The sequence below is a fragment of the Streptomyces sp. NPDC088812 genome, assembly GCF_044750285.1.
Classification (GTDB): domain Bacteria; phylum Actinomycetota; class Actinomycetes; order Streptomycetales; family Streptomycetaceae; genus Streptomyces.
The window spans coordinates 188,612-240,343 of the sequence record NZ_JBIVJP010000002.1 but is presented as its reverse complement, the minus strand read 5'-3'; the positions used below and the strand labels follow the sequence as shown (position 1 = coordinate 240,343).

Annotated in this window: 73 protein-coding genes and 2 pseudogenes (2 of these 75 only partly in view); 11 read left to right on the top strand and 64 right to left on the bottom strand. The window is 70.7% G+C overall.

Going from position 1 to position 51,732, the window contains the following annotated elements:
* The 3 genes from nhaA to ACIP67_RS04820 all read right to left on the bottom strand — a co-directional run.
* Positions 1-667: the beginning of a Na+/H+ antiporter NhaA gene (nhaA, locus tag ACIP67_RS04830; RefSeq protein WP_401687409.1), read on the bottom strand. The gene continues 806 nt to the left of window position 1, outside the view; 667 of the gene's 1,473 nt are visible here — the first part of the coding sequence; it begins with the start codon at positions 665-667; its stop codon lies off the left edge, out of view.
* A 318-nt stretch (positions 668-985) separates the two neighbouring features.
* Complete coding sequence (gene acs, locus ACIP67_RS04825; RefSeq protein WP_401687406.1) at positions 986-2,944, bottom strand: acetate--CoA ligase; 1,959 nt, start codon at positions 2,942-2,944, stop codon at positions 986-988.
* Between the two features lie 539 nt (positions 2,945-3,483).
* Positions 3,484-6,180 carry a bifunctional SulP family inorganic anion transporter/carbonic anhydrase gene (locus ACIP67_RS04820; protein ID WP_401687403.1) on the bottom strand — a complete coding sequence of 899 codons (2,697 nt, stop codon included), beginning with the start codon at positions 6,178-6,180 and terminating at the stop codon, positions 3,484-3,486.
* 338 nt (positions 6,181-6,518) lie between these two features.
* Between ACIP67_RS04820 and ACIP67_RS04815 the strand changes: the two genes are divergently transcribed.
* Positions 6,519-7,826 (top strand): hypothetical protein, encoded by a 1,308-nt coding sequence (locus ACIP67_RS04815; protein WP_401687400.1) that lies wholly within the window; start codon positions 6,519-6,521, stop codon positions 7,824-7,826.
* Positions 7,827-7,917: 91 nt separating this feature from the next.
* Here the strand turns inward: ACIP67_RS04815 and ACIP67_RS04810 are convergent, their stop codons facing one another.
* Positions 7,918-8,898: an ATP-binding protein gene (locus ACIP67_RS04810; RefSeq protein ID WP_401687397.1), complete on the bottom strand. Its 981-nt coding sequence runs from the start codon at positions 8,896-8,898 to the stop codon at positions 7,918-7,920.
* Positions 8,899-8,999: 101 nt separating this feature from the next.
* Here ACIP67_RS04810 and ACIP67_RS04805 point away from each other — a divergent pair, with 101 nt between their 5' ends.
* Positions 9,000-9,824 carry an oxidoreductase gene (locus tag ACIP67_RS04805; protein ID WP_401687394.1) on the top strand — a complete coding sequence of 275 codons (825 nt, stop codon included), beginning with the start codon at positions 9,000-9,002 and terminating at the stop codon, positions 9,822-9,824.
* A 431-nt stretch (positions 9,825-10,255) separates the two neighbouring features.
* On the opposite strand, the gene ACIP67_RS04800 is transcribed toward ACIP67_RS04805, so the two are convergent.
* Positions 10,256-11,092, bottom strand: a complete 837-nt coding sequence (locus tag ACIP67_RS04800) for an HAD family hydrolase (RefSeq protein ID WP_389525079.1) — start codon at positions 11,090-11,092, stop codon at positions 10,256-10,258.
* Positions 11,093-11,661: 569 nt separating this feature from the next.
* Here ACIP67_RS04800 and ssd point away from each other — a divergent pair.
* Positions 11,662-12,774 carry a septum site-determining protein Ssd gene (ssd, locus tag ACIP67_RS04795; protein ID WP_401687391.1) on the top strand — a complete coding sequence of 371 codons (1,113 nt, stop codon included), beginning with the start codon at positions 11,662-11,664 and terminating at the stop codon, positions 12,772-12,774.
* Positions 12,771-13,397, top strand: a pseudogene (locus ACIP67_RS04790) (ATPase, T2SS/T4P/T4SS family); the annotation flags it as partial. The gene ssd and the pseudogene ACIP67_RS04790, both read left to right, overlap by 4 nt.
* 194 nt (positions 13,398-13,591) lie before the next feature.
* Here ACIP67_RS04790 and ACIP67_RS04785 read toward each other — a convergent pair.
* From ACIP67_RS04785 to ACIP67_RS04765, 5 genes are all read right to left on the bottom strand, one after another.
* Positions 13,592-13,765, bottom strand: coding sequence for a hypothetical protein (locus ACIP67_RS04785; protein WP_401687388.1), 174 nt, complete (start codon positions 13,763-13,765; stop codon positions 13,592-13,594).
* Positions 13,766-13,896: 131 nt separating this feature from the next.
* The gene (locus ACIP67_RS04780) at positions 13,897-14,286 is read right to left on the bottom strand and encodes a hypothetical protein (RefSeq protein ID WP_401687385.1); all 390 of its coding nucleotides are present in this window, start codon (positions 14,284-14,286) and stop codon (positions 13,897-13,899) included.
* Positions 14,287-14,523: 237 nt separating this feature from the next.
* Positions 14,524-14,682: a hypothetical protein gene (locus tag ACIP67_RS04775; protein WP_401687382.1), complete on the bottom strand. Its 159-nt coding sequence runs from the start codon at positions 14,680-14,682 to the stop codon at positions 14,524-14,526.
* Positions 14,683-14,726: 44 nt separating this feature from the next.
* Positions 14,727-15,128 carry a DUF6415 family natural product biosynthesis protein gene (locus ACIP67_RS04770; RefSeq protein ID WP_401687379.1) on the bottom strand — a complete coding sequence of 134 codons (402 nt, stop codon included), beginning with the start codon at positions 15,126-15,128 and terminating at the stop codon, positions 14,727-14,729.
* The gene (locus ACIP67_RS04765) at positions 15,104-15,310 is read right to left on the bottom strand and encodes a hypothetical protein (protein ID WP_401687376.1); all 207 of its coding nucleotides are present in this window, start codon (positions 15,308-15,310) and stop codon (positions 15,104-15,106) included. Before ACIP67_RS04765 ends, ACIP67_RS04770 begins: the two co-directional genes overlap by 25 nt.
* 229 nt (positions 15,311-15,539) lie before the next feature.
* On the opposite strand from ACIP67_RS04765, the gene ACIP67_RS04760 reads away from it, so the two are divergent.
* The 3 genes from ACIP67_RS04760 to ACIP67_RS04750 are packed head-to-tail and all read left to right on the top strand — an operon-like array spanning position 15,540 to position 17,184.
* Positions 15,540-15,803, top strand: a complete 264-nt coding sequence (locus ACIP67_RS04760; protein WP_401687373.1) for a hypothetical protein — start codon at positions 15,540-15,542, stop codon at positions 15,801-15,803.
* Positions 15,772-16,302, top strand: coding sequence for a DUF6879 family protein (locus tag ACIP67_RS04755; RefSeq protein WP_401687370.1), 531 nt, complete (start codon positions 15,772-15,774; stop codon positions 16,300-16,302). The genes ACIP67_RS04760 and ACIP67_RS04755 overlap by 32 nt, the downstream gene beginning before the upstream one ends.
* Positions 16,303-16,329: 27 nt before the next feature.
* Positions 16,330-17,184, top strand: a complete 855-nt coding sequence (locus ACIP67_RS04750) for a helix-turn-helix domain-containing protein (RefSeq protein ID WP_401687367.1) — start codon at positions 16,330-16,332, stop codon at positions 17,182-17,184.
* A 59-nt stretch (positions 17,185-17,243) separates the two neighbouring features.
* On the opposite strand, the gene ACIP67_RS04745 is transcribed toward ACIP67_RS04750, so the two are convergent.
* The 52 genes from ACIP67_RS04745 to ACIP67_RS04490 all read right to left on the bottom strand — a co-directional run bounded on the left by ACIP67_RS04745 (position 17,244) and on the right by ACIP67_RS04490 (position 47,023).
* On the bottom strand, positions 17,244-17,570 hold the full coding sequence (locus ACIP67_RS04745) for a hypothetical protein (RefSeq protein WP_401687364.1): 327 nt from the start codon (positions 17,568-17,570) through the stop codon (positions 17,244-17,246).
* Positions 17,558-17,800 (bottom strand): hypothetical protein, encoded by a 243-nt coding sequence (locus ACIP67_RS04740; RefSeq protein WP_401687361.1) that lies wholly within the window; start codon positions 17,798-17,800, stop codon positions 17,558-17,560. Before ACIP67_RS04740 ends, ACIP67_RS04745 begins: the two co-directional genes overlap by 13 nt.
* A complete protein-coding gene (locus ACIP67_RS04735) occupies positions 17,760-18,110 on the bottom strand; it encodes a hypothetical protein (protein WP_401687358.1) in 351 nt (116 codons plus the stop codon). The genes ACIP67_RS04740 and ACIP67_RS04735 overlap by 41 nt, the downstream gene beginning before the upstream one ends.
* A gap of 20 nt (positions 18,111-18,130) precedes the next feature.
* Complete coding sequence (locus tag ACIP67_RS04730) at positions 18,131-18,397, bottom strand: hypothetical protein (RefSeq protein WP_401687355.1); 267 nt, start codon at positions 18,395-18,397, stop codon at positions 18,131-18,133.
* 26 nt (positions 18,398-18,423) lie between these two features.
* A complete protein-coding gene (locus tag ACIP67_RS04725) occupies positions 18,424-19,380 on the bottom strand; it encodes a hypothetical protein (protein ID WP_401687352.1) in 957 nt (318 codons plus the stop codon).
* A 68-nt stretch (positions 19,381-19,448) separates the two neighbouring features.
* The gene (locus ACIP67_RS04720; RefSeq protein ID WP_401687349.1) at positions 19,449-19,706 is read right to left on the bottom strand and encodes a hypothetical protein; all 258 of its coding nucleotides are present in this window, start codon (positions 19,704-19,706) and stop codon (positions 19,449-19,451) included.
* 9 nt (positions 19,707-19,715) lie between these two features.
* Complete coding sequence (locus ACIP67_RS04715; RefSeq protein ID WP_401687346.1) at positions 19,716-20,228, bottom strand: hypothetical protein; 513 nt, start codon at positions 20,226-20,228, stop codon at positions 19,716-19,718.
* 10 nt (positions 20,229-20,238) lie between these two features.
* Positions 20,239-23,061, bottom strand: a complete 2,823-nt coding sequence (locus ACIP67_RS04710; RefSeq protein WP_401687343.1) for a hypothetical protein — start codon at positions 23,059-23,061, stop codon at positions 20,239-20,241.
* A 4-nt stretch (positions 23,062-23,065) separates the two neighbouring features.
* The gene (locus tag ACIP67_RS04705; protein WP_401687340.1) at positions 23,066-24,964 is read right to left on the bottom strand and encodes a hypothetical protein; all 1,899 of its coding nucleotides are present in this window, start codon (positions 24,962-24,964) and stop codon (positions 23,066-23,068) included.
* Positions 24,965-24,984: 20 nt separating this feature from the next.
* Entirely contained in the window at positions 24,985-25,278 is a 294-nt protein-coding gene (locus tag ACIP67_RS04700) for a hypothetical protein (protein ID WP_401687337.1), read from the bottom strand.
* A gap of 50 nt (positions 25,279-25,328) precedes the next feature.
* Positions 25,329-25,745 carry a hypothetical protein gene (locus ACIP67_RS04695; RefSeq protein WP_401687334.1) on the bottom strand — a complete coding sequence of 139 codons (417 nt, stop codon included), beginning with the start codon at positions 25,743-25,745 and terminating at the stop codon, positions 25,329-25,331.
* A gap of 48 nt (positions 25,746-25,793) precedes the next feature.
* Complete coding sequence (locus tag ACIP67_RS04690) at positions 25,794-26,225, bottom strand: phage tail tube protein (RefSeq protein WP_401687331.1); 432 nt, start codon at positions 26,223-26,225, stop codon at positions 25,794-25,796.
* Positions 26,226-26,270: 45 nt separating this feature from the next.
* Complete coding sequence (locus ACIP67_RS04685) at positions 26,271-26,696, bottom strand: DUF3168 domain-containing protein (RefSeq protein ID WP_401687328.1); 426 nt, start codon at positions 26,694-26,696, stop codon at positions 26,271-26,273.
* On the bottom strand, positions 26,693-27,070 hold the full coding sequence (locus ACIP67_RS04680) for an HK97-gp10 family putative phage morphogenesis protein (protein ID WP_401687325.1): 378 nt from the start codon (positions 27,068-27,070) through the stop codon (positions 26,693-26,695). The genes ACIP67_RS04685 and ACIP67_RS04680 overlap by 4 nt, the downstream gene beginning before the upstream one ends.
* A gap of 6 nt (positions 27,071-27,076) precedes the next feature.
* Positions 27,077-27,262: a hypothetical protein gene (locus ACIP67_RS04675; protein ID WP_401687322.1), complete on the bottom strand. Its 186-nt coding sequence runs from the start codon at positions 27,260-27,262 to the stop codon at positions 27,077-27,079.
* A complete protein-coding gene (locus tag ACIP67_RS04670) occupies positions 27,262-27,600 on the bottom strand; it encodes a hypothetical protein (protein WP_401687319.1) in 339 nt (112 codons plus the stop codon). Before ACIP67_RS04670 ends, ACIP67_RS04675 begins: the two co-directional genes overlap by 1 nt.
* Positions 27,600-27,953 carry a head-tail adaptor protein gene (locus ACIP67_RS04665; RefSeq protein ID WP_401687316.1) on the bottom strand — a complete coding sequence of 118 codons (354 nt, stop codon included), beginning with the start codon at positions 27,951-27,953 and terminating at the stop codon, positions 27,600-27,602. The genes ACIP67_RS04670 and ACIP67_RS04665 overlap by 1 nt, the downstream gene beginning before the upstream one ends.
* A complete protein-coding gene (locus tag ACIP67_RS04660; RefSeq protein WP_401687313.1) occupies positions 27,950-28,540 on the bottom strand; it encodes a hypothetical protein in 591 nt (196 codons plus the stop codon). The genes ACIP67_RS04665 and ACIP67_RS04660 overlap by 4 nt, the downstream gene beginning before the upstream one ends.
* A gap of 16 nt (positions 28,541-28,556) precedes the next feature.
* On the bottom strand, positions 28,557-29,045 hold the full coding sequence (locus ACIP67_RS04655; RefSeq protein WP_401687310.1) for a hypothetical protein: 489 nt from the start codon (positions 29,043-29,045) through the stop codon (positions 28,557-28,559).
* Entirely contained in the window at positions 29,045-29,896 is an 852-nt protein-coding gene (locus tag ACIP67_RS04650; protein WP_401687307.1) for a N4-gp56 family major capsid protein, read from the bottom strand. The genes ACIP67_RS04655 and ACIP67_RS04650 overlap by 1 nt, the downstream gene beginning before the upstream one ends.
* A gap of 20 nt (positions 29,897-29,916) precedes the next feature.
* Positions 29,917-30,597 (bottom strand): hypothetical protein, encoded by a 681-nt coding sequence (locus ACIP67_RS04645; protein ID WP_401687304.1) that lies wholly within the window; start codon positions 30,595-30,597, stop codon positions 29,917-29,919.
* Positions 30,598-30,651: 54 nt separating this feature from the next.
* Complete coding sequence (locus tag ACIP67_RS04640) at positions 30,652-31,620, bottom strand: hypothetical protein (RefSeq protein WP_401687301.1); 969 nt, start codon at positions 31,618-31,620, stop codon at positions 30,652-30,654.
* Positions 31,617-33,122: a phage portal protein gene (locus ACIP67_RS04635; protein ID WP_401687298.1), complete on the bottom strand. Its 1,506-nt coding sequence runs from the start codon at positions 33,120-33,122 to the stop codon at positions 31,617-31,619. Before ACIP67_RS04635 ends, ACIP67_RS04640 begins: the two co-directional genes overlap by 4 nt.
* 11 nt (positions 33,123-33,133) lie before the next feature.
* Complete coding sequence (locus tag ACIP67_RS04630; protein WP_401687295.1) at positions 33,134-34,768, bottom strand: hypothetical protein; 1,635 nt, start codon at positions 34,766-34,768, stop codon at positions 33,134-33,136.
* Positions 34,752-35,234, bottom strand: coding sequence for a hypothetical protein (locus ACIP67_RS04625; protein WP_401687291.1), 483 nt, complete (start codon positions 35,232-35,234; stop codon positions 34,752-34,754). Before ACIP67_RS04625 ends, ACIP67_RS04630 begins: the two co-directional genes overlap by 17 nt.
* A gap of 170 nt (positions 35,235-35,404) precedes the next feature.
* Positions 35,405-35,761, bottom strand: coding sequence for an HNH endonuclease signature motif containing protein (locus tag ACIP67_RS04620; RefSeq protein ID WP_401687288.1), 357 nt, complete (start codon positions 35,759-35,761; stop codon positions 35,405-35,407).
* A complete protein-coding gene (locus tag ACIP67_RS04615; RefSeq protein ID WP_401687285.1) occupies positions 35,748-35,975 on the bottom strand; it encodes a hypothetical protein in 228 nt (75 codons plus the stop codon). The genes ACIP67_RS04620 and ACIP67_RS04615 overlap by 14 nt, the downstream gene beginning before the upstream one ends.
* Before the next feature lie 2 nt (positions 35,976-35,977).
* A complete protein-coding gene (locus ACIP67_RS04610; protein ID WP_401687282.1) occupies positions 35,978-36,244 on the bottom strand; it encodes a hypothetical protein in 267 nt (88 codons plus the stop codon).
* 197 nt (positions 36,245-36,441) lie between these two features.
* Entirely contained in the window at positions 36,442-36,642 is a 201-nt protein-coding gene (locus tag ACIP67_RS04605; RefSeq protein WP_401687279.1) for a hypothetical protein, read from the bottom strand.
* A 65-nt stretch (positions 36,643-36,707) separates the two neighbouring features.
* Positions 36,708-36,854 carry a hypothetical protein gene (locus ACIP67_RS04600; RefSeq protein WP_401687277.1) on the bottom strand — a complete coding sequence of 49 codons (147 nt, stop codon included), beginning with the start codon at positions 36,852-36,854 and terminating at the stop codon, positions 36,708-36,710.
* Between the two features lie 76 nt (positions 36,855-36,930).
* Entirely contained in the window at positions 36,931-37,284 is a 354-nt protein-coding gene (locus tag ACIP67_RS04595; protein ID WP_401687274.1) for a hypothetical protein, read from the bottom strand.
* Positions 37,284-37,796: a hypothetical protein gene (locus ACIP67_RS04590; protein ID WP_401687271.1), complete on the bottom strand. Its 513-nt coding sequence runs from the start codon at positions 37,794-37,796 to the stop codon at positions 37,284-37,286. The genes ACIP67_RS04595 and ACIP67_RS04590 overlap by 1 nt, the downstream gene beginning before the upstream one ends.
* A gap of 10 nt (positions 37,797-37,806) precedes the next feature.
* Positions 37,807-37,953, bottom strand: a complete 147-nt coding sequence (locus ACIP67_RS04585; RefSeq protein WP_401687268.1) for a hypothetical protein — start codon at positions 37,951-37,953, stop codon at positions 37,807-37,809.
* Positions 37,950-38,741, bottom strand: coding sequence for a hypothetical protein (locus tag ACIP67_RS04580; RefSeq protein WP_401687265.1), 792 nt, complete (start codon positions 38,739-38,741; stop codon positions 37,950-37,952). Before ACIP67_RS04580 ends, ACIP67_RS04585 begins: the two co-directional genes overlap by 4 nt.
* Entirely contained in the window at positions 38,731-39,117 is a 387-nt protein-coding gene (locus tag ACIP67_RS04575; RefSeq protein WP_401687262.1) for a DUF6907 domain-containing protein, read from the bottom strand. Before ACIP67_RS04575 ends, ACIP67_RS04580 begins: the two co-directional genes overlap by 11 nt.
* Complete coding sequence (locus tag ACIP67_RS04570) at positions 39,114-39,323, bottom strand: hypothetical protein (RefSeq protein ID WP_401687259.1); 210 nt, start codon at positions 39,321-39,323, stop codon at positions 39,114-39,116. Before ACIP67_RS04570 ends, ACIP67_RS04575 begins: the two co-directional genes overlap by 4 nt.
* Positions 39,320-40,030: a hypothetical protein gene (locus tag ACIP67_RS04565; protein ID WP_401687257.1), complete on the bottom strand. Its 711-nt coding sequence runs from the start codon at positions 40,028-40,030 to the stop codon at positions 39,320-39,322. Before ACIP67_RS04565 ends, ACIP67_RS04570 begins: the two co-directional genes overlap by 4 nt.
* Positions 40,031-40,127: 97 nt before the next feature.
* On the bottom strand, positions 40,128-40,337 hold the full coding sequence (locus ACIP67_RS04560; RefSeq protein WP_401687254.1) for a hypothetical protein: 210 nt from the start codon (positions 40,335-40,337) through the stop codon (positions 40,128-40,130).
* Positions 40,338-40,387: 50 nt separating this feature from the next.
* Positions 40,388-41,020: a hypothetical protein gene (locus ACIP67_RS04555; protein WP_401687251.1), complete on the bottom strand. Its 633-nt coding sequence runs from the start codon at positions 41,018-41,020 to the stop codon at positions 40,388-40,390.
* Positions 41,017-41,223: a hypothetical protein gene (locus ACIP67_RS04550; protein WP_401687249.1), complete on the bottom strand. Its 207-nt coding sequence runs from the start codon at positions 41,221-41,223 to the stop codon at positions 41,017-41,019. Before ACIP67_RS04550 ends, ACIP67_RS04555 begins: the two co-directional genes overlap by 4 nt.
* Positions 41,224-41,233: 10 nt before the next feature.
* Positions 41,234-41,692 carry an HNH endonuclease gene (locus ACIP67_RS04545; protein WP_401687246.1) on the bottom strand — a complete coding sequence of 153 codons (459 nt, stop codon included), beginning with the start codon at positions 41,690-41,692 and terminating at the stop codon, positions 41,234-41,236.
* Entirely contained in the window at positions 41,692-42,222 is a 531-nt protein-coding gene (locus ACIP67_RS04540) for a single-stranded DNA-binding protein (RefSeq protein ID WP_401687243.1), read from the bottom strand. Before ACIP67_RS04540 ends, ACIP67_RS04545 begins: the two co-directional genes overlap by 1 nt.
* A gap of 74 nt (positions 42,223-42,296) precedes the next feature.
* On the bottom strand, positions 42,297-42,554 hold the full coding sequence (locus ACIP67_RS04535) for a hypothetical protein (RefSeq protein ID WP_401687240.1): 258 nt from the start codon (positions 42,552-42,554) through the stop codon (positions 42,297-42,299).
* The gene (locus ACIP67_RS04530) at positions 42,551-42,769 is read right to left on the bottom strand and encodes a hypothetical protein (protein ID WP_401687238.1); all 219 of its coding nucleotides are present in this window, start codon (positions 42,767-42,769) and stop codon (positions 42,551-42,553) included. The genes ACIP67_RS04535 and ACIP67_RS04530 overlap by 4 nt, the downstream gene beginning before the upstream one ends.
* A gap of 276 nt (positions 42,770-43,045) precedes the next feature.
* Positions 43,046-44,230, bottom strand: a complete 1,185-nt coding sequence (locus ACIP67_RS04525) for a DNA primase (protein ID WP_401687236.1) — start codon at positions 44,228-44,230, stop codon at positions 43,046-43,048.
* The gene (locus ACIP67_RS04520; RefSeq protein ID WP_401687233.1) at positions 44,218-45,144 is read right to left on the bottom strand and encodes a bifunctional DNA primase/polymerase; all 927 of its coding nucleotides are present in this window, start codon (positions 45,142-45,144) and stop codon (positions 44,218-44,220) included. Before ACIP67_RS04520 ends, ACIP67_RS04525 begins: the two co-directional genes overlap by 13 nt.
* Positions 45,145-45,231: 87 nt before the next feature.
* Positions 45,232-45,486: a hypothetical protein gene (locus tag ACIP67_RS04515; RefSeq protein ID WP_401687230.1), complete on the bottom strand. Its 255-nt coding sequence runs from the start codon at positions 45,484-45,486 to the stop codon at positions 45,232-45,234.
* Positions 45,483-45,800, bottom strand: a complete 318-nt coding sequence (locus tag ACIP67_RS04510) for a hypothetical protein (RefSeq protein ID WP_401687227.1) — start codon at positions 45,798-45,800, stop codon at positions 45,483-45,485. The genes ACIP67_RS04515 and ACIP67_RS04510 overlap by 4 nt, the downstream gene beginning before the upstream one ends.
* On the bottom strand, positions 45,797-46,036 hold the full coding sequence (locus ACIP67_RS04505) for a hypothetical protein (protein ID WP_401687224.1): 240 nt from the start codon (positions 46,034-46,036) through the stop codon (positions 45,797-45,799). Before ACIP67_RS04505 ends, ACIP67_RS04510 begins: the two co-directional genes overlap by 4 nt.
* Positions 46,033-46,428, bottom strand: coding sequence for a hypothetical protein (locus ACIP67_RS04500; RefSeq protein WP_401687221.1), 396 nt, complete (start codon positions 46,426-46,428; stop codon positions 46,033-46,035). Before ACIP67_RS04500 ends, ACIP67_RS04505 begins: the two co-directional genes overlap by 4 nt.
* Positions 46,425-46,694, bottom strand: coding sequence for a hypothetical protein (locus tag ACIP67_RS04495; RefSeq protein ID WP_401687218.1), 270 nt, complete (start codon positions 46,692-46,694; stop codon positions 46,425-46,427). Before ACIP67_RS04495 ends, ACIP67_RS04500 begins: the two co-directional genes overlap by 4 nt.
* A 68-nt stretch (positions 46,695-46,762) precedes the next feature.
* Entirely contained in the window at positions 46,763-47,023 is a 261-nt protein-coding gene (locus ACIP67_RS04490; protein ID WP_401687215.1) for a hypothetical protein, read from the bottom strand.
* A 211-nt stretch (positions 47,024-47,234) separates the two neighbouring features.
* Here ACIP67_RS04490 and ACIP67_RS04485 point away from each other — a divergent pair, with 211 nt between their 5' ends.
* Together ACIP67_RS04485 and ACIP67_RS04480 are read left to right on the top strand one after the other, a co-directional pair.
* Positions 47,235-47,951, top strand: a complete 717-nt coding sequence (locus ACIP67_RS04485; RefSeq protein WP_401687212.1) for a helix-turn-helix domain-containing protein — start codon at positions 47,235-47,237, stop codon at positions 47,949-47,951.
* A gap of 115 nt (positions 47,952-48,066) precedes the next feature.
* Positions 48,067-48,741 carry a helix-turn-helix domain-containing protein gene (locus tag ACIP67_RS04480; protein WP_401687209.1) on the top strand — a complete coding sequence of 225 codons (675 nt, stop codon included), beginning with the start codon at positions 48,067-48,069 and terminating at the stop codon, positions 48,739-48,741.
* Positions 48,742-48,837: 96 nt separating this feature from the next.
* Here ACIP67_RS04480 and ACIP67_RS04475 read toward each other — a convergent pair whose 3' ends face one another.
* Both ACIP67_RS04475 and ACIP67_RS04470 read right to left on the bottom strand, forming a co-directional pair.
* Complete coding sequence (locus tag ACIP67_RS04475; RefSeq protein WP_401687207.1) at positions 48,838-50,346, bottom strand: recombinase family protein; 1,509 nt, start codon at positions 50,344-50,346, stop codon at positions 48,838-48,840.
* Entirely contained in the window at positions 50,343-50,726 is a 384-nt protein-coding gene (locus tag ACIP67_RS04470) for a recombinase family protein (protein ID WP_401687204.1), read from the bottom strand. Before ACIP67_RS04470 ends, ACIP67_RS04475 begins: the two co-directional genes overlap by 4 nt.
* 36 nt (positions 50,727-50,762) lie before the next feature.
* On the opposite strand from ACIP67_RS04470, the pseudogene ACIP67_RS04465 reads away from it, so the two are divergent.
* A pseudogene (locus ACIP67_RS04465) lies at positions 50,763-51,041 on the top strand (ATPase, T2SS/T4P/T4SS family); the annotation flags it as partial.
* Positions 51,042-51,509: 468 nt separating this feature from the next.
* Positions 51,510-51,732: the start of an amino acid adenylation domain-containing protein gene (locus ACIP67_RS04460; RefSeq protein WP_401687201.1), read on the top strand. Its footprint extends 3,785 nt past the window's final position; 223 of the gene's 4,008 nt are visible here — the first part of the coding sequence; the start codon lies at positions 51,510-51,512; the stop codon falls past the right edge of the window.

Below are 51,732 nucleotides of genomic sequence, written 5' to 3'. Positions count from 1 at the left end.
CGCGCACGCCCGCGCGCAGCAGCAGCCAGAACAGCGCGAGGCCGGCGGCCGCGCCGCCGAGCGCGGCGAAGTCGAGGGACTCCGTGAAGAAGACCGCGATGATCAGGATCGCGAACAGGTCGTCGACGACGGCGAGCGTGAGCAGGAAGGCCCGCAGGGAACTCGGCAGCGAGGTGCCGATGACGGCGAGCACGGCCAGCGCGAAGGCGATGTCGGTGGCGGTGGGCACGGCCCAGCCGTCGGTCGCTCCCCCGCCCATGAGATTGGTCAGCGTGTAGACCAGCGCCGGTACGGCCATGCCGCACAGGGCGGCCACCACGGGCAGCACGGCGGCCCTGGGGTCCCTCAGATCACCGGCGACCAGCTCACGTTTGAGCTCGATGCCGGCGACGAAGAAGAAGACGGCGAGCAGGCCGTCGGCGGCCCAGTGCGCGATCGACAGGTTCAGGCCGAGGGCCTCGGGGCCGAGGTGGAAGTGGCTGACGCTCTCGTAGCTGTCGTGCACGGCGGGGACGTTCGCCCAGATCAGCGCGGCGACGGCGGCGACGAGCAGGATCACACCACCGACGGTCTCGGTGCGGAGCGCGTCCGCGACGTAGGTCCGCTCGGGGAGGGACAGCCGTCCGAGGGCCTTGCGGGGGGCGGGAGTGCGGGGCGGCGTGGTCACGGGGAAGGCCTCCGGTGGGTGGGCAGGACGGAACACCTGCCGACCAGACTTCCCGGCACACCTGTTTGCTCATTTTACGTAAGGCGCGTGAAGAGGGGCACCCGGTGGTGCACCGGTCCACCGGGTGCCCGGGGACGACGTTCTCAGTCGTCCCCGGGCACCGGTCGCCGTTCTCAGCCGCCGGGCTCAGCCGCCGTTCCGAGTTGACGGGCTCAGCCGATGGGCTCAGCTGTCGTACTCGGTCGGCGTCCTTTCAGCCGCTTGTTCCTTCGCTTCCGGTCGACGTTCACGGCCGTCCCGGTCGGCCGTCGTGGCGGCTCAGTCCTCGCTCGGTGCGGCCGGCAGTTTGGCCTGGATGAGATCCATGACCGTCGAGTCACTGAGCGTGGTCACGTCACCGACCTGACGGTTCTCGGCGACGTCCCGCAGCAGGCGGCGCATGATCTTGCCGGAGCGGGTCTTCGGCAGTTCGGCCACCGGGAGGATGCGCTTCGGCTTGGCGATGGGGCCGAGGGTGGCGCCGACGTGGTTGCGCAGGTCGTTGACGAGGGCCTCGTCCTCCGACGCCGTACCGCGCAGGATCACGAAGGCGACGATCGCCTGGCCCGTCGTCTCGTCCGTCGCGCCGACGACGGCCGCCTCGGCCACCGCCGGGTGGGAGACCAGCGCGGACTCCACCTCGGTGGTGGAGATGTTGTGGCCCGACACGAGCATCACGTCGTCGACCCGGCCGAGGAGCCAGATGTCGCCGTCGTCGTCCTTCTTCGCGCCGTCGCCGGCGAAGTACTTGCCCTCGAAGCGCGACCAGTAGGTGTCGAGGAAGCGCTGGTCGTCGCCCCAGATGGTGCGCAGCATGGACGGCCACGGCTCGGTGAGGACCAGGTAGCCGCCCCCGCCGTCGGGCACCTCGTTCGCCTCGTCGTCGACGACGGTGGCCGCGATACCGGGCAGCGGGCGCTGGGCCGAGCCGGGCTTGGCCTCGGTGACGCCCGGCAGCGGCGAGATCATCATCGCGCCGGTCTCGGTCTGCCACCAGGTGTCGACGACGGGGGTGCGGTCGGCGCCGATGTGCTTGCGGTACCAGATCCAGGCCTCGGGGTTGATCGGCTCCCCGACGGACCCCAGGACGCGCAGGCTGGAGAGGTCGAACTTCGCGGGGATGTCGTCGCCCCACTTCATGAACGTACGGATCGCGGTCGGCGCCGTGTACAGGATCGTCACGCCGTACTTCTGGACGATCTCCCAGAAGCGGCCCTGGTGCGGGGTGTCCGGCGTGCCCTCGTACATGACCTGCGTCGCGCCGTTCGCCAGCGGCCCGTACACGATGTACGAGTGCCCGGTGACCCAGCCGACGTCGGCGGTGCACCAGTAGACGTCCGTCTCCGGCTTGAGGTCGAAGACGGCGTGGTGGGTGTACGCGGTCTGGGTGAGGTAGCCGCCGGAGGTGTGCAGGATGCCCTTCGGCTTCCCCGTGGTGCCGGAGGTGTAGAGGATGAACAGCGGGTGCTCGGCCTCGAACGCCTCCGGCGTGTGCTCCGCCGACTGCCGCCCGACGATCTCGTGCCACCACTGGTCGCGGCTGCCGTCCCAGGCGACGTCCTGGCCCGTGCGGCGGACCACGAGCACATGCTCGACGTTGTCGACCTTGGCGACCGCCTCGTCGACGGCCGGCTTGAGCGCGGACGGCTTGCCGCGCCGGTAGCCGCCGTCCGCCGTGATGACGACCTTGGCGTCGGCGTCCTGGATCCGGGTCGCCAGCGCGTCCGCCGAGAAACCGCCGAAGACGACCGAGTGCGCGGCGCCGATACGGGCGCACGCCAGCATCGCGACCGCCGTCTCAGGGATCATCGGCATGTAGACGGCGACCCGGTCGCCCTTGCGGACCCCCAGCTCCAGCAGGGCGTTGGCGGCCCGGGAGACCTCGTCCTTGAGCTCGGCGTAGGTGATCGCGCGGCTGTCGCCGGGCTCACCCTCGAAGTGGATCGCGACCCGGTCGCCGTGCCCGGCCTCCACATGCCGGTCCACGCAGTTGTACGCGACGTTGAGCTCGCCGTCCTCGAACCACTTGGCGAACGGCGGGTTCGACCAGTCCAGCGTCTCCGTCGGCTCCTTGGCCCAGGTCAGCCGGCGGGCCTGCGCGGCCCAGAAGCCGAGCCTGTCAGCCTTGGCCTGTTCGTACGCCTCCGCCGTCACATTGGCGTGGGCCGCCAGGTCGGCGGGGGGCGCGAACCTGCGCTCCTCCTTGAGCAGGTTGGAAAGGGAGGACGACTCGCTCACTGTTCCCTCTCCTTCCCGGACAGGTTGGCCAGGCTCTCGTTGCTCACGACATCTCCCTCTCGCAGGGTGTCCGATGTGTCCCAGGCCACACCTCATCAGACCCGGGGGCCCGGTGACAAGGGGCGACGGACAAATGGTTTAGACCTGTGGGCGGTGTTCTCGGCTCGCTTCCCGTGGCCGGCCCCGACCGTCGACCGGGGGGTCATCCGTAGCCACGGACACCGACCGGGCCGAGTTCAGCCTCAGTAACGCCTTTCACATCCCCACCCGAGGACGAGTGAAGCGCCGCCTGGGCGAGGGCGGCCCGAAGGGGCAAGGTGGGAGTGGCGGTCGCAGGGGGGCACAGTCGGTCGCTGGGAACCGGGACACCTCGGAACCCGACGTGCCAGGGGATCCGGCACGGCCGAGGCCGGAACCGTCCACGCGCTCAAGAGCAAGCTGCTGTCGCCCTGCGCGGTAGAGCTGTGACCGCAGCGCCGGGCCGGTGACGGGGCCGGTGTGCGACCCCGCCCCGACGGGTCCGCGCACCGGCGCCGGGTTCACACCGACACGTCCATCACCCCCACGTGGTCGAACACCTCGCCGTCGCTCTTGTCTCCCTCCGCGAGCAGATACGCCTGTGCCTCGCCCACGTGGAAGTACATTCCGTGCAGCTCCAGCGCCCCGGCCCGCAGTGCCCGGGCCACCGACTCATGGCCGCGCAGGTGGTCCAGCTGCTGGACCACATTGATCAGGCCGAGCTGTTCGACCGCGTCGGCCGGCGCCCGTCCGGCCAGCCGGACCCAGGGGCGGTCCGAGTCGGCCATCCGCTCCAGGCTCGGCAGTCCGAGTCTCAGCCATCGCTTCAACGGAGTCTGCGCCGCACCCGGTTCGGAGGCGAGGAGCGCCTGCATGGCCCCGCACCCGGAGTGCCCGCACACCGTGATGGATCGCACCTTGAGCACGTCCACCGCGTATTCGATGGCGGCCGCCACCGAGTCGTCCCCGCTCTCCTCCCCGGGTGGCGGAACCAGATTGCCCACGTTCCGTACGACGAACAGGTCGCCGGGACCACTGGAGGTGATCATCGACGTGACCAGCCGTGAGTCCGCGCAGGTGAGGAACAGATGGGACGGTTGCTGCCCCTCGCGGGCCAGTCGCGCCAGTTCGCCTCGCACCAGCGGGGCGGTGTTCCGGTGGAATGCGTTGATCCCTCGTACGAGTTGGTGTGCGCTCGGTTCGGATCCGGCAGATCTGGCTGGGGTGGCCGGTTCGGATGCGATTGACCCGTTGGGGGTGGCCGGTTCGGATTCGGCGGACCCGTCGGGGGTGGTCGGTCGGGAGTCGGCCGGCCTGCCCGGAGTGGTGCCCGAAGCGGTCGGTTTGGAGCCGGTGGCTCTGCCCGGGGCGGCCGGCTCCTCGGACGTCGGCGTGGTGGTCTCCTCCGAACCGTCCGCCTCCTCGCCCGCGTCGGACGTGGTGGGCCCCTCCGGCCGGCCGCCTGCTTCCCCGGCCGACGGCCGCTCCTCCGGCTTCCCGTCGGTCCGGTCGACGGGCGAGGACGAGGGTGAGGACGGGGGCGCGGACGGCGGGACCTCGCACTGGTGGTTGCGCCAAGGCGTCCAGGGACGGCATCGGCAGCCGGCTCTGGGGTCGCCCGTCACCGGGTCGGAGTCGGTGGCCTCGACGGCGGTGGGCTCGGCGACCTTCACCCCGCTGCCGGGGCTGCGGCCGGTCAGTTCGACCGAACCTCCCTGCGCGGTGTGCGTCTTCTGCCAGTCCTGGAGGGTCTCGTACGCCGCGTGGTCCATGAAGGACCCGTCCAACTCGACCACGACCGGGGAGCCGTGGGGCACCAGGTGCAGGGCGCGGCTGAGCCGTGGCACCGCGAGGAACGTCAACTGTCCTCGTACGTGCAGGTGATGGACTCCTTCCCTTTCGTCGTGGGTGATGCGGGTGCGGGCGAGGCGGTGCAGGGATACGGCGACGGCCACGGCGATCCCCAGCGCCACGCCCTCCAGGACGCCGAGGAGCACCACGCCGAGGGTGGTGACGGCGTACACCGGCACCTCTCGGTGGCGGGTCACCGTGCGGATGTGGTGCAGGGACACCATCTGGATGCCGACGGCCATGACCAGGGCGGCGAGCGAGGCGAGGGGGATGAACTCCAGGACCGGGACCATCAGCAGCGCGGCGACTACTACGAGAACGCCGTGCAGCATCGTGGAGTTCCGGCTCACCGCACCGGAACGGACATTGGCGGTACTGCGCACGGCCACGCCGGCGACGGGCAGTCCGCCGAGTGCGCCGGAGACGATGTTGGCGGAGCCCTGCCCGAGCAGCTCACGGTCGAGGTCGGAGCGGCCGACCCGGGGGGACTGCCCGGGGCGGGAGGCGATCAGCTTGTCCACCGCGACCGCGCCGAGCAGCGACTGCACACTGCACACCAGCGTGATGGTGAGCACGGACGTAAGGAGACCGAGCACCGGTCCGTCGGGCAGCCCGGCCAGGGCGTGACTTCTCCAGGACGGCAGCTCGACCCTGGGCTGGGTCAGGTCGGCGAGTGCGGCGGTCGCGGTGGCGACGGCGACGGCGACGAGTGCCGCGGGCAGCGTGCGCAGCAGCCTGCCCGCCCGGCCGGGCAGGCGCGGCCAGAGCAGCAGCAGGACGAGAGTGAGGGCGCTGACGGCGACGGCGGCGGGATGGAGGGCCGCCAACTGGGCCGGTAGTGCACGGACGTTGTCGAGGACGGAGCTCTGCGGGCTGCCGCCGAGGACGATGTGGAGCTGGGCCACGGCGATGGTGACGCCGATGCCGGCGAGCATGCCGTGCACGATCGCTGGACTGACGGCGAGTGCGCTGCGTGCCACACGCAGGCAGCCGAGCCCGAGCTGGGCCAGTCCGGCGAGGACGGTGATGGCGCACGTCGTCCGCCAGCCGTAGCGGTGGATGAGGTCGGCGGTGACGACGGTCAGCCCGGCTGCGGGGCCGCTGACCTGGAGCGGCGAACCGCCGAGCCGCCCGGCGACGATCCCGCCTACGGCGGCCGCGACAAGACCGGCCTGCAGGGGTGCGCCGGTGGCGAGGGCGATGCCGAGGGACAGGGGCAGGGCAATCAGGAAGACCGCTACAGAGGCGGACACGTCGGCGCCGGCTACCTGGAAGCGCCGCCGCCGGGGCGGTGGGGGGCTGTGTGGGGGATGGACGCGCCGGGTGTGCGACGAGTCGGACGTGCGGGTGGGGACGCAGGCTGACATGTTTCCCGTCTCCTCCGGGGCAGCGCGGTCGCGGAACAGGTGGTCCCCCGTCGGTGGCGGGGCGGTCGCGGCCGTGGGTCACGGCGTGCAGTGGCGGGATGAAGAATCAACGCTCAGTAAATAGATCGTAATGCAGAGTAAAGGCCAAGCATGGACTTTCCTGGCAAATAGGTCAATAGATCACCCAAAGGGGTGAAGCAGGCCTTTTATCGGCTTGTCGTACTAATTCCTTCTCGGTCCCGTGCGACCTTGGCGGCGCTGTCGGCTCCTCCCGACATGCCACCCGCCGAACGCCCCTGTCGGTGTCGGCCTGAGAGAAGGAAGAAGGTGGGCGGAAGATGGCCGCCACCCAGAGGATCGCTGTGGGCGCCGCGGTTGCCGCGACCGTCGCCGTATCGCTTGCGGGCTGCACGACAGGAACCGGCGGAACCGACGGTCCCCGGGAAGGGGCGCCGGGCCCGCAGCGGGGCGAGTGGGCCCCGGCTACCCGGAAGGGCGAGCAGGCCCCGGCCCCTGAGGGCGCGGTCCGCCTGATCGGCGACGGCTCCACCGCCTTCACCGGTTCCCAGCCGTACCTGCCCAGACCAGAACGTCTGAAGCCGGGCCGGAAGCCGCCACAGTTCGTCGTCTTCTCCTGGGACGGTGCCGGCGAGGACAGCCAGCGGCTGTTCTCACACTTCCGCAAGGTGTCCAAGGAGAACGACGCCACGATGACGTACTTCCTCAGCGGCGTGTACCTGCTGCCGGACGACAAGCGCGACCTCTACAAGCCTCCCCAGCACTCGCCGGGCCGCTCGGACATCGGCTTCAACGACCGTCAGGGCATCGCCGCCACCGTGAAGCAACTGCGCCTGGCCTGGCTGGAGGGCAACGAGATCGGCACCCACTTCAACGGCCACTTCTGCGGCAAGGGCGGCGGGGTCGGCGAGTGGTCGGTGGAGGAGTGGAAGGAGGAGATCGCCCAGGCCAAGCAGTTCGTGAAGACCTGGAAGGGCAACACCGGCATGAAGACGGCGGCGCCGCTGCCCTTCGACTACGACAAGGAACTCATCGGGGCCCGCACCCCCTGCCTCGAAGGCCGGGAGAACTTCATGAAGGCGGCCCGCGACCTCGGCTTCCGCTACGACACCAGCGGTGTCAACAACCAGGTCTGGCCCGAGAAGCAACAGGGCCTGTGGGACCTGTCGATGCAGCTCGTGCCCTTCCCCGGCCACTCGTACGAGCAGCTCACCATGGACTACAACTTCATGGTCAACCAGTCCGGCACCACCACCCAGGGCGACCCCGACAAGCACGCCTACTGGGGGGACCAGATGCGCGACGGCCTGCTCGGCGGCTTCCGGCGCGCCTATGACGGCAACCGCGCGCCCCTGATCATCGGCAACCACTTCGAGTCCTGGAACGGCGGCGCCTACATGCGCGCCGTCGAGGAGGTCGTGGAGACCGTCTGCACCAAGGAGGACGTGCGCTGTGTCTCCTTCCGGCAGCTGGCCGACTGGCTGGACGCCCAGGAGCCGCGGGTCCTGGCCAAGCTGCGCACTCTGGAGGTCGGCGAGTCCCCGAGGCAGGGCTGGGAGACATTCCTCTCCGGCCACCCTGCCCCGGCCCCGAAGGGCGTCCCCGGGGCGCCGCCGGCCCGGCAGTAGGCGCCGGGCGGGCGCTTGGCGCGCCGGGCGGGCCGGCGCGCGTGGCCGACCACGCGGGGGCGGCTACGCGGCGGCTGTCACGCGGTGGCGGTCACGCGGTGGCGGTCACGCTCTCACGCAGGACGAAACCGGGGTCGACCTGGGCGGCCAGGTCGGCTCCGGTCCGCTCATTGCCCCAGGACCGGGCGTTCTTGAGGTGGAAGTGCACCATTTGGCGGGTGTAACGCTCCCAGTCGCGCCCCTCGTACGCCGCGTCGACGGTCGAGCGCAGCAGGTCCAGGGCGTGGCGGTTGGCGTCCTCCAGGGCGTCGAACCGGGGCGGCCTGCCCTTTTCCATGGCGCGCACCCAGGGCGACTGTCCGACCGTCACGAGCAGGTCATCCCCGACCTCGGCGCGGAGGAAGTCGAGGTCGTCCTGACCCTGCACCTTGTTGCCGACGACCCTCAGCTGAACGCCGAAGTCCCGGGCGTACTCCTTGTACTGGCGGTAGACGGAGACCCCCTTCCGGGTCGGCTCGGCGACGAGGAACGTGACGTCGAAGCGGGTGAACATGCCGGAGGCGAAGGAGTCCGAGCCCGCCGTCATGTCGACCACGACGTACTCGTCACGGCCGTCCACCAGGTGGTTCAGGCACAGCTCCACCGCTCCCGTCTTGGAGTGGTAGCAGGCGACCCCCAGGTCGGCGTCCGTGAAGGGGCCCGTGACCATCAAACGGACGACGCTGCCGTCGAGTTCCACGGTGCGTGCGCAGGCGTCGTACACCGGGTTCTCCTCGCGCACCCGCAGCAGCCGTGAGCCCGCGCCGGGCGGCGTCGTCTTGATCATCGTCTCGGTGGAGGCGATGCGGGGGTTGGAGCCGCGCAGGTACTCCTTGATCAGTGGCAGCCGGTCGCCCATCGCGGGCAGCGCGGCGGCGTCCGCGTCGTCGAGACCGAGCGCTGCGCCCAGGTGCTGGTTGATGTCCGCGTCGATCGCGAGCACGGGCGCGCCGATGGCGGCGAGACGACGGATGAACAGGGAGGACAGGGTGGTCTTGCCGCTGCCGCCCTTCCCGACGAAAGCAATTTTCATGTTCACCAAGAGTAGTGCTGCCATAGCTGTACGTGGCAGGGGTGCGTGAAGAAGACCACTCCTTCGAGGGGTGCGGGCGCCTGTTGCGTAGGGTCGCACTCATGAGTACGACAGGCTCTGCCGCTGATCCGCTCGCCACTTTGGGTTCGCTGCCCGGAGTGGCCGAGTCCGTGGAGACCGTCCGCAAGGCCGTGGACCGGGTCTACGGTCACCGCGTCATGCGCCGCCGCAGCACCGCGATCACCTCCGAGGCGGCCCTGCGCGGGGCCCGTGGCTCGTCGGCGCTGTCCGGTGCGGACTGGGCCCTGGAGGAGGTGCGTCGGCGCAGCGACTTCGGGGCCGACGACGAGGCGCTCGTCGTCGGCGCCGCGCTGCGGCTGACCGCGGAGGCCGGTCAGTTGCTGTCGATCTGGCGCCAGTCGCCCCTGCGGGTGCTGGCGCGGCTGCACCTGGTGGCCGCGGCCGGCAAGGGGGGCGAGGTCGGGCGCCCGCGACTGGCCGGCGAGCCTGTCGACGAACCCTTGATCGAGCTGCCGCTGCCCGGCGCCGACGAGGTCTCCGGTCGGCTGGAGGGTCTTTCCGCTTTGATCGTGGCGGGCGGTTCCGCGCCCGCCCTGGTGACGGCGGCCGTCGTCCACGGCGAACTGCTCGCGCTGCGCCCCTTCGCCTCGCACAACGGTCTGGTCGCGCGCGCCGCCGAGCGCATCGTGCTGATCGGCAGCGGCTTGGACCCCAAGTCGGTCTGCCCGGCGGAGGTGGGCCACGCGGAGCTGGGCCGGGCGGCTTACCTGGCCGCCCTGGACGGCTATGTCTCCGGCACTCCGGACGGCATGGCGGCCTGGATCGCCCACTGCGGCCGGGCGGTCGAGCTGGGTGCCCGCGAGTCCATGGCGGTGTGCGAGGCGCTGCAGCGCGGGGCGGCCTAGCGCAAGGGGGCGACCGGCGGGCGCCCGGACAAGAGATGCGGCGGTACGAGGTTTCGTACCGCCGCTGGCATGCTCACCGGGTTACCAAGCGTCCTCGATATGTCGCCCATCAGGCCGGGGTCTTTGCCCGTCACCTGGTGCGGCTGGCCCGTAATCGACGGGTCGACGTCGCGTGGGTGCTCGATGTTCATGCAACCGGTCCGTGGGGCCATGTGCGGTTTTAAGGTGATCCTTTCGGATGTCCTAGGTCTCGCGGGCCGTTGAGTCCTTTGTACTCCAGGAGTCCCATAAGCGGAAGTCCTGCCGCCTGTTCTTTACATTTACTCTTGAACAGGTCTTAACCGGACTTATAGGCGGGGTGAGTCAGGGGACTGGTGGGGTTTGCGGTGCCGCAAGGTGTGGGTGAGGTCTCGCCGTGGCCCAGTCGTCGTTCAGGCTGTTGCTGCCGACCTGCGGCGGCTGGCGTACCAGACGAGGCCGGCCGTGGCGGCCGCGGCACCTATGGCGGCCGCGGCGACCAGAGCCGGGCGGGGCGGGACGCTGAACGACGGGATGCGCTGCTTCAGCCGCACCGGACGGTGGAAGTCGAGAATCGGCCACCCCCGGGCGACGGCCTCGCGGCGCAGCGCGCGGTCCGGGTTCACGGCGTGCGGATGGCCCACCGCCTCCAGCATCGGCAGGTCCGTCGCCGAGTCGCTGTAGGCGTGGCAGCGCGAGAGGTCGTACCCCTCGGACTCCGCCAGCTCCTTGATCGCCTCCGCCTTGGTCGGCCCGTACGCGTAGTACTCCACCTCGCCGGTGAAACAGCCGTCCTCGCCCACGACCATGCGGGTGGCCACCACGCGGTCCGCGCCGAGCAGCTCGCCGATCGGCTCGACGACCTCCGCGCCCGACGTCGACACGATCACCACGTCGCGGCCCGCGGTGTGGTGCTCCTCGATCAGGGAGGCCGCCTCGTCGTAGATGAGCGGGTCGATCAGGTCGTGCAGGGTCTCGGCGACGATCTCCTTCACGTGCTGGACGTTCCAGCCGCGCACCATCGCGGACAGATACTCGCGTGTCCGTTCCATCTGGTCGTGGTCCATACCGCCCACGAGGAAGACGAACTGGGCGTACGCGGTGCGCAGGGCCGCCCTGCGGTTGATCAGCCCGCCTTGGTAGAACGACTTGCTGAAGGTGAGCGTGCTCGACTTCGCAATGACCGTCTTGTCCAGGTCAAAGAAGGCCGCTGTGCGGGGCAAGGAGTGGTTTTCCACAACCCAGAGCATAGGGGCAGCCCATTCGGCGTAAGGTTGGCGCGTGGGTTTGCCTGAGAGGGCTCTCGGGTACACCATGGAAGTCACGGATCGTTCGCGACCGTGCTAACCCGGTCCGGCTCCTCCCCCCCCGAGTCGGCCGTGGAGACGACCCCCGCTCTCCCCCCCGGCGGGGGTCGTCGCATGTCCGGGTGGGTTTTCTCCTTTCGCAGACGGCTGCCGTGCCGCGTTCGGGCGGTCGCGGCCGTCCCTTCGCGCTGCCCGTCGATCGTCACTCCGGGTAGTCGTAGGGCTGCTCTGCGGAAGTCGTACGGGGAGTGGTGCCGCAGTCACCGGTATGGGTGACGGTGATATTCACAACCACCCACTCCTCCACAGTTATCCACCAAGATCCACACGATTTCCGGGTTCGCTGCACCGTGATTCCAACGCGTCCGCTCGCACCGAGTTCATGACCGGTTCCGTTTGCGGACGCCAAGGCCGGTTTCCGCCGGCCGTTCACAGGGAGGCCGCTCGCCGGTTCTTCCCGCGCACGGGAATCGCGGGGCCGCGGAGAAGCGCGTGCCACGCAGTGAAGGGGGATGGACACCATGACCGGAGCCGTCACACACGACCCGCCGCCCACCGCCGGAGGACGGCAGGGCAGGCCGCTGATCGTCACCGAGGACACCGCACTCCTGGACGACCTGCTGCGGCTGTGCGCCGCGGCGGGCGCCACCCCCGAGGTGTACCCCTCGGTACCGGCCCAGCGGGGCGGATGGGAGGCCGCCCCACTCGTCCTCGTCGGGGACGACGCGGCGCGCCGGGTACGCGGGGCCGCCCGCAGGCGAGGAGTGGTCCTCGTGGGACGCGACCAGGACGACTCCGGGGTGTGGCGCAGGGCCGTGGAGATCGGTGCCGACCACGTCCTGGTGCTGCCCGACGGCGAACAGTGGCTGGTCGACCGCATCGCCGACGTAGCGGAGGGGGTCGGCCGGCCCGCCCTCACCGTCGGAGTCGTCGGCGGGCGTGGTGGGGCCGGAGCGTCCACGCTCGCGTGCGCTCTCGCCGTCACCTCCGCGCGTGAGGGGCTGCGTACGCTCCTCGTGGACGCCGACCCGCTGGGCGGCGGGCTCGACGTGCTCCTCGGCGGTGAGACCACGGACGGACTGCGCTGGCCCGCGTTCGCCGCCTCGCGCGGACGGGTCGGTGGCAGCGCGCTGGAGGAGTCGCTGCCCGAACTGCACCAGCTGAGGGTCCTCAGCTGGGACCGCGGCGACTGCGTCGCCATCCCGCCACAGGCGGTGCGCGCGGTGCTCGCCGCCGCCCGGCGACGAGGCGGCACGGTGGTCGTCGACCTGCCGCGCCGCATCGACGACGGCGTCGCCGAGGCTCTCGCCCAGATCGATGTCGGGCTCCTCGTCGTCCCCGCCGAACTGCGTGCCGTCGCCGCGTCCGGCCGGGTCGCCTCAGCCGTCGGCATGGTCCTGCGCGACCTGAGGGTCGCGGTACGCGGGCCGTACGCGCCCGGACTCCACGACCGCGAAGTGGCCCGGTTGCTCGGCCTGCCGCTGGCGGGCGAGGTGCCCGTCGAGCCGAACCTGCTGCGGGCCGACGGCGGCAAGGCCCCGCCCGGAGCTGCCCCGCGCGGGCCCCTCGCCCGCTTCTGCAAGGAGTTCTGGGAGCGGGCGCTGGTCGAGACGGGTGCCGCATGAACGCGCTGCCCGGACTCGAACGGCCGAGGGCGACGGGAACACTGCTCGACGGCGTACGGCAGTGGCTCGCCGAGAGCGGCGCGGAGCCGACCCCCGCCCGCGTCGCGCAGGCGCTGCGGGAGCAAGGGCGGGTCCTCGGCGACGCGGAGGTCCTCGGCGCGGCCGAGCAACTGCGGTCGGAACTGGTCGGCAGCGGGCCGCTCGAGCCGCTGCTCGCCGACCCGTCGGTGACCGACGTGCTCGTGTCCGCCCCCGACCGGGTCTGGGTCGACCGCGGCGGCGGCCTGGAGCTGACCACCGTCTCCTTCCCGGACGCGGCAGCCGTACGACGCCTCGCGCAGCGACTTGCCGCGGTGGCCGGCCGGCGCCTGGACGACGCCCGGCCATGGGCCGACGCACGGCTGCCCGACGGTACCCGGCTGCACGCGGTACTCCCTCCGGTCGCCGTCGGCTGCACCTGCCTGTCGCTGCGGGTGGTACGGCCACGGGCCTTCACGCTCGATGAACTGGTGGCCGCGGGCACGGTGCCGCCGGGCGGTGACCAGGTGCTGCGCGACCTGCTGCGGGCCAGACTGTCGTTCCTGGTCAGCGGAGGCACCGGCAGTGGCAACCCGAATCAGCTGCGATGACACCTCTAAAACGATCACGCTGCGACCGGCTGTTCTGGCCGTGTGAGAGGGCCCCTGACCTGCGAATATGTGAGCGCCTCCGGTGGCCGTAACGCGCACCTTCGAATCCAAGGTGACAGCAGAAAGCGGCCCCGGTCGGCGACCGAAGCCGCCGGCCGAGGCCGCAGATACGAGATCGGGCCCTCACGTCACTGGGCGGGCTGCCCGCTCCCCGGGCAGGTTTCCGTCCCGGTACCGCCCCTCTGGTGCATGGTCGTCGGGGTGCCGGGCGCCGAGCCGACGCCCGCACCACAGACCGGACAGGTACCCGCCACCTGGCCGGGGTCGAAGCGACTGCTGCGGACGACGACGTCCTGTTCCATCCCTTGCTCCTCACGTCGTTGTGATGCATCGGGTGTGCCCTCCCCGTACCGCTCGCGCGGCCGGGGAAGTCTCAGGAAGGCCCGTGTCTGCGATTCCAGACACGACGTACCGTCTGCGCGGCCGGAGGGCCTCAGATCTTACGGACGAAGGCCCGCTCGCCGTTGTGGAAGAACACGGTCAGTCCCGGGCTGCGCTCCCCCTCGCGCGCCGACCAGACGTCGATCTGCCGGGTGTCCGGCGACTCCGCCGCGCCGATGACACCGGCCAGCCAGGCGTCGGGTGCGCCGTCGGCGGGCGCGGCCTCGAAGGCGGCCGGCTGACCGTGCACGGGAGGGGTGGGGGTGTCGTGCTTGGCTCCCTCGGCGAGCTGACCGATGATCTGCCACCGCTGCTCGCCCCTGCCGACGGTCACGGTCAGGGCGAAGGGGTGCGGGCCGCCTTCGATGACGTCGACGCGCTGCACGCCGGGCGTGTTCTTCAGCAGGTCGACCAGGTAGTCACGGTAGTCCAGGGGGCGCATTTGTGATCATTTCCTCTCGTGGCAGCCCGGTCAGTCTATGAGTCGTCCGAGCCCGAAGAGCCTGATGTTGCGTGGCGGAGATTCGGCCATCCTCGTCGGGGGGATGCGGCCCCCGGTCGGCGACGGGGAGGCGCCGGCCGGGGGCCGCGGTTCCCGCCCGCCCCCAGGAGCACGGGGTACGGGGCGGGCGGGATCATCCCGTCACCGGCGCGATCGGTGCGCACCGGTGGCGGGGGTCTACCAGGTGGTTCGGGTGTACTGGTGGAGGTGCTGCCCGGCGTGGCCCTGCGGCAGCGTGCAGCGGCGGCCGCCGTCCGGGTGCTCGGTCCAGCAGTAGCTGTGTCCATTGGGGACGCGGGCGGCGGGGGCGTTGCTCGGCTTCGCCTTCTCGGCCATCGGTGCTCCTCCTTGCACAGTCGGTACGGGGCACGTCGCGTTCTTCACGACGGTGGGGCGGCCAACTGCTCGTAGTGCTCGCACAGGGCATGCAGAGCTCGGGCCAGACGCCGAGCGTGTCCGACCGGGCCGTTGTACCTGGGGGTCGGCTCTTCCCGGAGTCGGAGGCGCGCGTCGCCCAGGCAGGCAAGCGTGCAGTGCCGGGCGATGCTGTCCTTGCTGTGCCGCCGGATGGCCTGCTCGACTTCAGGGATCAGGAGTTCCAGGTGCTCGCGCAGCGTCTGGGTCAGCGTCTCCAGCAGGGCACCAGACGGCGCCGGGACAGCCGGCGCGCCGTCGGCCAGCAGCAGCGTCCGGACGGTCCCTCGCATCGCCGCGACGTCCACGGGCGCAGTGGCGCTGCTGGCGTCGACGACGGGGCTCACCAGTCCACCGCCGGACGGCATCGCGGGCAGGCGCACGGCGGGTACCTGTCGGCCCTCCCCGGGGAGAGCGGCTTGCCGTCGTAGGGCACGAACTTCCTGCCCCGCTCACCCGTGATCGTCCCGTAGCGATCCACGGTGTACACCCGGATGGTCATTCCACCGCCCGGTGCGCTGCTGCCGGGCGGGCCGGTACCGTTCGTCATGTCGGCGCTCCCTAGGGCGTCGGCCAACCCCCGGGAGGTTCACGGCCTCTGCGGGGCTTTCTCGTCCCCCGACCGTAGGAGTGTGATGTGCAGCACCTCTACCGTTGTGCAGATTTGTGCAACACAACCGCTTCGACGGCGCACTTCCGGCATTAGGCACCCTTGACCCGGGCCAACAGCCGGGCGACTGTATTGCACAGTCCTGCACATCTAGTTACGGGAGGCAGCCATGCCGCTACGGTTCATCGGCATCGACCCGGAAACCGGGGACCACGAATCCCCGACCGTCTGGGTCGACGAGGACGCGCAAGAGCTCGTGCTTCAGGGCTGGAAGCCGTCCCCCGAGCTCGAAGCCGAGGCTGCGGCGTTCGAGGTGCCCGGCCACGCCGCCGGCATCCCCGACAACGAGGCCGTGATCCGCATCCCCGCCCGCATGGTGCCGATGATCAGGGAGGCCTGCGATGCCCTCGACAACACCGCCCGAGTTCATTGAGCTCCTGACCCGGACCACCCGCTCCGCCGTCCACCTGGAGATGCGCGACACCTACGCCGTGGACTACGAGAGCGGCCCCTTCGCGGACTGGCGGGCCGGCCACCGGCACGACCCCGCCGACCGCGCCTCTTGGTGGCGCCCGTGGCTGGACCTCGCGGAGGCGACCGTCGCCCGCGGCGTCGTCATCCGCCGGGCCCGCATCGTGTCCGAGCCGGTCAGCGAGTACACCCGCTTCCTGTACGACGGCACCTTCACCAACATGGCCGCTGGCGAGCTGGTGCGCTGGCTGCCCCGCCGCCAGGCCTCCACCCTCGCTCTCCCCGGCAACGACTTCTGGCTGTTCGACGACCAGACCGTCCGCTGGAACCACTTCAGTGGGGAAGGCGCATCCCAAGGCGGTGAGGTCACCGACGACCCGGCGGCCGCCAAGCTCTGCGCGGAAGCCTTCGAAGCCGTCTGGGCCCGCGCCACCCCTCACGACCAGTACGACATCCACTGACCCCGCACGCACCGGACAGGCCAGCTCATGCCCATCTCTCCGTCCTCGTCCGCACAAGCCGCGCGCGAGATCGTCGCGCACCGGCTGCGCGACCTGCGCCGGACCGCCGGGCTGACGGTCACTGAGCTGGCCAGCCGGTGCGACTGGCACCACGCCAAGACGTCCCGGATCGAGAACGCCCGAACCGCCCCGACAGCGACGGACATCCGACGCTGGTGCCGAGCCTGCGGCGCCACGGACCAGGCCGAGGGACTCATCGCCCAGGCACTGCACGCGGAGTCCCTGTACACCGAGTGGCGAACGCAGATCCGGGCCGGCCTCAAGGCCCTCCAGGGCAGCGAACCGCGGCTCTTCCAGGACACCGCCCTCTTCCGCGTCTACTCCTCGTCGCTCGTCCCCGGCCTGCTCCAGACCGAGGGCTACGCGGCCGGCGTACTTGGCATCACCGCCGCTTTCCGGGACCTGCCGATCGACGACAGCGAGGTCGCCGCGCGCGCCCGGGTCGAACGGAGCCGCATCATCCACGAGCCCGGCAAGCAATTCGTCTTCGTCGTCGAGGAGGCGGCACTCCGGTACCAGGTGTGCGACAGCGACGCGATGGCTGCCCAGCTCGGGCACCTCCTGACCGCCGGGGCACTCCCGCAGGTGTCCCTCGGTATCGTCCCGATGGCAACGCCCGCAAGGGCGCAGTGGCCACGCGAGACCTTCCACGTCTACGACGACCGCCTCGTCAGCGTCGAGCTTGTCTCTGCCCGCGTCCGCATCACGCAAGCGCCCGAGATCGCTCTGTACCTGCGCGCGTTCGAGCAGCTGCGGGGCCTGGCGGTGTACGGCGCCGACGCCCGCGCGCTCGTCCTCCGCGCCATCGAAGCCCTGCACTGACCCCGGACGCACGAAAGCGGCCCCGCCCTCCCGGAGGAGAGCGGGGCCGCGGTGTGCTGTCAGGGGCGGGGCTGGTTGTGGTGGTCGCGCTGCGCCTTCAGCAGCATGCCGATCCGCTGCGCCATGAGGACGCTGATCCCGAGGATGATCAGGGTCCGCACCCCGCGCATGACGATCGCGAAGCAGCCGTCCGGCCAGATGCTGACGAGGACGGTGTACAGGCACAGCGCGCCGATCGCGGCCGGCAGGCCCATCTGGTTGCGGCCGAGGTCGGTCCGCCACCACCGGGCCCGCAGGTGGTAGATGACGACGAACGCGGTGCACACGGCGGTGGCCAGCATCGACGCGGCAACGTTCACCCACTGGTCGGTGCTCAGTTCTCCCATTGCTCTGCTCCTCGGTACAGCATGCCGATCCGCTCCGAGAAGTGGTTCTCTTCCCGGCGCCGCCGCCATATGCCGGCCTCGGCCTTCACCTCGCTGCGCTGCGCCCGCAGCTGGGCATGAGCCGCCTCGGCCCGGTCGAGAGCCTCGGAAGCCGCCTGCTGCCCGGCCGTGATCTCCGGCTCCGCCGTCTCAGGTCGGCGGCGCAGCAGTCTGCTGATCCATGCCAGCATCTGCGCTCACCTCCCGGGAGCGGGGCGGCTGAGGCAGGGCGTTGAAGAAGTAGCCGGTCGTGCGGCTCATCTCCAGCAGTTCGCCGGCCTGGTCCTGCGCCTCGTGCCGCGCCTCCTCGGAGACGGTGTGCGCCTGGCGCCAGGTGTCGCGCTCGGCGCGTATGTCGTCGATCTGCCGGTCCTTGTCGGCGCGGAGGTCCTCGAGCTGGCGGCGCGGGACGAGCTGGCCGCGCAAGATGAGGAGGACGACCAGGCCGACGAGGGCGACGGCCCCCAGATCGGTCGGTCTGAATCCGAGCAGGTCGGCCATCGGCCCCCTCCTTCGAGTCGTCAGACGCCCGACGCCGTCGAGGCGCTGTTCTTCTGGCCGACCACCCGGGCGAACAGCCCCTTGACCAGGGTGACGACGGCGGCGAGGCCGGCCGTGCCGACCGTCTCCCAGAAGCTCGCGGACAGCATGTCGCCGGGGCCGGCCGCCAGCGCGACCGCCGCAGCCGCGCCGAGGAACGTCCAGATGACACGCTCGATGAGGTCGATGGCGTAGGTGCGCGCCGTCTTCACGACGGTCTCGGCCGCGGGCAGGTTGATCTCGGACATGGGGTTCTCCTGGTTGGTCGGGGCGGTCAGTCGGCGAGCCGGTCGGCGAGCTTGGCGGCGACCTTCTCCGCGATGGCGTCGGCGAAGGCCGGGGCGGCGGCGACCTTGTCGGCGAGGGCGGCCAGCTGCGCGTCGTCGAGGGTGACCTTGCCGAGGCCCTCGACCTTCGACGCGAGGGACTTCAGGTCGGCGTTGGTGCCGCGCAGGTAGCCGTAGGCGTCGAGGGTGACCCCGGTGCCCTTGTACTGCCAGGGGGCGACCTTCTGGGTGGAGACCAGCTTGTCGACGCTCGTCGCGATCGCGGCGAGCTGCTTGGCCTGGGCGTCGGTGAATGCCACGTCGGGGTCCTCCTCGGGGGTATAGCTGATGCCCTTGGCGAGGGCGATGAGCTGGTCGAAGTCGATGGCGCCCGGGTCGCCGTGGGTGTTCTCCGGGACGTGCTGGTGGCCGCAGATGCCCTTGAAGGCGTTCCACTGGGCGCCGGTCATGCGGGTCGTCGTGGCGCCGTAGGACGACGGGTAGGCCTTCCACGCGGTCGGTCCGGTCAGCGGGACGCCGTGCTGTGCGTGAGCCCACGCCAGGAAGTCGGCGAGGTCCCGCAGGGCCCAGCCGGGCGCCTCCGGCCAGAAGATGTGCGCGTAACCCGACTTGGTCCACTTGGCGTGGGTGTCCGGGTCGCACGTGCCCGTCAGCTCCACCTGCACGACGTTGAGCGTGTTGGTCTGCACGCCCCCGGCGAGGTTGACGAGGGCGCGGGAGGAGCGGTCGATGTCGAAGTGCTGGTACCAGCGCAGCCGTTTCCCGGAGAAGTCGGGGACCGCGGTGAGGTTCGGCGCGCTCGCACCGCCCCCGTAGTCGGGGAGGCTGGTGCCCTCGGTGGTGTGGAGGACGACGACGTTGACTTCCATGAGGTCGCCGCCGTAGTCGTCCTGGTACCAGGACGAGAGCGACGCGCCCGGGTATCTCTGTGGGCCTGTGGCCATGAGCCCTCCTGGGCATGAAGAAGGCCCCGGCCGGCGGGCGCGGGGCGGGTGGACGGGGTGGCTGGCTGTCAGGGCAGCGGGGCGTACCGGGCCTGGAAGTCGGCGTCGGAGTAGACGCCGATGTACTGGAACAGGCCAACGCTGATGGCCTGCCGGATCAGCCAGTAGCCGAGGGGGATCTCGGGGTCGTTCGTTCCGTCGACGAGCCGCAGGAGCTGGCCGTCGTCGCTGAGCAGTGTGGTTCCGCTGAGGAAATCGTCGGCGAGGAACTGGCCGTTGGTGCCGTCGTACTGGACGGCCTCCAGGCGCGGTACTGCGAACGGCATGGGTTCTCCTTAGGCGATGCGGCGGAGCTCCATCCACGAGTCCGATTCCATGACGGACGCGGTGGCGTTGGAGACGTTCTGTGCCCAGTCCACGGAGAGAGTTCCGGCGGTGGCCCCGGTGATGAGCCGTCCGGCTCCGTGGTTGGCCTGGGCGGCGGCGGTGGACGGGGTCGAGTACAGGGTTTCGACGTTGAAGGTGGTGCGCGTGCTGGTCCGGGCGTCGCCGTCTCCTGCGGACGCGCCGGCGAGCCGGCCGGTCACGGAGTACGAGCCGGTGCAGCCGGCGGGGGTGGTGAGCTGGATGTCCATGTCCCCGGCGGCGTTGCCGGAGATCCGGAAGTAGAAGTGGATGAGGTACTGGGCGTTCGCCTCCACGGGCAGCTGGAGGTCGGGGTCGGCGCTGATGGTGGTTGTCGACGCCCGGGACGTGGACGACGCCTTGGCGGCGTGCAGGGGCAGCATGCTGGTGAGCAGGTCGGCGGTGGCCCTCTGCCCGGCGTACAGGTTCGGCCATACGGCCATGACAGCCTCCTCAGAGCCCCAGATAGGCGGGTGTGGCGAGCCGGACGTCGGCTCCGGTGCTGTGGGTCAGCTGGACGCCGTTGATGCCCCGGGTGACGGTGAAGCTCTGGCTGGCGGTGGTGCCGGTGCAGGCGGTCACCCGCATGACCTCCTCGCCGATACGGATGTCGAAGGGGAACTCGCTCGGGTAGGTGGCTGAGTCCACCCACCGCCGGGTGCCGGCCGTCGTCACGTCGACGCCCTGCTCGGTCTCCGTCAGGTCTTCGGCGAGCACGCATCCGCCGGTGTCGAGGCGTCCGTAGGCGGTGCTGCCGAGGACGAGGGCCGTCCAGGGCTGCGCGGGCACGCAGTTGAAGGTGATGGTCCAGGCGTCGGGCCCGGCTTCCTCGGTGTAGCCCTGGACCAGGACGTCGACGTCGTCCGGCCCGTGGTCCTCGGGCAGGTTCGTCAGGCGCAGCAGGTCCCCGCAGTCGACGCGCAGGATGTCGTCGATCATCTGGTGCACGCGCGGGTTGGCCAGGTCCAGGGTGATGCGGGCGTAGCGGACGCCGTTGTAGGTGCCCAGGTGCAGCCGCATGGAGGCGACGTGGCCGGCCTGGCCGTCGGTGGCCAGGCTGTAGGTGTACTCGTTGTCGTAGCGGCCGACGCCGTCGGGGAAGTCCTGCACCGACAGGGCGCCGTCCTCGAGGACCTGGCGGGCCGGGACGGCCCCGTACTCCCGCTTCACCGACACGTCGTTCTCGGTGAGCTTGTCGTCGTCGACCGGCTTGAAGGGGGCGGAGATGAGGCCGGCCGAGAAGTCGAGGGTGAGGGCGGGGGGCTGGTTCCACAGGGTGGAGTGCCCCCGGTGGATCAGCTCGTTGCGGTCGCGGGCCTCGAGGAGGTACCCGAAGTCGGTCTGGTTCGCCTCGTTGAGGAGTTCCAGGAGCTTCTTCCGGCCCTGGATGCCCATGGGCTCCTGGAGGGCGCTGTCCCCGGCGGAGGACGCCACGTAGCCGGCCTCGTCGGCCAGCCGCTCGATGCGGTCCCCGGCCCCTTCGCCGGTGAAGCCCATGAGCGCGTCGTACATGTTCGCGGCGGACGGCCCGGTGCCGTCCCACAGGGTGAAGTAGCCGAACCCGCGCTCGGTCATGTTCTGGCCGGAGACGGTGAGGTAGCCCCAGCCCAGGCGCATGATGCGTGCGGCCTTGACCGCGATGGAGGCGATCGTGCCGCTGCCGATCAGCTGCCCGTCCGCGTAGACGTACCACAGGGTGCTGGAGGCCTGCGGGTCCATGGTGACGCGCACGTGGTGCGGGTTCTCGTCGTAGATCGCCACGGACGTGGCCGCCATGACGAGGGAGGACGACGACGAGGACTCGCCCACCATGTCCAGCGTGAGCGTGAGCAGGTCGCTGTTCCCGTCGAAGATCAGCCGGAACTGTGCCTGGTTGTCGGTGTCCGACCCCGCGCCGGCGTCGTAGATCTCGAACACGCCGGCCGACTCGTTGCCGCCGCCGCGCATGAAGAAGTCCACGGACCACATCGCCGCCGTGCCCGCGGTGACCGGGCACTCGCCCTGGATGGAGCCGGTCACGTCCGGCAGGATCTGGATGACCGGCTCGATCCACTCCGCGAGGGTGCCCTTGCCGAAGTTGCCCGGCGTGTCGGCCGCCGTGTTGATCTGCGTCATCGGCTTCCCGCCGACGAGGGACTTCCCCGAGCGGGACTGTTCGCCGTCCGTCAGCGGCCAGCACTCCACCGGCTGGTTCGCCTTGATGTACCGCAGGAGTGCGCTGTCCTGCGGTTTGTTCCCGGCGTCCATGCGCCTCATGACGCCGGACGGGTTGATCTCCACGAACGTGTCGTTGCCGCTGAGGTCCCGGGTCGGCGGCCAGGCCGGCACCTCGCCCGTCATGCGGATGTGCCGGTTCGTCAGGACCGCGTCGCCGCCGCGTGACCACGTCAGGCCTGTGGAGTCGACGAACGTCGTCCCGCCCGCCGCGGCCGCCCGGGTGGACATGTTGACCTTGACGGTGCCGCCGATGCCGTCGCGCAGCTGGAAGGCGTAGGCCCGGCCGCGCATGCGGTTGAGGACCCCGCCCGCGGGGGTGGCGTTGAAGGAGAACCCGCCGCCGAACTCCATGTACGCCGACCCGGAGAAGCCCGTGGTGGTCGACGTGCCGGTGACGGGCGCGCCGAGCAGGTGCCACTCGGTGTCGTCGACGGTCCGCCCGGTGTAGAACCGCAGCTCGTACCGGCCGGCCCCGTTGTCCTTGTCGAGGGTGACGCGCAGGGCCAGGCGCTGCCCGTTGTACGCCGTGACCGCCGCGGTGGCCGTCTGGGTGATCCGGGAGGCGAACGTGCCGTCGGGGGACCACAGGAAGGTCAGGACGCCGTCGAGAATCTCCAGGGCCCACAGCTCGTTCGTCCCGCCGGGGATGTAGCGCAGGGCGAGCATCTGCGACTCCGACCAGTCCTCCAGGGCCAGGTCGAGGCGCAGGTCGAAGTCCCCGGTGAGGTCGAGGGCGGCGGCGTCGTTGACGAACAGGCTGTTGTAGGTCAGGCCGCCGTCGAACTCCGCCCACGGGCTCCCGGCCTCGTAGCCGACCCGGAACGGTGTGTTGCGGCCGATCTTCCCGCGCAGGAGAGAGCGCGGGTTGCGGGGCGCGTAGCGGTGGTTCCGGCTGTCCAGCACGCACTCGCAGGAGGTGGGCTCGGCGACCGAGGCGGACTCCGCCGACAGGCCGCGGGTGATGGTGACCGGAGCCGTCTGCCGCACGTCCCTGCTGATGGAGTTCCACGCGCCGTCGAAGTACAGGTCGGCCCAGATGTCCGGTGGCAGGCTGACCATCCCATCACCCCTCTACGTACTTCACGATGTCGCCGCCGGCGGTGTTCTTCACCGACTCCTGGAAGAACTCACGGAACGCTCGCGACCCGCCGCGCAGTTCGAGCACCAGTCGGTTCTCCATCGGCTGGACGCGACGCGTCGAGGGCGCATTGGTGGGCCGGTTGATGAGCTGCTCCAGCCGGGACAGAGGCAGGATCGCCTCGTCCTCGCGGCCCTCGCCGACCATGGCCAACGTGGGCCCGGTCGCGATACCACCCTTGGCGAGGTAGGGGATGTTCGGCGTGGACAGCGTGAGGGACGGGACGTCGACGCCCATGATCGAGCCGCCGCCGATCGTCAGGGAGAGGTTGTTCCAGCCCCAGATGATCGTGTTCAGCATGTGCTTGAAGGCGTTCCAGATCGGGTCCCACATGCCGGAGGCGATCGAGGAGATCTTGCCGGGGATGCCCTTGAAGAACTTCACGATGTTGTCCCAGTAATTGACGATCGCGCCGACCGCCAGGCCGACGGGCCCGGTGAGGATGCCGAGGACCAGCGGCCAGTTGTTCTTGACCCAGTTCCACGCCTTCTTGATCGCGCCGAGGATCATGTTCCACGCGGCGGTCACGAAGTTGCGGAAGGCCTCGTTCTTCTTCCACAGCAGGACGATCGCGGCGACGATCGCGACGACGGCGAGGACGATCCACGTGTACGGGTTGGCCAGCAGTGCGCTGTTGAGGGCCCACTGGGCGGCTGCGGCGATCGCCAGGCCGACGGCCAGGGCCAGCACGATGGGCACCAGGGTCTGCACCAGGCCCGGGTGGTCCTTCAGGAAGCCGGCGACCGTGCTGAGGGCGGGGGCGAGGGTCTCCCCGAGCGTCGTCCCCAGCGTGCTCATGATGCTGTTGAGCTGTACGGCCGGGTCGGACTGTGCGGCCTCGGCGGCCTTCCCGGCGGCGCCGGCGAAGTTGTCCAGCTCGCCCGCCGTGCCCGCGGTGACGGGGCTGAGGGCAAGGACGGCGTCCTTGGAGTCGCCCGCCCGGTCGCCGAAGATTTTGGTGATGAGGGCGGCCTGCTCGCCGGGGTCCTTCACCGCGCGCAGTGCGTCGGTGACGTCCTGCATGGCCTGGGTGCTGCCGGAGCCGCCGGACTGGATGGCCTTGAGGGTCTGTTCACCGTTCAGGCCGAGGGCCTTGAAGCCTTCGACGGCCCGGTCGGACTCCTCGGTGACGATCCGGGAGAACTCGTGCACGATGTCCCCGGCCTCGTCCACGTTCATCGCGCCGCCCTGGACGGCCTGCGACAGCAGCCCGATCGCGGTCGGCCCGTCCAGGCCGATCTTCGCGAACCCGTCGCCGTACTCGTTGAGCGCCTCCGGCAGCTCCGCCCGCATCGCCTTGGGGAACAGCGGCGCGGCCGCCGTGAGCAGGTCCAGGCCTTCCTTGCTGCTCTTGACCAGCTTGTTCGTGACCATCGACCCGGCCCACGACGCGGCCTCGGAGACGTCGACGTCGAACGTGCGGGCCAGGACCGTCGACTCCTTCGCCACCTCCCCGATGTCGGCGACGCTGGCGTCCTTCATGTCCTTGAAGCTGGACTTCACGGCGATGACGGCCTCGTTGGCCTCCTCCACCGACCCGGCGAGGCCGGAGGAGAACAGGCTCTTGGTCGCCTCGGACAGCTGCACGGCGTCGTCGTGCGTGATGCCGAGCTGGTTCTGGAGTTCGGTGGTGGCAGCGGTGATGTCCATCGCGGTGGACACGCCCACGGCGAACGCGGCGCCCAGGCCGGCGCCCGCCACGGTGCCCGCGGCCGCCAGGCCGTCCAGGCGGCCGGTGATGCCCTCCGAGCCCGAGTCGACTTCCTCCTGGGCTTGCGACATGTCGACGCCGAACCGCACCAGCAGTTCGTCCAGCACTGCCACGGCCGCCACCCCCTCAGCTGTCAGGCGCGGCGCCGGCGGCGCCCGCGGCGGTCGTTGTCCGCCTCGTCGTAGGCGGCCTGGATGCCCTTGACCGTGGCCAGCATTTCGCGGCCGGTCTGGGGCGGCCGGGCAGCGCGCGACCAGACCATCACGTGGTCCTTCAGCCGCGGGACGCGGCCCTTCTTCATGTGCGGGGCGGCCACGTCCATGCCCAGCCGCGCGGCGACGACGTCCAGCCGCGCGGGCGTGATCGGCCCGTAGAGGTTCTGGTAGGCGACCAGATGCACCATCTGCTCCTCGGTGAACCTCTCCATCACCTCGTCCGGAGGCATCCGGAAGGCGACGGCGAAGTCGTACAGGAGCCTCAGGGCTGGTCGCCGTCGGAGTTTCCCTCCGCGGCCTTCACCTTCTGCTCGAAGCTCTTGTCGTCGTCGGAGAGGACCCGCACCAGGTTGAACAGGCCGTTGATGATGCCGGCGTTCTTCTGGCCCAGGACGGCCACGCCCTCCCGCGCGTCCGGGAAGACGAGCTCGTCGGTCTCCTGCTCGTACAGCGCCTTGGCGACGATGAGCGCCTTGTTGGAGCGCAGCTGCATCTCAGCGCCCGACTTGCCGGTGGTGTCGATGCGCATCTTCGACAGGCGGCTCTGGTACTCCTCCCAGTCGCTGGAGGGCAGGCCTTTCACGCGGAAGAACTCGCCGGGCGCCCACTCGGGGATCTCGACGTCGTCCTGGGCCTTGATGTCCTGCGCGGCGCGGATCTGTTCTCTCAGGCTGGCCATGGTGTCCTCGGTGAGGTCGCGGGCGGGTCAGGGGGTGGTGGCCGGCCGTCAGGCGCCGGTCGCGGTGAGGACGGGCTTCCCGGAGATCTTGAAGGTGACCTCTCGCTCCATCTTGTCGTCGATAGGGAAGGCGTCGGAGATGTCGGTGATCAGTGCGGAGAAGTCCCAGGTGTGCTCGTCGGCATCGCCCGGGAGGATGACCAGCTGGTAGTCGCGCAGGTCGTCCTCCTCGAAGTCGCCGTCGAGGGCCTGGTGCGTCGTCTCGCCCGGCCGATAGTTGATCGTCGCCGACACTTCCCCGCCGTCCTTGAGGCCCTTGACGAACTCGCGGTACTTGTTCGGGCTGTCGTGGGCGGTCACCTCGATCGCCTCACGGGAGCGCTCCGGACCGGAGAGGTCCGACACGCTCGCGATCAGCTGGAAGCTGCCGCCTCCGCTGTCGCGCTTGAGCTGGGTACCGAATGCGTCTTCGCCGGCCATGGCCGTCCTCCTTGCTGATGTCCGGCCCGCGCGGGCCGGGAGGGGTTATGCGGGGGGCTGCTCGCTGCCGATGCGGAACGTCATCGGCAGGTGGCGCAGGTCGCCCGGGGGTTCGGGGTCGGTCAGGGTCTGCATGGACACGAACCGCGTCCACGTCCACCGGTGGCCGGTGATCGTCAGCGGCTGGTGGTCGAGGACCTGGCGGATCCGGCCGGCGATCTCCAGTCCCTGCGCGAAGCCCCGGTACTTCGACCACACGTGCAGCGTCTGCACCACCTCGCTGCCGTGGCGGTCGTGGGCGTTGGCCGGCGTCTCGAAGCTGTCGCCGAGGTGGATGTAGGGGTAGGCCTGGTCTTCGGGGGCCCAGTCCAGGACGCCCGTCACCAGGCCCATCAGGGCCGCGTCACCGGTCAGGGCGACGCGGACGGCATCCCGGGTCGCCAGCGCCGCCAGGGCCGCGGGCGTGCTCACAGACGCCTCCGCACTTCGGCCCGCAGCCGCGCGACGAACTCCTGCCCGGCCCGCTCCAGCGCGGGGATGAGGGTGGGGTTGGCCGGTGTGCGCCGTGTGCCGCGCTCGTGGAAGACGGCGTACAGGTCGTCCTGGTCGCGCCAGCCGACCTCCACCTGAAGACCGTCCTTCTGGTACTTGGGGGCGACGCTGGTGCGCAGGTTGCCGGAGTCCACCCGCACGTTGCGCCGGACGTCCGCCACCATCGCGCCGCCCGCGTTCTCGATCTCCGCCCGGGCGGCCGCCTCGAGGGCCGGCACGATCTCAGCCAGCCGCCGCTCCAGCCGGTCCAACCCGATGATCTCCGTGCGCGCTCCGCGCCGCCGTCGTGCCACCGGGGCTCACCTCTTCCGGAGCAGGGCGCGGATCTCGCGCAGTTCGCCCGCCACGGCCAGCAGCGCCCACGCGGTCGCACGCGGCACGTCGACGTCCGTCTCGCCCAGCCCGAGGGCGTCCTCGGCGCGGACGCGGCACTCCTGCGGCTCCGTCTGCGGCAGCCGCGGCCGCGGCCGCTCCCCGGCGGCCATCAGGAGCCCAGCTCGAACGGCTTGACGGTGACCGTGGTGACGGCGCTGTAGGTGATCGACGCGCGGCCGGTCGCCCCCCGGAACACGTTGGCCAGCGGGATGATCGCGTGCTTCCCGGCCGCCACGGTGTAGGCGGGATCCGTGACGGCCAGGCCCGACACCGTGCCCGGCGTGGACAGCGTCACCGTGATCGACGCGCCGGAGCCGTTGTTGACGTACAGGAAGCGGCCCGGCCCCACGGGCGCCGTGTCACCGCCCGAGGCGGCGGCGACGGCCTGCGCGGCGACGTCGACGACGCCCGAAGCCACCGTGACTTTGGTACTGCTCAGGTCAGCCATCAGGTTCCCCCTTCGGTCTGGATCAGCTCGGCGAGTGCCTTGGAGTAGACGGGCGCGGACGGCTGCACCACCGACAGCACCCGGAAGCGCTGCACGGTGCCGAGAGCATCCGCGCCGCGCAGCTCGTCACCGCGACGCACGAACGTCCGCGACGACAGGTAGACGTTGTGGGAGTGACGGGAGCTCGTCGAGGCCGCCACCATGCGCTCGGTGGGGGAGGGCTGGTCGACCTTGGCGCGCACCGTGCCCTGCATCTGCATCACGGTGGTCTGCCCGCCGTGCCCGTCGTCGGTCGTCTGCGCCCGGTACACCGCCAGTTCCCGGTTCAGCAGGCGGCTCAGGCCCGGCCTCACAGCAGCCTCAGCATGTCGATGCCGCCGCCGAAGCGGGCCTGGAGGCGTTCGCGCCAGTACTGCGGCAGGTCCATCTCGCTGATGCGGCCGTCGGCCCCGTAGGTCACGGACCAGTCCCCGAGCCGTTCGGAGGTGACTTCCTTGACGGCGGCCATGCCCTCGCCGTCGCCGTCGCGGGAGGCGACGATGGCGGCCGCGGCCATCCGGCAGACCAGATCGACGATGTCCTCGGGCGCCTCGAGCAGGCCGTGCGTGTAGGTGATCTGCGCCTCGGACGGCTCGCAGCCGGTCCAGCCGGCCGCCCGCCACAGCCGCTCCGAGCGAAGCCGCCAGTCGGTGACCGCGGTGCCGTCGACGGTGACCGCGGCGACGGACACGATGGGCGGCCCGGGCAGCCGCAGCCACTGCCCGCGCGCACCTTCCAGGGTGATGGTGGAGGTGACGCGGGTGATGGCCGTCCCCGCGGCCTCCCGCACGGCCGCCGAAGCGACGCCCAGGTAGACGCCGGCGATGTCCGTCTCGGAGGCGGACAGTGCGAAGCCGCGGGCCTCGAGGTCGGCCACCGTTGCGAGCGGATCGAGTGCCACAGCGGCCCCCTCCCTGTCAGCTGACCATGTCGATCAGGTCGGCCTTGGTGTAGTTCGCCGCGTCCTCGCGGGACATGTGCTGCGTGCGGGCCACGTAGGCCACCCAGTCCGCCTTCGGGGCGCCCGGCGCGGGCCGGTCCGGATCCGTGTCCGTCTCCTCCGCGGCCGCATCCCGGCGGCTGCCCGGCTTCGACACGATCTCCGTGCGCGGCTGCGGGCCGGCCTCGCCCTCCCGGTCGCCGGGGTCGGACGCGAACTCGGTCCGCGGCTGAGGGCCCTCGTCGCCCGGCCGGTCGCTCGGCTTGGACGTCTTCTCGGTCCGCGGCTCGGGCCCGGCCTGCGCGGCCGGGGCCGGCTCGTCGTCCGGCCAGCCCCACTCGCCGGACTCCAGGCGCTGCTCGATCGCTTCCCTGGTGAACGGCTGGCCCACCCGCACACGGAACGGCGCACCGCCAGAGCCGCGCAGCAGGACCTCCTGGCCGTCCTCCAGCTCCCGCCCGGCCATCAGATGATCACATCCGCGGCGGCCAGGCCGGTCGGGCGGATGACCTTCGCGCCGTACAGGTGCAGGCCCTTCACGATGTCCGCGAAGCCCTTCTCCTTACGCGCCGCCTCGGTCTTGTTGATCTGCTCGGCGTAGGTAACCGCGCCGTTGTACCCGGCGATGACCAGCTTGCCCGCGCCCGCGCCCGGACCGTTCGGGGCGTTGTTGGACTTGCGGATGGAGAAGCCCGCGGCCTCCCCGACCATGCCGTTCGTGCGGGTCGCGGCCGCCGCAGCGTCGCCGCTGCCGACGAACCGGTCGTCCTTCAGCAGCAGCCCGTAGAACGCCGGGGTGACGACCGCCCAGCGGCCGGCGTCCGGCACGTTGTCCGTGTCCAGGATCGTGCCCAGGTCCACGAGCAGGTCGTAGGCGTCGGACGGGGAGGCCAGGGTCTGCTCGGCGACCAGGTTGCCCGCGTCGACGCCCGCCGCCATGAGGCCGGCGACGTACTGGTCGGCGACGTCGCGCAGCTTGTACGCGGCCTTGCGGGCCTGCTCGGTCAGCACCTTGCCGCCGTTGTAGGCCTGCCGCTTCTCCACGTCGTCGACCTCGAACGCGAAGTACTTCGACTGGTCGATGAGCAGGGTGGCGTCGGTGTCGTCGACGTCCTCGATGGTGATGTCGACGTGCGGGGTGTACGTGCCGATCGTCGGCTCCGCCAGGCCCACGATGTGGACGGTGTCGCCGTAGTTGGCGATGTCGCCCTCGTACTCGCGGTTGACGACGCCCGGGGCGGCGTAGACGTGGGACTTCTCCAGGGTGACCAGAAGGTTGGCGTTCCACACTTCCGGCTTGAAGGCGCTGATGGCCATGGGGTTCTCCTCGAAGGGGGTTACCGGGTGTTGCCGAGGTAGTCGTCGAGGCGGCCCTCGTTCTGGGCCTTGACGATCTCGGCGTGCTTGCCCGCCGCCGACAGACGCTTGACGTCCGCCTCGGTGAGCTGGGAGGGCCGGGCATTCCCCTTGCGGGCGCCGGAGTCTGCGGTCCCTTGGAACCGCGGCTTGGGGGTGCCGCCTTGCGCGGCCAGGTACGGCTTGGACTTCAGAAGGTCGTCGATCGCGTCGGAGACCTCGTCGGCGTCGACGTTGCCGTCGGCGTCGACCTCGAACTGGGACAGGTCCAGGAACCGGTGGGCGTCGGCGGGGTCGGCCAGCTTCCCGGCCGCGGCCGCCCGCACCTCCGCCTTCACCAGGCGCTCGTTGACGCGGGCCAGGGCCTGCGCTTCGGCCTGCCGTACCAGGGTGTCCTGGTCGGGCTGGCCGCCGTCGGCCGGCTTGCTGAGCTCGGCGAGCTGGGCCTCGAGGCTGCGGCGCCTGTCGCGTTCCGCCTTGAGCTTGCCCTTCATGGTGTCCAGGGCCTTCTTGCCCGGGTCGCCGAGCTGGTCGGCGCCCGCGGGGTCGGCATCCGTGTCGTCGACGTCGGTGGTGCCGTCGGCGTCCGGCTCTACCGGATCGGCGGCCGGGTCCAGGTCGTCGTCAACGGCGGGCTCGGCGGCAGGGGTGGGCGTGGTCATGATGCGCTCCCATTGCGGGGTCGGGGGCCCGGGCGTTGCGCGCGGGCGAGGGGGTCAGGCGATGAAGCCGTGCTGGTGCAGCAGGCGCACGGCGTGCGCGCGGTCGTCGGCGATCCGGAAAATCTCTTCGGGCATCAGGCGGGGCGTCTTGGACACGCGGTAGCGCTGCCCTGCGGTCTTCTCCAGGTTCTTCAGCCGGGAGCCGGCGAAGCCGCGGCTGGTGACGCCCTCGGTGGTGATCTGGAGCTTGCGCCCGAACACGGTGGCGGTGGCCATGCCGCGGCGGGCGTTGACCAGCTGCCCCAGGTCGGCACCCTCGGCGAGCGCCCTGGCGCCGGCCTCGCCGAACGTCCGCCGTTTCTGCGCCTCGGACATCTGCGCCACCAGCTCCTTCGGCGACGCGGGCCGCGGCCGGTGCTCCCGGGTGACGGGCTCCATGCCGCAGTTGCAGCGCGGGTGCCGCAGGAACGCCTTGTCGGTCTGGTACTCGTTCCCGGCGAGGATCAGGCAGCGCGAGCAGGCGCCGCCCTCCACCACGCGGATGTAGCCGGTCACGGCCGGACGCGCGGTCATGGCTGCCGAATCGGCGGCCCGCCCGATGTCCGCCACGGCGGTCCTGGCGATGGCGTCCAGCATCGACCGCCCGGCGACCAGGGCCTGGACGATGGGCCGTCCGGCCGTGACCAGCCGCAGCGCCGTCCAGAGCGGCGACATGAGGACACCGGCGAGCGGGCGGCCCGCGCCGTCGACGCCGGTGAACGCCTCGGGGACGATCCGGCCGGCGTCGGGCCGGTCCTCGTTCTCCGCCCCGAGCAGCTCGTTCAGCCACGGCCCGGTCATCTGCGCGGCCGCCAGCTGCCCGCTCATCACCACGGCGAGGACGTCGCCCACCAGGCCCAGCCAGGACTGGTACAGGTTGTCCTCGTCCAGGCGCCGCCAGATGCGGTGGGTGGCCAGGGCCGTGGCCACCGCCAGGCGCTGGCGCGCTTCCATGTGCGCGACCGCCTCCGGGGACGGGCTCACGCGGCCAGCTCCTCGCCCTCGTCCGGCCCCTCCTCGGGGCCGGTGTCCTCGGGCGGGACGTTGCCGGCGGTGGACGGGCCGCCGCCGATCTGCCGGGTGAGCTCGGTGACCGGGTCGGCCTCCAGCTCCTCCATGCGCATCGCCATCACGTCGGCCACCTCGGTCGGGGTCAGGCCGTAGCGCAGGGCCAGCCACTTGAAGGGGAACCCGAGTTGCTTCAGCTTCAGCAGCGCGTCCGCCATCTGCGCGTGGGAGCGGGACTCCGCGTCCTTCCACAGCACCCGCCCGGAGCGCAGCGCGGTCGCCTTGGCGTCCTCACCGCGGGCCAGGGCGATCAGCCGGGCCATCTCGCGCAGGCCCTGCCCAGACCAGATCTGCTTCTCCTCGGTCCGCTTCACCAGGCCGGTCTCCGCGGCGAGCAGCGCCCCCTCCGCCAGATTGGCCATCTTCCCGACCAGGTAGTGCTGGGGGGTGCGCGTCTGGGCAGCCAGGTGGCCGACAGCGACCTCGATCAGGCCGGTGTACATGGCCAGGTTGGCGGCCTGCCACTCGCCGATACGGACGTCCCGGCCGTTGAACATCATCACGCGGTCCACGGCGAACTTCTCGATGTCCACCGGCTGCGTGCCGATGACCTCGCCCGCAGCGTTCAGCTTCGGAATCACCGGGCGTTCGGCGCCCATGATGACCCGCTGCGGGAAGGACGCGTAGTCGGAGGCGGTGAACAGCTGCGCCCACAGCAGGTTGATGGCGTCCTGCATGGCGATCACACCGTGCACGTCGCTGATCGGGTCACCGACCAGCACGGACTTGTTGGGCAGCTCCACCATCGGCACCACGCCCATGGGGTTGGGCTGCGGGTTCGGCTCGCCCAGGCCCTCCGGGTCGCGGGGCTGCCACCGCTTCAGCTCCTCGTCGACGTCGGCCATCTGCGGGGACTTCTCCCCGTCCTGCACCAGGTGCGGGCGGCAGAACTTCCACACCTCGTCCGCCAGGTACAGGGTGGCGTAGTCCTCGCCGCCGTCCTGCCACCGCTTCAGCGCCGCCCGCCGCAGCCGGCGCGAGCCCGGCTCGTAGGCGATGACGCACTGGGAGGGGTCCTCGAAGGAGACCACCGGCATGTCCGGGTCCTTCGGGTCGCCCCACACCAGCACGAACGAGCGGGCGTTGACGACCGAGCCGAGGAAACCGAGCTGGCTGTCGGCGTCCAGGCCGTTGACCTGCCACACCCGCCACAGATCAGCGTCGGCATCCGTCTCACCGGAGGCCTGGAAGCCCGTCACGGTGAGCCGCTCCACCGGGGAGTCAGCCACCACCTGCGTCCAGTTGTCGGCGAAGTCGCGGTACCGGTCCCCGTGGAACTTGGAGAACTCATCCGACGCGAACTTCAGCGGGTGCTCCCCGCGGTAGTAGGCGTTGTGGCGGGTGATGTCCCGGCCGCGCTGCAACAGCTCAGCCTCCAGCAGCTGCACCAGCTGAAGGGCCTGCTCCATCGTCGCCATCGGGCCCCCTTTCAGGTGCCGTAGTAGAAGGGCTGCTGCCGCTCGGCGAGGCCGGCCGCGATGACGTCACCCAGCGCCTCGTGGGCGAGGATGCTCGGGATCGTGGCGTCGATCTTCTGGCTCGGGCTCGCCTTCTTCAGGACGTAGCGGTCCATCGGGCGCGCGGCCGCGCGCGTGTTCGCGATGTGGTCCGCCGTGATCGGGCAGTCGTCGTGCGAGAACGCGACCGTGCCGCTGGCGGCCCGCGCCACGTCCGTCTTCAGCCGCTCGCAGGCGGCGTGCATCTGGACGATGCGGCGGGTGTACCAGCGGATGACGCGTTCCTCGCCGTACAGGTCGACCCATTCGTCGATCTCGGTCTCCCAGTACGGAGGATCCGCGTACAGCCGGACCACGTCGTAGCGGGCCATCAGCTGCGACATCGCCGCGTGGACCTCCGCCGCCGGCACCTGCCCGCCGTAGTCGGCAGGGTTCCAGATGGTCGGCTCGTCGTTCGGCCCGTAGACCGGGGTGAACTGGTAGCCGTCCATCGTCTCGGCGCGGATCGCCGTCCAGTCGTCGACCTCCGACCCGTCGAAGCCCAGCACGATCCGGGTGAACGGACGGATCCGCCGCGGCGCCGCCTTGGCCGCCCACTTCGCCGGGTCCAGCCAGGTCGACGAACCAGACACGCACCGGTTCCCGAAGAACCTCTCTGCCTGCGCCGGGTCCTTCTCCATGATCTCGGCGGCCTCCGCCTCGATCGCGTCCAGGTCGACGTGGTCCGAGCCGGCGTAGACGACGGCGTGGATCTTCCGCCGGTCCCGCTTGTTGCCGTAGGACAAGGTCTTGGGCGCCTGCGGGTGGTACTTGAAGATGTCCCGCGCCTTCGACTCGGACGTCGTCTGCGCCACCGAGTTCTCCGACGGATCCCACCCGTTCGTCGTCTCCATCGACCGGCCGCCCATGCCGGCCAGGCCGCGCCGCTGGGTCTCCGCCACCCGGCGCAGCTTGTTCGCCGTCGTCCACAGCCCGGTCTCGTCCTGGTTGGCGAACGTGATCGGGTTGCCCAGCCGGGACATCGCCGACGACGTCACCGTGTCGATCCGGCCCTGCTCCCCGACGCGGGTGAACTCCTCACCGACCCGCATGAACTCCGACAGCGGACCGAGCTTCACCATGCTCCGCAGCGGCCGATACACGTTGTCGACCTGGTCCTCAGCCGTAGCCACCAGCTGAATCAGCGGCGTCGGCCACGGCACGCCCATCGGCTCGCCCGGCTCGTACTGGTACCACCAGCCGCAGCCACAGCCGTGGTCGGAGCACCGGTAGACCTCGCTGCCGCGCGCCCAGCCGTTGAAGACGACCGGTCCGGCCGCCTCCGCCAGCGTGATGGTCGCCGACCACGGGCCCTTCCCGGTCTTCTGCGGCGCGACGATCTGGCTACGGCGGTAGTGGAACGCCGGCGCCAGCTGCCCGACCACCGCGGCAGGCTTCACCCGGTAGTGGTTGACCGTGCACCACAGCTGCCACGGGTACAGCTCCAGGTCCTCGCCCTGGCGGAAGCCGTCCGGCACGGGGCAGTGCGCTTCGATCCAGTCCGGGACGATCCAGAGCGTGGGGAAGTCGACGACGAACTCGGGCCCGGCGTCAGGTCCCTTCGCCACTGGGCACGACCTTCAGCCGGTCACGGGCCGACGGACGCCGCACCACCGGCCGGTCCTCCACCGGCACCGACGCGTCCGGGCCTTCCACCGCAGGGGCGATCTTCCACCGGTTCCGCAGCATCCCGGCCACGGACAAGCCGAGGCTGTCGAGGTAGCCGCGCACCATCTTCTTCACGTCCACCCGGGTGTCCGGGCGTTCGGCCTCCGCCAGCGTCCGCGCGAACAGCGCGACCTCGAGGACCTGGCCCATCTCCTCCCACACCACCGCCTGCGGCTTCGCCCACAGGTCCTCCCACAGCACCAGCTCCCGGGGCGTCGCCTCGGTCAGCGGCCACTCCGGCGGCTCACCGGTGCGGCCCTCCGCCGGCAGCGTCGTCCACCCGCCGCGCTCGGCGGCCTTCATCTGCCGCAGCGACGACGGGTCCGGCGGCGGCCCGGAGACCGCGCGCGCTCCACCACGAGGCATGTCGATCACTCCTCCACGCTGCGTTGCGCAGCACGAACGGCATCACCTTGCGTGACACCAGGGGGGTCAGCGGGGACCCTCTGAACCCGACGAACCAGACAGCGCCCTCCCCCGCGCTGTTCCACCCCCGGCCGGCTGGGGGTCACCCCCCTGGGTCCGATGACCGTGCGTCACGTTCCCCAGGTCTCGGCTGCGGTCTTGCGGGAGTGGTGGCGCTTGGACATGGCTTGCCAGTTGGTCGGGTCGAAGCCGCGGGGGCCGAGGGGGCCGAGGCCGTCGATGTGGTCGACCTCGGTGGCGAGGTCGCGTTGGAGCTGGGGGAGCTGGGCGCAGGTCTCGCACTCGCAGTACGGGTGAGTCTGTAGGTATGCGGCGCTGGCCTTGCGCCATGCCGTGTTGTAGCCGCGGGTGTTGGGCTGCGGTCTGGCTGCTCTGGCTTTGGCCTGGCAGGTGGGGCAGCGGCCGGCTGGGGTGAGGGTGGGGCAGCCTGGTGTGGGACAGACCTGCATCGCCTTACGCGCGGGCATGAGGCCACGGGTAGGCGGATGCGCCAGGTAGTGCGGGCAGTGTGTGCGTGCCCTGGTAGTAGTCGCTGTGCGGCATGGCGAGGATGACGCGGGACCTGTAGTGGAAGTACCTGAGTTCGGCTCGGTACTGCTCAGCGCCCCGTGCGTCTCGCCGCTCGATCTGCCTGACGGCCTTGCCCGCGTTCGGGTAGTGGATGCGCGTGCGTGCGGCCATGGTCAGTCCCTCGTGATCTCGGCGAGCATGTCGTGGAGGACGTCGCGGGCCTCGCCCGTTTCGGGGTGGATCTGTACGGGGGCGGGGGGCTGGTTGGCTCGGGCGTGGTCGCGGTACTGCTGGGCGGCGTCGGTCTTGTCGGTGAAGCCGGTGTTGAGTCCGCAGGGGCAGACGACGCACGCGCGTCCGGTGGATTCGTACTGGTCCCATTGCTCGTCGTCGGGCTCGGTCTGCTGGAGTTCGGCGACGATGATCAGGCGGTGCAGCATGCTGGCTCCTCCCTGGGCACGGCGAAGCCCCGGCCGTGAGCGTCGGTCGGGGCTTCGCCGTGTTTCTCCGGGGGCCACAACCACCTCGATGGGTGGAGGGATCCAGTTCCCTGGTTCCGGCCTGATCCCGGCAGTCTGTGGTGCCGGTTGAGGGCACAGTTGTACACCGGGATCGTCACACAGTGTCTGACCTGCGGTCAAGCGGCAGCGCGGGCCTGTCGTTTCGCGGCGATGGCGGCGACGTCCTTGGCGGCGTACCAGGGGTGTCGTTCGGTGCCGCCGGAGCGGGTGAGCTGGCCGCGGTAGACGAGGTTGCGGAGGGCGCCGGCGCTGATGCCGAGGGCGCGTTGGGTATCGCGGGCGGTGAGGTGGCCGGGCGGGGCGGGCGGGTCGTCCATGCCCCCATGATGCGGCAGTGCCCCCGCCGTTACGTGGTCGGCGGGGGCACTGTGCTCGGGCTGCGTCAGCGGCGCTGCTGCTCTTTCGGGGCGCCGGGGATGGGCTTCTGTGCGGGCTTCAGCCAGCCGCCGCGGGAGGCCTGGTAGGTGGTCTCGTGGCCCGACAGCCGCGGGTCGTCGGGCTCGGGCTGCTTCTTCCAGCCGAGTGCCATGATGGGCTCCTGTCTCGTGATCGGGATGGGACCGGGGCGGCCGGACGACTTGGCGGAAGGACGGCCGTCCCGGGGTCTATGCGTGCGTCTCGTCGGCGGTGTGCTCGACGTGCACGTGGGTGCGGACAGGGTTGTCCGGGTCCGGGGTCAGGTAGATCAACATCCCCTCTCGGCGGACGAGAGTGGTTCCGTCGCCGACGCTGTGACCAGCCTCTTCACCGTCGAGAGGGGCGGCACCCCCCGGTGGGGGAGTGGCGGACGAATCGGACATGCGGCGGGCGGAGCGCCAGAGCGCGAACCAGCCGGCGCCGACCACGGCGAGGACGCCGACCGCCTCGTCGATGGCGAACAGGGCGCCCGCGGCCGCTCCGCCGAGGACGACAAGGACGCACCCGCCCGCCGCCCGCGACAGCTCCTCCTCGGCCGCCATCAGAACGCCCCGTACACGCGGTCGCCGACGAGGGACACCGCCGTCGCGAGCGGCACCGCGGCGAAACCGGCGACGCCGGACGACGTGCCGAGGCAGATGCCGCACCAGGCGCCCCGCTTCAGCACGCCAGCCTGCTCCTCACCCGCCTTCTTCACCGCGGCCACGAAGCAGGCCGTGAGGATCAGCACGATGCCGAGCCCGGGGCCGGACAGGGGGAGGAACGTGGCGCGGGCCGCGGACTGCCCGCCGGCGCCGCCGACGCCCCAGACGAGGGCCGCGTCGCCGAGCCAGTTGGACAGGCCCAGGACCGTGCCGGAGATGAAGCCGACGGCGCCCCCGACGCCAAGGGTGGTGAGGCAGCCGTATGACCAGGACGCGAGGTACGGGAGGAAGCGGGACGCGTGCTTGACGGGGTCCTTCTTGAGGGCCTTGAGGCCGGGCCACCAGGTGACGAGTTCGTAGCCGAGCAGGATGAGGCCGACGGTGACACCGCCGAAGGTGACGTAGTTCATGGTGGGGTCCTCAGCGGACGAGGGCCACGCCGAGCGCGGCCAGGGTGACGATGAGCGCGCACGTGCCGGAGACCGGGGGCACGGTGCGGGGTGCGACGAGCGCGAGCCCAGCGAGGGCGACCAGCGCGGCGGCGGGGAAGAACGCGGCGAGGATCACGAGCCGTCCCGGGCGGCGCGCAGGAGCCGCCGGCCGTACCCGTCGGAGACGCCGAGCCGGGTGCCGATCTCGGTTCCGGTGAGTTCCGGTTCGCCCGTGAGCCACTCGCGGACGGTGTCGACGCGCTTGGCGAAGGTGGTGTTCGAGGTGTCCTCGGAGACGATGTCGGCGGCGCCGGTTCCGGTCGCCGGAACTGGGGCGGAACTCGGTTCCGGGGCTGGTTCCGCCGTGGGCTCGCTGATCACTTTGGCGGCAGCGACAAAGTGATCTCCGAGCAGGTCACGGCCGGTTCCGCTGTCGGTTCCGCTGGTTCCGCGCGCGAGTTCCGCCACCGGAAGCCAGGGACCGAGGACGGGCCCGACGGGGGCCGCGTCGACCGGCTCGGGCTCCCGCTCGACGGTGATCGGTTCCGGCAGTTCCGGCGCCGGTTCCGCCGCGGCGGAACTCGCTTCCGGCTCGGGTTCCGGCTGGTGCTCGGAGAGCCGGTGGACGCGCCACAGAACGAGCGGGGCGACCGCGGACACGGCGACGACGAGGCCGACGGAGACGGGCAGGAGACGTACCTCGACGAGGTGGCTGGCCGCGTTCACGGCGATCAGGGTGGCGACGACCGCGGCGACGTCGCGGCGGGCCCGGAGGGCGGCGAGGGCGTACACGTCGAGGGCGGCGGGGACGCCGGCGGCGACGTAGGTGCCGAAGCCGCACGCGACGGCCAGCTCGTACTCGGCGGACGCGAGGACGACGAGGACCGCGGTGAGCGCGGCCCACAGGAGCGGGTCACGCTTCACCGGGCGTCTCCTTGGTGAGGAGCGCGCCGAGCTGGTCGGCGAGCTCGCGCAGCCGGTCGGCGTGCGCCTCGAACGTCGCGGCGAGGTCGTACAGGCCGACGGCGTCGAGGGTGCGGGCGTAGGAGCCCTGCTCGACGTACACGCCGAGGACGCGCGCCTGGGGCTGGCTGGCGTAGGGGGCCTCGCCGAGGAATGCGGTCCACAGCAGCTCGCCGTCGTGGGTGAGCCGGTGTTCGGGCCCCTTGTGGTCGAGGTCGACGCGGTGGGTGTCGGGCCGGTGGTCGGCGTGGCCGCGGCACCAGGACGGTTCCGGGATGGCGACCGGGCCGTGGTCCGCGGTGGGCAGGGTGACCGTGCGGGGCTGCTCGCTGCTCACGGGCGCTCACCCCGCTCGGCGTCCAGCGCGGCGACGAGGGACCGCAGGATGGTGCCGAGGGCGGTGGCCGCCTGAACGGTCGCGTTGTGGTCGTGGATGTTGGTGGCCGCGTACTCGGCGAGCAGGTTCCGGGCGACCGTGTGGACGCTGTCCACCGGCAGGATGACGGGCTCGTAGTCCGAGAGCAGGGGGTGGTAGGCGGTCACTGGCGCTCACCCCGCTCGCGGACCTCGGCGCGGCTGAGCTGGTCGTCGCGGGTACGCGGGGCGTCGGTCAGCCACGGGAAGGGGCGGGTGCGGTCGGCGGCCTTGAAGACGCGGATCGCGGCCTCGCCCGGGGTGGCGGGCAGCGGGTAGACGCGGCCGCCGGTGAGGGAGGCGAGGAGGCGGGCGGCGTGGTGCTCGCATCCGTCGGCGCCGGCGTTGTGGCGGTCGAGGACGGTCACGGCCACCGGGCCGTTGCAGCCGGTGGGGTCCTCGGGGTGCGCGGCCGGGCAGCGCTCCGTCGAGGGCGTGGCCGGCACCTGGCTGGTCGTCGGGCGCCACGCGATGGCGCTGCCCGCGCCCCGCGTGCCGACCGTCCACTCGCTGCCGTCGGCCATGGTCAGGGTGCGGACGTCCCGGGCCATGCGGGCGTCGTAGCTGTCCGCGTCGATGACCTGGAAGGTCGAGCCGTTCGCGTGGCGGATTTCGCGGGGCTCGGCGCCGATGGCGCGCAGCAGAAGCCGCAGTGCCTCGCGGACGGAGAGGATCTGGTCGCTGTCGAGCAGTTGCTGGGCGACGCTGACGGCGACGGCCAGGTCGCTCGGCTCGGCCTGCGGGTGGGGCGCGCGGCGCACGTAGCCGGCTGCGACGAGGCGGCGGTTGCCGCTGCTCGGGGCGCACGGGGGCGCGCTAAGGTTCTGGTGGTCCATGACGAGGGCTCATCTCGTTCGTGGGCTGGAGGGTCGGGCGGTGCGCGCGCCCTCGGGTGTTCCAGCACCCGGGGAGCTGCCGTCCGGCCCTCGCTGTCTATTCGGTTGTGTACTTCTTGATCGCGTGGGCGACGGCCGTCCAGCTGAGGTCAAGTTCCTTCGCCAGCGCGTACACGCTGCCGAGCTCCCCGGCCCCTTCTTTCAGTGCTGCCGCCCGTCGTCTGCGGGCCGCTTCCACCTGGGCTTCGAGCTGTTCCAGCAACTCGTCCTCCGTGCGGATGCGGTCCCGCCATGGGGGCGTTTCCACCTCTCCGAGGGTATCACTAACCCCCCTTTGCGCAAGGAGGTTAGTGATAGTCATGACGCCTCTGGCTGGTAGTGGCGGAGCAGCAGCAGATCCTGCTCGCTGGCGTACACGCACTGGCACCACCGGCACTTCACCGACGCCTCCCCGGCCCGATGCCACAGCACCGCCCCGCAGATCACCCCGGAGGAGTCGACCGCGACGCACGTGCCGAGCCGCTTCGCCCGCGGCGGCGGCGCGCCGACGATCGACAGCGCGTTCCGCTCCGCGTCGCGCACCTCCCGAGCGAAGTCGCCGGCCGCCGGGTACTCGGCGGCGATCCACTCCAGCTCCATGCCCAGCCACCGGCAGGCCACCCGCACCCGCCGGTCCACGCCACGCTCGACCGGCGGCGCCCCGTGGTCCGGCCAGCGCACCCGCTGGACGTCGAGCCGCCACGACTCCAGCAGCATGGCCAGCTCGCCGAGCCGGATGTCGAGAACTGCCTCGTTCAGCGGCGACCGGGGCCCGGCCGGGCCGGACGCCACCCGCTCCATCGCGCCCGTCACCCGGGGCACCAGGTGCGCGGCGAGCTCCTCGAACAGGGCGGGCAGGCGCTCAAGCCGCCCGGCAAGGGCGAGCCGGTCGCCCTCACACAGGTAGCCGGCCTCGATGCCGCTCTCGCACAGGCCGCAGGCCGCGCTCACTGGCGAGCCTCCGTCCGCTGCTGCATCCGGTACAGGCGGAAGCTGCTCAGGTAGTGGTCCGCGGTCGCGCGGCGGCGCGCCTGGCGTGCGGCGGCCAGGCTGCGGCGGGCGTCGCGCATGTCGCCGATCATGTGGCAGACGGCCATGGCCTGCGCGCCGATGCCGATGCCGCAGATGAGGATCTGGATCTCGTTCGGGGTCACGCTGATCTCCTTACGCAGCGACGTCGGTGATGGCGCGGGCAGCCGCCACGGCGTCCGCAGCCTGCGCGGGGGTGTCAAAGGTGCCGAGGTGGTGGATCACGCGGTTACGCTTCAGGGCTGCCTGGTACCTGCCGGTCCGTGTTCGGTACACGCCGAGGGGCAGGTCGCGCGCGGCGACGGTGCGGTTCAGGTTGGACTGGCTCGGCGTGACCAGGCGGAGGTTCGCGCGGCGGCAGTCGAGGCGGTCGCGGTTGATGTGGTCAACGATCAGGCTGTAACCGGTGCCGCCGGGCACGTCCATGAGCCAGCGGTGCAGCAGCACCATCGTCACGCCCGTCCACATCTGCGCGTAGCCGTGGCTGCCGATGCTGAGCCGGCGCGGGCCGAGGCGCTCGTGGTCCTCAAGGTCCAACAGAACCGTCTTGAAGCCGTCCGGATGCGAGGCCGGTACCTCCATGTAGGCGTGCATCAGAACGGGGGAGTCTCGTCGTACCCGGCGCCCTGCGCGGCGGGCTGCTGCTGGGCGGGCGGGTTGCCCCAGCCGCTGCCCTGCTGCTGGCCGTTCGCGGGCCGGGCCGTGGACCACGGGTCGCCCTCAACATTTGTTGAGGCCGCCTGCCGCTGCCCTCCGCCCGCCGGGTTCTTGACGACCTTGGCGGTGGCGCGGGCGAGGCTCGGGCCGACCTCGTCGACGTCGAGCTCGTACACGGTGCGCTTCACGCCCTCCCGGTCCTCGTAGGACCGCTGCTTCAGCCGGCCCTGCGCGATGACCCGGGTGCCGCGGGCGAGGGACTCGGCGACGTTCTCCGCGGCCTGCCGCCACACCGAGCAGGTGAGGAACAGTGCGTCGCCGTCCTTCCACTCGTTCGTCTGGCGGTCGAAGACGCGCGGGGTGGAGGCGATGCGGAACTTGGCGACGGCGGCGCCGGCCGGGGTGAAGCGGAGTTCGGGGTCATCGACCAGGTTGCCGACGACGGTGATGACGGTCTCGCCTGCCATGGCGGGCTCCTTCTGTGGTGTGCTGGGCGGGAGGCCGGGCCCGATGACCGCGGGCCCGGCCGGTGTCGTGCGGGTCAGTGGCGGGTGATCTCGAAGCGCAGGCCGCCGGCCGAGTGCTCGCGGGCGTCCGTCTCGGTCCACACCTGCTCGCCCCACAGGAAGGCGGGCTCGACGCGGGTGGTGACGGTGCCGTCCTTCATGTGGGCCTGGACGACGGTGGCCCAGCCGATGACCGGGCAGATGGTGTCCGCGCTGTTGCCCTCGCTGAGGATGACGACCCAGCCGGGGTTGGCGGGGGCGAGGTTGATGACGGAGCCGGTGGCGATGTTCATGAGTTCTCCTCGGTGGTGTCGTTCGAGGCGGACGGGGTGTCCGTCTCGGATCCGTCCGTTGTGCGGGCGGAAGCCTGGTTGCGGAGCTTCTGTGCGTGCCGTGCGGCGAGGCCGCGCTGCCGGGCGGCGGCGAACGCTGCGCGGCGGCGCTTGGCGGCCTCGGCGCGGGCGCGGGCGGCGGCGATCTTCTCGGCCACGACGTCGTCGACGTTCACGGTTCGGTCCGGCTGTGGTTGGTCTCGGGCATGGGGGCGGGCTCCTGGGGTGGTTGGTGACCTCGTCCTCGTCCGGGGTTGCTGTGACGGTGGTGCTGTGTGACCTCGTCCTCGTCCCACCTAAAGAAGTGGGACGAGGGACGAGGACTCACGACCTCGTCCGGGACGAGGTGGGACGAGGTCGGACGAGGTCATTTCCGGGGGGTGTCGATCACGAGCCGAGGTCAAAGGTGGACATTGTGGGGCGAGCGACCTCGTCCCATGCCCGGGACGAGGTCAGACCACCTCCGATTCGGGCGGCTTGTCCCCCTCTGGGGCTGCCGTCGGGAGGCTGTGGAGGATGGCGCCTCGCGCGCCTCGCGCGGTGCTGATCCGGCCCTCGTCGACGAGTGCGGCGACGGCCTGTCGGATGTCCGCGGCGCGCCCGCTGACGCGGTCCTCGATGCCCTTGCCCGTGAGCGGCTCGCGCGCGCCCGCCAGGGCCTCGAGGACCTTCCGCTTGAGGGCGCTGATGCGCTTGCGCTCCTCGTCCTCCTGGCGGTCCTCCTCGTCGCGCTGGATCGGCGCGTAGAGGTGGGCCTCGGCGAACTCGGCGGACTCGGACTTGACGACGAGATCGGCGTACCAATGCATGCCGCTGGAGTGGGACAGGCCGTTCTTGCGGATCTGGCCGGGCCGGTCCTTGGCGATGCGGATGCGGGACTTGCCGGTGACGCCGATGCCGAAGGGCCGGATGTTCTCCAGCATGAACATCACGCCGTTCAGGCCGTTGAGCTTGTGGACGCCGCCGATGCTGTACCGGCCGCGGTTCTCCGAGGACTTGACGACGTGATCGAGGGTGACGACCGCGGCCCCAGAGTTCATGAGCGGGCGCAGCAGCTGGCGGCCGAACTTGGCGATGTCGGTGTTGTCCTTCAGCTCCAGGCCGAAGAGGCTCATGCCCTCGGTGACGCCATCGACGATCGCGAGCGTGGGCCCATGGTCGAGGACGGCGGCCAGGTCGAGGAGGTCGATGTCGCTCGGGCTGTTCTCCGGCCGGACGTAGTGGAAGTACTCCAGGACGTCCGCCGGGTTGGCGCCGAGGCAGAGGAGCCGGCCGACGACACCGCCCGCGTCGTCCTCGAAGTCGAGGTAGAGGGCGTGGTTGCCCTCGTTGATCTCCTGCAGGCAGGCGATCAGGGCGAACCACGTCTTGCCCGCCTCAGACTCGCTGGCCACGCTGTTCATGCGGCCCGGGTAGAACAGGCCGACGCCGTCGTCGCGGCGGCCGACGGTGGGCTGCGGCGGCTTGTACGAGCCGTCGAGGACCGACCGCAGGTCCTGGGCGCCCCAGGTGCGCGGCGCCGGCTCCTTCTCGGCGGGCGCCGCTTCCACGTCTCCCCAGTCCACGGGCGGCTCTTCGCCGTCCGGGCCGAAGTAGGCGTCCATCGCCTGATCGAAGTCGGTCGTCAAGCCACCCACCCCCGGTCATTCGGGCGGGTGGACGCGCTGTCGAACGAGGCCTGGGCCTCCGAGTCGGTGAGCCCGACGGCGGAGGCCGCCGACAGCAGTCCCAGCTGTGCCTCGCCGAGGTCGATCAGGTTCTGCTCGGCGAGCTCGTGCGCCCGGCAGGCGGCGAAGAAGAACGCATTGTTGCGGTTGCCCTCGTGGGAGTCCATGACGTGCTGGACGAGGTCGGCGACGGTCCACATCCGGCCGCCGCCCGGGCGCCCCTGGGTCCGCTCCTGCGGGGGGAAGCGGTGCCGCGGCGCAGGGCGGGGCGCAGGCACGGGGCGCCGCTGCTTGCGCGGCAGCAGGGCCCCGGGCCAGTCGACGGCCGGTGCCAGGTACGTTCCGTTGCCCGCCCACTGGTAGCGGCCGCCCGAGGCGTGCACCGAGGGGGCGAGCAGGATGTAGCCGTTGTGCTTGAAGTCGATGCCGGGTCCGCCGAGGCCGGGCAGGTCGAAGTCGGGGGAGCGGTACAGGATGTGCAGACCGTCGCCGCCGGTGATCTGCATGGTGGTGCCGGGCAGGACGCCGACCCGTGTCTCCAGACGCTGGAGGGATTCGCGGCCGCCGTTGCGGGGGTCGATGTCGATGACGGCCCAGCCGTTGAGCTTGCAGGGTGCGCCGATGTTGGCGTCGGGTTCCTCGCGCCACCAGCGTCGGACGAGGTCGACGTCGGTGGTGGCGGCGTGGAAGCCGTGACAGGTGGGGACGCCGCACCGGCAGTCCTCGGGGCGGTGCTTGACGTACAGGCTGCTCTGCCGGTCGCAGCGGGGGCAGTTGGCGTAAGGCGCCTTGCTCCGCCGGACGCGGAAGACCTTGATGCCCGCTGCCGCGTAGGTCTCGGCGGCGGCCGGGAGCGCGGAGGGGATACGGAGGCCGACGGTCACGAACGTGCTCTCTTCTACGAGCTGGATCAGGTGGTTCGTGGGTGGGGGCGGGCGCCGCGGGGGGGAGTGACGGCGCCCACCCGCGGCTCATGCGGCGTGGCGCTTCGCCTTGGCGATGTCCTCGGCGGCCGCGGTGATGCGGGTGCACCAGTTGCGGGCGGCGACGGCGACGGACAGCGGGGTGGGCTGCTGCTCCAGGTCGTGCCGGATGGAGTCGAGGACCATCTCGTGCAGCGCCCTCTCCTTCGCGCGCCGCACGTACAACTCGTCGGCGTCGGGGATGTCCCTGCCGAGGTCAGCCGGCTCGTCGACCGGCCATTGACCGGGGCGGTGCTCGGTCATCGGGCACCTCGCACGGTCGCCGTGACGGCCGCCACGATGTCGCTGGCGTGCCGTTCGCAGGCCGGGAAGTCGTAGCGGAGGTTGGGGCCGGCGAAGGTGCTGACGACGTACTTGGCCGTGTCCGGACAGCCGGCGCACTTGTAGCCACGCTGGTTGTGCGGGGAGTCCGGCCCGACCGGGCAGTCGCACCAGGTGCACTGTTCGCCGTTGGCGGCAGTGATGGCGACCGGTACGAGGCTGGGGTCGGCGGCTGCGTCACGCGCGGCGGCGAGCGCCTGGTCGGACAGGAAGGTGTCCTGCGGGCTGCGGGTCATGCTGCCCCCTCCCGCTCGGTGCGGAGGGTTGTGACGGTCGAGAACGCCGTCCTGATCACGGCGCGCTGCTCGTCGCTGAGGGGCGGAGCCTCCGAGACGATGCGGTCGATGCGCGCCCAGTAGGCGGCGTTGCGCTCGGGGTCGTCGAAGCGGGCGGGGCGGTCGGCGCCCGGGCGGCCGGGCGTGCTCACGAGCTGCACACCCCCGGCCGTCTCGGCGGTGGTCGCGGCCGTCATACCGACGCCTCGGCGGCGAGTTCGCGGAGCCGCTCGGGCACGCGGAGGGCGTCGGTCCTGACGGAGACGGGGTCGGCACCGGCGCGCAGGTTGTCCGCCAGCAGGTCGAAGATGTAGCCGTACCCGTCGCCGGCCTCGATGCGGCTGTGCTCGATGGCGGTGTACGCCCGCAGCCGGTCGGCGACGGCGCCGCGCAGCACCTCGGCCATCTCCGGGGTGGTGTTGAGGACCCGGAGCGCCTCCGGTGCGATCTCGGGGAAGGCGTCGCAGATGCCGTCCAGCGTGGCGGCCGGTACGGGCGTCGCGCGGGCCTCGTCGTAGACGGCGTTGGCCACGTACAGGGCGCCGGCCAGGGCGGTGGCGCGCTGCTCGGTGTCGGCGGTTGTCGTCATGCCGTGGCCTCCGCCCGGGAGAGCAGGGTGCGGACGACGGCCAGGCGCTGGGCGGAGTCCTGCCCGAGGGGGAAGACGAGGATGCGGGTGCCGTCCTTGCACTCCAGGTAGTGGCCTATGAAGCCGTTGCGGAGGCGCTCGTCGAGGGTGGACGTGTCCCACTCTTCGACGTGGATGCCCGCGGTCAGGACGTTGAATTCGTCGATCGGGTCTTGTCGCTCGGGCGGGGTTGGCGACGCCGTTGTCGCCGTGGCACTCTCGTGCATAGAGACGTCTCTTTCCGGCGGCGGCGCTGATGGGGTGGGCTAGACCCCGGGCGCCGCCGTCTTGCTGGTTAGCGCTGGTGGTGAGAGGTGATCTCGATAGGCGGCGCCGGGTGGCTAGACCCGGCGCCGTCGCTGTGCGGTTCGATCCCCAAGGCGCGCAGTAGGTCGGCCCGCGAGACGCGGTAGGTGTGCCCGACCCGCATGACGCGGCACGGGTACTCACCGGACTTGGCGAGCTGGAACCCCTTCGTGCGCCCCAACTGCAGCGCGCGATTTGAGGTGTCCAGGTCGAACGCGACGGGGAGCGCGAGCAGCTCAGACAGCTGCATGCCCCGAGAGGGCTGCCTCGCCTTGGTGCTGGGTGGTTCGGCCAACGTTTTGTCCTTCTTGCCAGTGATGTCGTGTCGTTTCATGCCGCCCCGTGCCACCGAGGGCTAGTCGGTAACGGGCTGAGTCTTTGAGGCGGTTGTGGACCGATGGGATGACGGTACACGCGCTTGTGAGGCTGTCAAGTCGGAAACAGACTGGTATCTTCAGTCCGTGACGAACTATGACGACGTATCCGCCAAGGTTGCGGCGGACGAAGCGATGTTGCGCATCTCGATGGCCGGCGAGGCGGAGCTTGAGCACAGGCACGGCCCCTCGGAGCATCCGCTTGACGGACTCGACAGCGAGTCCCTGGCGAGCTTCAACCTGAAGCGCATCCGAACAGAGCTCGGTGTCTCGCAGCAGCAGATCGCTGACCGCATCTCGGCAGCTAGGCCAGGTGGCGCGAGGATGTCGCAGACTCAGATCGCGAAGATCGAGCGAGGTGAGCGCCCCTGGCGGGTCAACGAGCTGATGATGGTCGCTGAGGCGCTCGGGGTGCAGTGGGATGAGTTCTTTGCTGTCACCCCTGGGCAGGATTACGCCCGCCTCGCTGTCGAGGCCGCGAGGCTTCGGTACGAGCAAGCCAAGTCCCTCGAGGAAGAGGCTCGCGAGGCGTGGCGAGAGGCTGCTCGTAGGGAGTATGAGGCGGAAGAGGAGTTCGTGCGGCGGGCGGCACGGTCCGGCTACCGGCACCCCCATGCCCTGTTTGCTCTGCAGATGCGGTGGATGCATCAGGACTACGTGAAGCGGGCCGAGGAGTTCGTGGGGATCGACACTGAGCGCATCCGCACTCGCGCGACCGAGGCTGATGCGTTTGCCGAGCGCGAGTGGCAGCGGATCGTAGAAGAAGAGGAGCGGCGGCGGGGTGGCGGTGAGGCGGACGGATAGATGGCTGGGTCATTTTGGCGCAGCTCCCGGGAAAATTTGCGTCGTGATGAGGCGGATGCTCGAACGGTACGGCACGGGTTGGCACGATGCAACCAATGCCGTAAGTTGGGTTGATATGGAGCAACTGGACTGGATGGCTCGCGTTGGCACCCGCATCGCTCAGGAGGTGCGGCGTCACAGGCTTGCCCGCGGCCTGAGCGCCCAGCAACTGTCAGACACCTGCGCAAAGCTGGGCGCTCAAATCCCGCGTACCGTGATTTCCAATATCGAGAACGGTCGCCGCACGAACGTCTCGGTGGCAGAGGTGTGTGTACTGGCGACTGCTCTCCGAGTGCCTCCCGTCGCCCTTATCGCTCCTGCTGGCTATGTGGATGAGGTGGAGTATCTGCCGGGGAAAAGTATTGATCCAGTTCGAGTGATCAATTGGTTCTCCGGCGAGACGCAAATCGACGAGCGGTCGACGCTGGACTCGATGCCTGACGCGGAATGGGCGCTGACGATCGCTCGCGATCACCGCAGGCTGGAGCGTCAGATCAGCACTGTCTACAGGTCCATGCATGAGGACGAAACCTTGGACCCTTGGCGAGCCACGCCTGAAGAGAAGGAAGCGTTGCGGCGACATGCGCGCGTGCTTGAGCTTTCACTCAAGGCTCTCCGAGAGGAGATGGTGAGGCGAGGTCTGAAGCTGCCAAAAACCTATCTGCAGGTCGACGACCTGCCGGTGCCTGAGCGTAGTGGGGAGGAGGGGGCTGGGTACTGGAGATACAAAGAGGGGCTTATGCCGTTCTGAGATTAGAAAAGGGGGGTAAATGCCTGCCTCTCGCCGCACTGGCGGCATCGCCAAGCGGCGCAAGTGCCGTAGCGCGACTAGCGGGCTGCGGGGTGCTCATCGGGCACCCCGCCTCCACGCGAACACCACGGCGTCGTAGTCGAAGTAGCCGCCGTCCGGCATGCGGCCCGGCCGCGGGGTCTTCAGCGTCACCTCGACCAGCGACCGCAGCACCGCCCGCTGCCGGTCCAGGCCCAGCGCCTTCCACGCCTTCCGCACATCCGGCGCCCCCACCAGACCGACGAGCGGGTCCTGAGTAGCCGCCCGGGCCAGCTGCTGCATGACCCCCTCCAGCTGCGCGCGCGCCGTGTCGGTGCCCTCGGTGAACTGGATCATGTCGATCTGGCCCGCCCCGAACAGCGACGCCAGATCGGTCATCCGCCGGCGGATCTGCTCGCTCTCCGCCTGCAGGCCCGCGACGTCCACGTCGTCCGGGCCGGGCAGCAGCAGCTCGTGCGCGTCGTCGCGTGACAGCCGCTCGACGATCGTGTCCTCGACGTACTGGTCGACGACCTCGGCGCGCCGGCCGCCGCCGTGCCCGGTCTGGCACCGGTAGCTCGGGAAGTTGCGGCCGCCGGACTGGGTGACGAACACGGTGTGCGTGCAGCTGTCGCGGCCGCACCGGTACAGCAGCGAGCCCAGCCACTTCGGGGCGGCCCCGGGTGTCGTCCGCCGGGCCGGGTTCTTCAGAATCGCCACGACGGCCCTGTACTTCGTCTCCTCGACGATCGGCTCCCACTGCCCGCGGCCCACCTCCTCGCCCCTGTAGACGGCGATCCCGGCGTTCCTCGGCCGCAGCAGCATGTCCCGCATGTCGGTGTGGGTGACGGGATTCCCGCGGGTCGTCGTGATCCCCTTGTCGGCGCACCACTTCACCAGGCCCCGGATCGACCCGCCGGACAGGATCTCGTCCGTCCAGTACCGCAGCGCCTCGGCTTCCTCGGGCACGGCCTGGAGCATGTCGAGCGCGGGCTCCTCGACCTCCTCGCCGGTCTTCCGGTCGACCTTCTTGCGCATCTCCCCGGTGGGCACGCCCCACCCGAACGGGCGGATGCCGCCCATCCACTCCCCGGCGAGAGCCTTCTGCCGGCGGGCCCGGGCGACGCGCTCGCCCTTGTGCTCGGACTCTTGGCGGGCGACGGCGCCGAGGATCCGCGCGGTCATCCGGCCCGACGGCGTGGCCAGGTCGACCGTCCCGGCCTGCACCGTGTGCGTTGAGATGCCGCGCCGGTCGGACAGGTCGATGTACTCCTCCAGCTCGACGATCGAGCGGGTGAGCCGGTCGGTGTGCCAGACGATGACGACGGTGGCCTTGCCCTCGTCGAGGTCGGCGAGCATGCGCCGGTAGTCCGGGCGCTTCTTCCCGGAGAACGCGGAGATGTCGTTGTCGACGTACACCTCGAGGACGTCCCAGCCCATGCGGGCGGCGAGGGCTTCGCAGTCCTCGCGCTGGCGGTCGATGCCGAGGCCGGCGCCGGTGCGGTCCTGGCTGATGCGGCAGTAGATGACGGCGCGGGTCTTCCCGCCTGCGGCGACGTCGACAGCGGAGCGGAGTTGAGGGCTCACGTGGCGAGCCGTCCGGACTGCACGCTGAAGGTCGTGACCCCCAGTTGCGCCGACATCTCGACGTAAGCCTTCTGCAGATCGCTGCTGCGGTAGAGCCGGTCTTCCGCGAAGACGAGAACCGTGTCGGCCTCTCCCCGACCGAGGCCTGTGAGCATGTCCTCGTAGGCCGGGCGAGTGGAGAGGCCAGACCCTCCGTCGTCCTGGAAGACGCGGACGACCTCATACTTGACGGCCGGGCTGGAGAGCGACTCCGCGAGGGCGTAGCTGTCCTGGATCTGGCGCTCGATGGCCAGCGGGTTGCTCCGCGCGACGTGCGCATAGATGTAACAGCGGATGACCTTGGGTTCCGTGCAGGCATCGCCTGTCTGGGTGCTCTTCATGGCCTGAGTGTGCCTCACCAGTGGTGTCCCTGTCCGGGGTTCGGGAAGACGACCCTGCTCAGCGCACTGCTGGGGCTGGTCGGGCCGGGGGAGCGGATCGTGCTCGCGGAGGACTCGGCCGAGCTGCGGCCCGACCACCCGCACGTCGTCCGGTTGGAGACCCGACCCGCCAACCAGGAGGGAGCGGGGCTCGTCACGCTGGAGGACCTGGTGCGGCAGGCACTGCGCATGCGACCGGACCGGCTGGTCGTGGGCGAGGTGCGCGGGCCTGAGGTCGTTCATCTGCTGGCCGCGCTGAACACAGGACATGAGGGCTGTCGGGAGGCCCCGAAGATTTCAGTACCGCAAGATCCATTTCAGTAGAGATTTCAGTAGCGCACGAGAGATTTCAGTGCGCTCACTGAGTGCGATCGACCGCCTTCCCAGGCCGGTGAGCCGACGGCACTGGGTGCAAGAGTTGGCGGGCTCTCGGTGGCTGCGGCGAGGGGCGGCAAGATCGGGCCTATGACTGAGCAGCAGCAGACCCCCCCCGCCGGAACGACACCAGCCCTTGACGAAAAACAAGCCATCTCGAACCCCCAGAAGATCACGCCGATCCGGGACAGGCGCTCGTCAGGGGCATGCTTCTGCCCCGGAATCACCGTCTTCACGCCATGCTGCGGTGGCGCGTGGGCCGGAGGCCAGCATCTGGATCAAGCCAGCATTGCGTCTGGTAGTTGACCTCAGATTGAACGTGGGATTAATGTGCTTGGAAATCGTGGCCTATAAGAATTCTCTTGGGAGATGAGTAAGGCCATGCACTGCACTGCGGGGGAGAAGGCTGCTGTGGTACGGCTGGACAGCAAATTGGAAGACGGACATCACGCGCACCCGATGACATTCGTCCAGGAATCGATCTGGCTGGAAGAACAGAGAACCCCTGACTCATGCCGATACCTGGAATACTGGGTGCACCGGTTCCGAGGGCGAATTAATGTCTCTTCAGTGCAGGCAGCGCTAAGTCGCA

Coding starts and splice junctions, on each gene's coding strand:
- ACIP67_RS04820 (WP_401687403.1), bottom strand. CDS start 6,180: ATGTCAGCCTGCGTCCCCACCCGCACGTCCGACTCGTCGCACACCCGG.
- ACIP67_RS04815 (WP_401687400.1), top strand. CDS start 6,519: ATGGCCGCCACCCAGAGGATCGCTGTGGGCGCCGCGGTTGCCGCGACC.
- ACIP67_RS04810 (WP_401687397.1), bottom strand. CDS start 8,898: ATGAAAATTGCTTTCGTCGGGAAGGGCGGCAGCGGCAAGACCACCCTG.
- ACIP67_RS04805 (WP_401687394.1), top strand. CDS start 9,000: ATGAGTACGACAGGCTCTGCCGCTGATCCGCTCGCCACTTTGGGTTCG.
- ACIP67_RS04800 (WP_389525079.1), bottom strand. CDS start 11,092: ATGCTCTGGGTTGTGGAAAACCACTCCTTGCCCCGCACAGCGGCCTTC.
- ssd (WP_401687391.1), top strand. CDS start 11,662: ATGGACACCATGACCGGAGCCGTCACACACGACCCGCCGCCCACCGCC.
- ACIP67_RS04785 (WP_401687388.1), bottom strand. CDS start 13,765: ATGGAACAGGACGTCGTCGTCCGCAGCAGTCGCTTCGACCCCGGCCAG.
- ACIP67_RS04780 (WP_401687385.1), bottom strand. CDS start 14,286: ATGCGCCCCCTGGACTACCGTGACTACCTGGTCGACCTGCTGAAGAAC.
- ACIP67_RS04775 (WP_401687382.1), bottom strand. CDS start 14,682: ATGGCCGAGAAGGCGAAGCCGAGCAACGCCCCCGCCGCCCGCGTCCCC.
- ACIP67_RS04770 (WP_401687379.1), bottom strand. CDS start 15,128: ATGCCGTCCGGCGGTGGACTGGTGAGCCCCGTCGTCGACGCCAGCAGC.
- ACIP67_RS04765 (WP_401687376.1), bottom strand. CDS start 15,310: ATGACGAACGGTACCGGCCCGCCCGGCAGCAGCGCACCGGGCGGTGGA.
- ACIP67_RS04760 (WP_401687373.1), top strand. CDS start 15,540: ATGCCGCTACGGTTCATCGGCATCGACCCGGAAACCGGGGACCACGAA.
- ACIP67_RS04755 (WP_401687370.1), top strand. CDS start 15,772: ATGCCCTCGACAACACCGCCCGAGTTCATTGAGCTCCTGACCCGGACC.
- ACIP67_RS04750 (WP_401687367.1), top strand. CDS start 16,330: ATGCCCATCTCTCCGTCCTCGTCCGCACAAGCCGCGCGCGAGATCGTC.
- ACIP67_RS04745 (WP_401687364.1), bottom strand. CDS start 17,570: ATGGGAGAACTGAGCACCGACCAGTGGGTGAACGTTGCCGCGTCGATG.
- ACIP67_RS04740 (WP_401687361.1), bottom strand. CDS start 17,800: ATGCTGGCATGGATCAGCAGACTGCTGCGCCGCCGACCTGAGACGGCG.
- ACIP67_RS04735 (WP_401687358.1), bottom strand. CDS start 18,110: ATGGCCGACCTGCTCGGATTCAGACCGACCGATCTGGGGGCCGTCGCC.
- ACIP67_RS04730 (WP_401687355.1), bottom strand. CDS start 18,397: ATGTCCGAGATCAACCTGCCCGCGGCCGAGACCGTCGTGAAGACGGCG.
- ACIP67_RS04725 (WP_401687352.1), bottom strand. CDS start 19,380: ATGGCCACAGGCCCACAGAGATACCCGGGCGCGTCGCTCTCGTCCTGG.
- ACIP67_RS04720 (WP_401687349.1), bottom strand. CDS start 19,706: ATGCCGTTCGCAGTACCGCGCCTGGAGGCCGTCCAGTACGACGGCACC.
- ACIP67_RS04715 (WP_401687346.1), bottom strand. CDS start 20,228: ATGGCCGTATGGCCGAACCTGTACGCCGGGCAGAGGGCCACCGCCGAC.
- ACIP67_RS04710 (WP_401687343.1), bottom strand. CDS start 23,061: ATGGTCAGCCTGCCACCGGACATCTGGGCCGACCTGTACTTCGACGGC.
- ACIP67_RS04700 (WP_401687337.1), bottom strand. CDS start 25,278: ATGGAGAGGTTCACCGAGGAGCAGATGGTGCATCTGGTCGCCTACCAG.
- ACIP67_RS04695 (WP_401687334.1), bottom strand. CDS start 25,745: ATGGCCAGCCTGAGAGAACAGATCCGCGCCGCGCAGGACATCAAGGCC.
- ACIP67_RS04690 (WP_401687331.1), bottom strand. CDS start 26,225: ATGGCCGGCGAAGACGCATTCGGTACCCAGCTCAAGCGCGACAGCGGA.
- ACIP67_RS04675 (WP_401687322.1), bottom strand. CDS start 27,262: ATGGCCGCCGGGGAGCGGCCGCGGCCGCGGCTGCCGCAGACGGAGCCG.
- ACIP67_RS04670 (WP_401687319.1), bottom strand. CDS start 27,600: ATGGCTGACCTGAGCAGTACCAAAGTCACGGTGGCTTCGGGCGTCGTC.
- ACIP67_RS04655 (WP_401687310.1), bottom strand. CDS start 29,045: ATGGCCGGGCGGGAGCTGGAGGACGGCCAGGAGGTCCTGCTGCGCGGC.
- ACIP67_RS04650 (WP_401687307.1), bottom strand. CDS start 29,896: ATGGCCATCAGCGCCTTCAAGCCGGAAGTGTGGAACGCCAACCTTCTG.
- ACIP67_RS04645 (WP_401687304.1), bottom strand. CDS start 30,597: ATGACCACGCCCACCCCTGCCGCCGAGCCCGCCGTTGACGACGACCTG.
- ACIP67_RS04635 (WP_401687298.1), bottom strand. CDS start 33,122: ATGGCGACGATGGAGCAGGCCCTTCAGCTGGTGCAGCTGCTGGAGGCT.
- ACIP67_RS04625 (WP_401687291.1), bottom strand. CDS start 35,234: ATGCCTCGTGGTGGAGCGCGCGCGGTCTCCGGGCCGCCGCCGGACCCG.
- ACIP67_RS04620 (WP_401687288.1), bottom strand. CDS start 35,761: ATGCCCGCGCGTAAGGCGATGCAGGTCTGTCCCACACCAGGCTGCCCC.
- ACIP67_RS04615 (WP_401687285.1), bottom strand. CDS start 35,975: ATGGCCGCACGCACGCGCATCCACTACCCGAACGCGGGCAAGGCCGTC.
- ACIP67_RS04610 (WP_401687282.1), bottom strand. CDS start 36,244: ATGCTGCACCGCCTGATCATCGTCGCCGAACTCCAGCAGACCGAGCCC.
- ACIP67_RS04605 (WP_401687279.1), bottom strand. CDS start 36,642: ATGGACGACCCGCCCGCCCCGCCCGGCCACCTCACCGCCCGCGATACC.
- ACIP67_RS04600 (WP_401687277.1), bottom strand. CDS start 36,854: ATGGCACTCGGCTGGAAGAAGCAGCCCGAGCCCGACGACCCGCGGCTG.
- ACIP67_RS04595 (WP_401687274.1), bottom strand. CDS start 37,284: ATGGCGGCCGAGGAGGAGCTGTCGCGGGCGGCGGGCGGGTGCGTCCTT.
- ACIP67_RS04590 (WP_401687271.1), bottom strand. CDS start 37,796: ATGAACTACGTCACCTTCGGCGGTGTCACCGTCGGCCTCATCCTGCTC.
- ACIP67_RS04565 (WP_401687257.1), bottom strand. CDS start 40,030: ATGGACCACCAGAACCTTAGCGCGCCCCCGTGCGCCCCGAGCAGCGGC.
- ACIP67_RS04545 (WP_401687246.1), bottom strand. CDS start 41,692: ATGCACGCCTACATGGAGGTACCGGCCTCGCATCCGGACGGCTTCAAG.
- ACIP67_RS04540 (WP_401687243.1), bottom strand. CDS start 42,222: ATGGCAGGCGAGACCGTCATCACCGTCGTCGGCAACCTGGTCGATGAC.
- ACIP67_RS04535 (WP_401687240.1), bottom strand. CDS start 42,554: ATGAACATCGCCACCGGCTCCGTCATCAACCTCGCCCCCGCCAACCCC.
- ACIP67_RS04515 (WP_401687230.1), bottom strand. CDS start 45,486: ATGACCGAGCACCGCCCCGGTCAATGGCCGGTCGACGAGCCGGCTGAC.
- ACIP67_RS04510 (WP_401687227.1), bottom strand. CDS start 45,800: ATGACCCGCAGCCCGCAGGACACCTTCCTGTCCGACCAGGCGCTCGCC.
- ACIP67_RS04505 (WP_401687224.1), bottom strand. CDS start 46,036: ATGACGGCCGCGACCACCGCCGAGACGGCCGGGGGTGTGCAGCTCGTG.
- ACIP67_RS04500 (WP_401687221.1), bottom strand. CDS start 46,428: ATGACGACAACCGCCGACACCGAGCAGCGCGCCACCGCCCTGGCCGGC.
- ACIP67_RS04495 (WP_401687218.1), bottom strand. CDS start 46,694: ATGCACGAGAGTGCCACGGCGACAACGGCGTCGCCAACCCCGCCCGAG.
- ACIP67_RS04490 (WP_401687215.1), bottom strand. CDS start 47,023: ATGCAGCTGTCTGAGCTGCTCGCGCTCCCCGTCGCGTTCGACCTGGAC.
- ACIP67_RS04480 (WP_401687209.1), top strand. CDS start 48,067: ATGGAGCAACTGGACTGGATGGCTCGCGTTGGCACCCGCATCGCTCAG.
- ACIP67_RS04470 (WP_401687204.1), bottom strand. CDS start 50,726: ATGAAGAGCACCCAGACAGGCGATGCCTGCACGGAACCCAAGGTCATC.